This is a genomic window from Sphingobium sp. AntQ-1 (genome assembly GCF_028538045.1).
Lineage (GTDB): Bacteria > Pseudomonadota > Alphaproteobacteria > Sphingomonadales > Sphingomonadaceae > Sphingobium > Sphingobium cupriresistens.
On record NZ_CP117159.1, the window covers coordinates 523,698 to 581,368 of the forward strand.

48 protein-coding genes and 5 pseudogenes are annotated in these 57,671 nt (G+C 60.7%); 31 read left to right on the forward strand and 22 right to left on the reverse strand.

Annotated elements, in window-relative coordinates:
• Window positions 1-3: 3 nt before the first annotated feature.
• The 7 genes from sphantq_RS21310 to sphantq_RS21340 form a co-directional block, all read right to left on the reverse strand.
• Window positions 4-447, reverse strand: coding sequence for a DUF411 domain-containing protein (locus sphantq_RS21310; protein ID WP_024018174.1), 444 nt, complete (start codon window positions 445-447; stop codon window positions 4-6).
• A gap of 366 nt (window positions 448-813) precedes the next feature.
• Window positions 814-2,037: a copper resistance protein B gene (locus sphantq_RS21315; RefSeq protein WP_031308582.1), complete on the reverse strand. Its 1,224-nt coding sequence runs from the start codon at window positions 2,035-2,037 to the stop codon at window positions 814-816.
• Window positions 2,034-3,986: a copper resistance system multicopper oxidase gene (locus tag sphantq_RS21320; protein WP_024018170.1), complete on the reverse strand. Its 1,953-nt coding sequence runs from the start codon at window positions 3,984-3,986 to the stop codon at window positions 2,034-2,036. The genes sphantq_RS21315 and sphantq_RS21320 overlap by 4 nt, the downstream gene beginning before the upstream one ends.
• Window positions 3,987-4,081: 95 nt before the next feature.
• Window positions 4,082-4,651 (reverse strand): RNA polymerase sigma factor, encoded by a 570-nt coding sequence (locus sphantq_RS21325; protein ID WP_024018169.1) that lies wholly within the window; start codon window positions 4,649-4,651, stop codon window positions 4,082-4,084.
• Window positions 4,648-5,085: a periplasmic heavy metal sensor gene (locus sphantq_RS21330; protein ID WP_024018168.1), complete on the reverse strand. Its 438-nt coding sequence runs from the start codon at window positions 5,083-5,085 to the stop codon at window positions 4,648-4,650. Before sphantq_RS21330 ends, sphantq_RS21325 begins: the two co-directional genes overlap by 4 nt.
• Window positions 5,082-5,363 (reverse strand): hypothetical protein, encoded by a 282-nt coding sequence (locus sphantq_RS21335; protein ID WP_024018167.1) that lies wholly within the window; start codon window positions 5,361-5,363, stop codon window positions 5,082-5,084. The genes sphantq_RS21330 and sphantq_RS21335 overlap by 4 nt, the downstream gene beginning before the upstream one ends.
• Before the next feature lie 113 nt (window positions 5,364-5,476).
• Window positions 5,477-6,073 (reverse strand): c-type cytochrome, encoded by a 597-nt coding sequence (locus sphantq_RS21340; protein WP_031308581.1) that lies wholly within the window; start codon window positions 6,071-6,073, stop codon window positions 5,477-5,479.
• A 228-nt stretch (window positions 6,074-6,301) separates the two neighbouring features.
• Between sphantq_RS21340 and copC the strand changes: the two genes are divergently transcribed.
• The gene (gene copC / locus sphantq_RS21345; RefSeq protein ID WP_031308579.1) at window positions 6,302-6,682 is read left to right on the forward strand and encodes a copper homeostasis periplasmic binding protein CopC; all 381 of its coding nucleotides are present in this window, start codon (window positions 6,302-6,304) and stop codon (window positions 6,680-6,682) included.
• Window positions 6,683-6,736: 54 nt separating this feature from the next.
• Window positions 6,737-7,621 carry a copper homeostasis membrane protein CopD gene (gene copD / locus sphantq_RS21350; RefSeq protein WP_272800331.1) on the forward strand — a complete coding sequence of 295 codons (885 nt, stop codon included), beginning with the start codon at window positions 6,737-6,739 and terminating at the stop codon, window positions 7,619-7,621.
• An 11-nt stretch (window positions 7,622-7,632) separates the two neighbouring features.
• Here the strand turns inward: copD and sphantq_RS21355 are convergent, their stop codons facing one another.
• Together sphantq_RS21355 and sphantq_RS21360 are read right to left on the reverse strand one after the other, a co-directional pair.
• A complete protein-coding gene (locus tag sphantq_RS21355) occupies window positions 7,633-8,916 on the reverse strand; it encodes a hypothetical protein (protein ID WP_024018163.1) in 1,284 nt (427 codons plus the stop codon).
• 112 nt (window positions 8,917-9,028) lie between these two features.
• The gene (locus tag sphantq_RS21360) at window positions 9,029-9,301 is read right to left on the reverse strand and encodes a flagellar biosynthetic protein FliQ (RefSeq protein WP_088181985.1); all 273 of its coding nucleotides are present in this window, start codon (window positions 9,299-9,301) and stop codon (window positions 9,029-9,031) included.
• 285 nt (window positions 9,302-9,586) lie between these two features.
• Here sphantq_RS21360 and sphantq_RS21365 point away from each other — a divergent pair, with 285 nt between their 5' ends.
• The 3 genes from sphantq_RS21365 (at window position 9,587) to cueR (ending at window position 13,354) form a co-directional block, all read left to right on the forward strand.
• Window positions 9,587-10,501, forward strand: a complete 915-nt coding sequence (locus sphantq_RS21365) for an NAD(P)/FAD-dependent oxidoreductase (RefSeq protein ID WP_024018161.1) — start codon at window positions 9,587-9,589, stop codon at window positions 10,499-10,501.
• Window positions 10,502-10,601: 100 nt separating this feature from the next.
• Window positions 10,602-12,971 (forward strand): heavy metal translocating P-type ATPase, encoded by a 2,370-nt coding sequence (locus sphantq_RS21370; RefSeq protein ID WP_037529499.1) that lies wholly within the window; start codon window positions 10,602-10,604, stop codon window positions 12,969-12,971.
• Entirely contained in the window at window positions 12,968-13,354 is a 387-nt protein-coding gene (gene cueR, locus sphantq_RS21375; protein WP_024018159.1) for a Cu(I)-responsive transcriptional regulator, read from the forward strand. Before sphantq_RS21370 ends, cueR begins: the two co-directional genes overlap by 4 nt.
• Window positions 13,355-13,814: 460 nt before the next feature.
• On the opposite strand, the gene sphantq_RS21380 is transcribed toward cueR, so the two are convergent.
• Window positions 13,815-15,116, reverse strand: a complete 1,302-nt coding sequence (locus sphantq_RS21380; protein WP_185703680.1) for an IS701 family transposase — start codon at window positions 15,114-15,116, stop codon at window positions 13,815-13,817.
• A 125-nt stretch (window positions 15,117-15,241) separates the two neighbouring features.
• On the opposite strand from sphantq_RS21380, the gene sphantq_RS21385 reads away from it, so the two are divergent.
• From sphantq_RS21385 to sphantq_RS21405, 5 genes and pseudogenes are all read left to right on the forward strand, one after another.
• A complete protein-coding gene (locus sphantq_RS21385) occupies window positions 15,242-15,565 on the forward strand; it encodes a four-helix bundle copper-binding protein (RefSeq protein ID WP_235218991.1) in 324 nt (107 codons plus the stop codon).
• A 210-nt stretch (window positions 15,566-15,775) separates the two neighbouring features.
• A complete protein-coding gene (locus tag sphantq_RS21390; protein ID WP_024018157.1) occupies window positions 15,776-16,018 on the forward strand; it encodes a hypothetical protein in 243 nt (80 codons plus the stop codon).
• 348 nt (window positions 16,019-16,366) lie between these two features.
• A pseudogene (locus sphantq_RS21395) lies at window positions 16,367-16,498 on the forward strand (IS3 family transposase); the annotation flags it as partial.
• 350 nt (window positions 16,499-16,848) lie between these two features.
• The gene (locus tag sphantq_RS21400; RefSeq protein WP_031308574.1) at window positions 16,849-19,098 is read left to right on the forward strand and encodes a nitric-oxide reductase large subunit; all 2,250 of its coding nucleotides are present in this window, start codon (window positions 16,849-16,851) and stop codon (window positions 19,096-19,098) included.
• Window positions 19,095-20,294, forward strand: coding sequence for an NnrS family protein (locus sphantq_RS21405; RefSeq protein ID WP_024018155.1), 1,200 nt, complete (start codon window positions 19,095-19,097; stop codon window positions 20,292-20,294). The genes sphantq_RS21400 and sphantq_RS21405 overlap by 4 nt, the downstream gene beginning before the upstream one ends.
• Here sphantq_RS21405 and sphantq_RS21410 read toward each other — a convergent pair whose 3' ends face one another.
• Both sphantq_RS21410 and ccoS read right to left on the reverse strand, forming a co-directional pair.
• Entirely contained in the window at window positions 20,295-20,630 is a 336-nt protein-coding gene (locus sphantq_RS21410) for a cupin (RefSeq protein WP_024018154.1), read from the reverse strand.
• 630 nt (window positions 20,631-21,260) lie between these two features.
• A complete protein-coding gene (gene ccoS, locus sphantq_RS21415) occupies window positions 21,261-21,461 on the reverse strand; it encodes a cbb3-type cytochrome oxidase assembly protein CcoS (protein WP_024018152.1) in 201 nt (66 codons plus the stop codon).
• 187 nt (window positions 21,462-21,648) lie between these two features.
• On the opposite strand from ccoS, the gene sphantq_RS21420 reads away from it, so the two are divergent.
• The 4 genes from sphantq_RS21420 to sphantq_RS21435 are packed head-to-tail and all read left to right on the forward strand — an operon-like array spanning window position 21,649 to window position 26,735.
• Entirely contained in the window at window positions 21,649-23,430 is a 1,782-nt protein-coding gene (locus sphantq_RS21420) for an SIR2 family protein (protein ID WP_272800332.1), read from the forward strand.
• Window positions 23,427-24,062, forward strand: coding sequence for a hypothetical protein (locus sphantq_RS21425; protein ID WP_272800333.1), 636 nt, complete (start codon window positions 23,427-23,429; stop codon window positions 24,060-24,062). The genes sphantq_RS21420 and sphantq_RS21425 overlap by 4 nt, the downstream gene beginning before the upstream one ends.
• Window positions 24,059-26,491: an AAA family ATPase gene (locus sphantq_RS21430; RefSeq protein WP_272800334.1), complete on the forward strand. Its 2,433-nt coding sequence runs from the start codon at window positions 24,059-24,061 to the stop codon at window positions 26,489-26,491. The genes sphantq_RS21425 and sphantq_RS21430 overlap by 4 nt, the downstream gene beginning before the upstream one ends.
• Before the next feature lie 16 nt (window positions 26,492-26,507).
• The gene (locus sphantq_RS21435; protein ID WP_272800335.1) at window positions 26,508-26,735 is read left to right on the forward strand and encodes a hypothetical protein; all 228 of its coding nucleotides are present in this window, start codon (window positions 26,508-26,510) and stop codon (window positions 26,733-26,735) included.
• Window positions 26,736-26,783: 48 nt separating this feature from the next.
• Here the strand turns inward: sphantq_RS21435 and sphantq_RS21440 are convergent, their stop codons facing one another.
• From sphantq_RS21440 to sphantq_RS21450, 3 genes are read right to left on the reverse strand one after another with little or no spacing between them, the layout of a single operon-like run.
• A complete protein-coding gene (locus tag sphantq_RS21440) occupies window positions 26,784-27,764 on the reverse strand; it encodes a toll/interleukin-1 receptor domain-containing protein (RefSeq protein ID WP_272800336.1) in 981 nt (326 codons plus the stop codon).
• Window positions 27,761-28,918, reverse strand: a complete 1,158-nt coding sequence (locus tag sphantq_RS21445) for an ImmA/IrrE family metallo-endopeptidase (RefSeq protein WP_272800337.1) — start codon at window positions 28,916-28,918, stop codon at window positions 27,761-27,763. The genes sphantq_RS21440 and sphantq_RS21445 overlap by 4 nt, the downstream gene beginning before the upstream one ends.
• A 2-nt stretch (window positions 28,919-28,920) precedes the next feature.
• Window positions 28,921-29,577, reverse strand: coding sequence for a hypothetical protein (locus sphantq_RS21450; protein ID WP_272800338.1), 657 nt, complete (start codon window positions 29,575-29,577; stop codon window positions 28,921-28,923).
• Window positions 29,578-30,148: 571 nt separating this feature from the next.
• Between sphantq_RS21450 and sphantq_RS21455 the strand changes: the two genes are divergently transcribed.
• Complete coding sequence (locus tag sphantq_RS21455; RefSeq protein ID WP_272800339.1) at window positions 30,149-31,414, forward strand: Shedu immune nuclease family protein; 1,266 nt, start codon at window positions 30,149-30,151, stop codon at window positions 31,412-31,414.
• A 40-nt stretch (window positions 31,415-31,454) separates the two neighbouring features.
• On the opposite strand, the gene sphantq_RS21460 is transcribed toward sphantq_RS21455, so the two are convergent.
• Genes sphantq_RS21460 through sphantq_RS21470 form a run of 3 tightly spaced genes read right to left on the reverse strand, consistent with a single transcriptional unit; the run spans window position 31,455 to window position 35,072 of the window.
• Window positions 31,455-33,461: a DUF3732 domain-containing protein gene (locus sphantq_RS21460; protein ID WP_272800340.1), complete on the reverse strand. Its 2,007-nt coding sequence runs from the start codon at window positions 33,459-33,461 to the stop codon at window positions 31,455-31,457.
• Between the two features lies 1 nt (window position 33,462).
• On the reverse strand, window positions 33,463-33,948 hold the full coding sequence (locus sphantq_RS21465; RefSeq protein WP_272800571.1) for a three component ABC system middle component: 486 nt from the start codon (window positions 33,946-33,948) through the stop codon (window positions 33,463-33,465).
• Window positions 33,949-33,950: 2 nt separating this feature from the next.
• The gene (locus tag sphantq_RS21470; RefSeq protein ID WP_272800341.1) at window positions 33,951-35,072 is read right to left on the reverse strand and encodes an ABC-three component system protein; all 1,122 of its coding nucleotides are present in this window, start codon (window positions 35,070-35,072) and stop codon (window positions 33,951-33,953) included.
• 1,572 nt (window positions 35,073-36,644) lie between these two features.
• Between sphantq_RS21470 and sphantq_RS21475 the strand changes: the two genes are divergently transcribed.
• Window positions 36,645-37,370 (forward strand): DUF72 domain-containing protein, encoded by a 726-nt coding sequence (locus tag sphantq_RS21475; RefSeq protein WP_272800342.1) that lies wholly within the window; start codon window positions 36,645-36,647, stop codon window positions 37,368-37,370.
• 213 nt (window positions 37,371-37,583) lie between these two features.
• Entirely contained in the window at window positions 37,584-37,805 is a 222-nt protein-coding gene (locus sphantq_RS21480; RefSeq protein WP_272800343.1) for a hypothetical protein, read from the forward strand.
• A 135-nt stretch (window positions 37,806-37,940) separates the two neighbouring features.
• Here sphantq_RS21480 and sphantq_RS21485 read toward each other — a convergent pair whose 3' ends face one another.
• On the reverse strand, window positions 37,941-40,166 hold the full coding sequence (locus sphantq_RS21485) for a catalase (protein ID WP_443021573.1): 2,226 nt from the start codon (window positions 40,164-40,166) through the stop codon (window positions 37,941-37,943).
• Between the two features lie 340 nt (window positions 40,167-40,506).
• Here sphantq_RS21485 and sphantq_RS21490 point away from each other — a divergent pair, with 340 nt between their 5' ends.
• The 10 genes and pseudogenes from sphantq_RS21490 (at window position 40,507) to sphantq_RS21540 (ending at window position 50,193) form a co-directional block, all read left to right on the forward strand.
• A complete protein-coding gene (locus sphantq_RS21490) occupies window positions 40,507-40,977 on the forward strand; it encodes a sugar nucleotide-binding protein (RefSeq protein ID WP_272800344.1) in 471 nt (156 codons plus the stop codon).
• Window positions 40,978-41,148: 171 nt separating this feature from the next.
• Window positions 41,149-41,415 (forward strand): hypothetical protein, encoded by a 267-nt coding sequence (locus sphantq_RS21495; protein ID WP_272800345.1) that lies wholly within the window; start codon window positions 41,149-41,151, stop codon window positions 41,413-41,415.
• Window positions 41,416-41,653: 238 nt separating this feature from the next.
• Window positions 41,654-42,841, forward strand: coding sequence for a cyanophycin synthetase family protein (locus tag sphantq_RS21505; protein WP_272800347.1), 1,188 nt, complete (start codon window positions 41,654-41,656; stop codon window positions 42,839-42,841).
• Window positions 42,842-42,895: 54 nt separating this feature from the next.
• Window positions 42,896-43,647 (forward strand): annotated as a pseudogene (locus tag sphantq_RS21510) (IS5 family transposase).
• Window positions 43,648-43,726: 79 nt separating this feature from the next.
• Window positions 43,727-45,256, forward strand: a complete 1,530-nt coding sequence (locus sphantq_RS21515; RefSeq protein WP_272800348.1) for a Mur ligase family protein — start codon at window positions 43,727-43,729, stop codon at window positions 45,254-45,256.
• A complete protein-coding gene (locus tag sphantq_RS21520) occupies window positions 45,243-46,112 on the forward strand; it encodes an isoaspartyl peptidase/L-asparaginase family protein (protein ID WP_272800349.1) in 870 nt (289 codons plus the stop codon). The genes sphantq_RS21515 and sphantq_RS21520 overlap by 14 nt, the downstream gene beginning before the upstream one ends.
• Window positions 46,109-46,963 (forward strand): cyanophycinase, encoded by an 855-nt coding sequence (locus sphantq_RS21525; RefSeq protein WP_272800350.1) that lies wholly within the window; start codon window positions 46,109-46,111, stop codon window positions 46,961-46,963. The genes sphantq_RS21520 and sphantq_RS21525 overlap by 4 nt, the downstream gene beginning before the upstream one ends.
• A gap of 73 nt (window positions 46,964-47,036) precedes the next feature.
• Window positions 47,037-47,912, forward strand: a complete 876-nt coding sequence (locus sphantq_RS21530; RefSeq protein ID WP_272800351.1) for a class I SAM-dependent methyltransferase — start codon at window positions 47,037-47,039, stop codon at window positions 47,910-47,912.
• Between the two features lie 96 nt (window positions 47,913-48,008).
• Window positions 48,009-48,917, forward strand: a complete 909-nt coding sequence (locus tag sphantq_RS21535; protein ID WP_272800352.1) for an iron-containing redox enzyme family protein — start codon at window positions 48,009-48,011, stop codon at window positions 48,915-48,917.
• 88 nt (window positions 48,918-49,005) lie between these two features.
• Window positions 49,006-50,193 carry a dicarboxylate/amino acid:cation symporter gene (locus tag sphantq_RS21540; RefSeq protein ID WP_272800353.1) on the forward strand — a complete coding sequence of 396 codons (1,188 nt, stop codon included), beginning with the start codon at window positions 49,006-49,008 and terminating at the stop codon, window positions 50,191-50,193.
• A 105-nt stretch (window positions 50,194-50,298) separates the two neighbouring features.
• On the opposite strand, the gene sphantq_RS21545 is transcribed toward sphantq_RS21540, so the two are convergent.
• Window positions 50,299-51,375: a sensor histidine kinase gene (locus tag sphantq_RS21545; RefSeq protein ID WP_272800354.1), complete on the reverse strand. Its 1,077-nt coding sequence runs from the start codon at window positions 51,373-51,375 to the stop codon at window positions 50,299-50,301.
• A 397-nt stretch (window positions 51,376-51,772) separates the two neighbouring features.
• On the opposite strand from sphantq_RS21545, the gene sphantq_RS21550 reads away from it, so the two are divergent.
• From sphantq_RS21550 to sphantq_RS21565, 4 genes and pseudogenes are all read left to right on the forward strand, one after another.
• A complete protein-coding gene (locus tag sphantq_RS21550; RefSeq protein WP_272800355.1) occupies window positions 51,773-53,752 on the forward strand; it encodes a hybrid sensor histidine kinase/response regulator in 1,980 nt (659 codons plus the stop codon).
• A gap of 569 nt (window positions 53,753-54,321) precedes the next feature.
• Window positions 54,322-54,662, forward strand: a pseudogene (locus sphantq_RS21555) (hypothetical protein).
• Window positions 54,659-55,105, forward strand: a complete 447-nt coding sequence (locus sphantq_RS21560; RefSeq protein WP_272800356.1) for a hypothetical protein — start codon at window positions 54,659-54,661, stop codon at window positions 55,103-55,105. The pseudogene sphantq_RS21555 and the gene sphantq_RS21560 overlap by 4 nt, the downstream one beginning before the upstream one ends.
• Window positions 55,056-56,227 (forward strand): annotated as a pseudogene (locus tag sphantq_RS21565) (IS3 family transposase). The gene sphantq_RS21560 and the pseudogene sphantq_RS21565 overlap by 50 nt, the downstream one beginning before the upstream one ends.
• A 228-nt stretch (window positions 56,228-56,455) precedes the next feature.
• On the opposite strand, the pseudogene istA reads toward sphantq_RS21565, so the two are convergent.
• Together istA and sphantq_RS24340 are read right to left on the reverse strand one after the other, a co-directional pair.
• A pseudogene (gene istA, locus sphantq_RS21570) lies at window positions 56,456-57,238 on the reverse strand (IS21 family transposase); the annotation flags it as partial.
• Window positions 57,239-57,346: 108 nt separating this feature from the next.
• On the reverse strand, window positions 57,347-57,583 hold the full coding sequence (locus tag sphantq_RS24340) for a DUF6766 family protein (protein WP_335681266.1): 237 nt from the start codon (window positions 57,581-57,583) through the stop codon (window positions 57,347-57,349).
• Between the last annotated feature and the right edge of the window lie 88 nt (window positions 57,584-57,671).

The following is a 57,671-nucleotide window of genomic DNA, read 5'->3' on the forward strand; positions in this document are numbered from 1 at the left end:
CGATCAACTGTGGTGCGCAAAGACGCGACGCCCTTCGGGGCCAAAGGCGATGACATCGTAAGGCTGGCCCTTCATGCCTGCCATCTCCATGCCCGGCGATCCCATCGGCATCCCCGCAACGGCGAGCCCGGTGACGCCTTTGGGATGCTGGGCCAGCACGCGCTTCATGTCGGAGATCGGAACATGGCCCTCAAAGGTCATCCCGTCGATGGTGGCGGTATGACAAGAAGCCAGGTCTGAGGGCACGCCGGCACGCCTGCTCAAGCCGGCGCGGCCGGCATCGTCGATGATCTGCACCTGCCGGCCGAACTGCGCGCGTACCTGCGCCGCCCATTTCTCACAGCAACCGCAGCCAGGATCGCGGTGAACCACAATCGGGTTCGCCGCCATCGCTGCGACCGGAACGGCAAGTGCCAAAGCGGCGGCGAGGGTACGGATGCTGATCATGGTAGCTCCTTCGATTTCATGCAGGCGCGTTGCCGGTCGAGCCGATAGCACCACTCTTGCGACACTATATTGCGGGCAAGAAGCGCCTTCACCTGGTCAATTTCCTGTCTCTGGGACCGAATAAACTCATTGCACAGCGCAGCTTTATCCCTCTGGGCCAACATACGGCGCCTGGCGACCTTTCTCAGCGCAACCATCTCTGGGACATGCAGAACATGTTCAGATTGTTGTAGAGCTGCCGAGCCTGTCGTCCACGAAGAACATGACAAGATACATGGCCGTGCTGCCGACTATCGTCTGCACCGCGAGGCTCGCATCCACGTTTTCATCATGTTACGTCCCCTTCGTTGACTCCACTGACAACGCTCAAAACCAGGTCCTCACACCAATGACGAAGCTGGTCGCCTTAATGCGTTCACCATCAGCCCTTGCATAGTCGGCAGTTTTGCCCAGTTTTCGATCGTAGGATACGCCAATGTAAGGCGCAAACTGCCGTCGGATCTCATAGCGCAGGCGCAATCCGAACTCGGCGTTGGAGATTCCAGACCCAATCCGTGTCTCAGGCACGTCCTGCGCGGAGAGATTCAGTTCAATTCGGGGCTGCAGAATGATTCGCTGCGTGATGCGCTGGTCATAATAACCCTCAACACGACCGAGAACTTCACCCTTGTTGGAAAGGAATAGAGCCGCTTCGGTTTCAAACCAATAGGGTGCGAGGCCCTCCACCCCGACAGTAGCGTATGTTCGGGACGGATTGGGCTTGAAATCGTATCGAACGCCAGCTTGGAGGTTCCAATACGGATCGATCGCCCGGCTGTAGAGCGCCTGGACCTCGGCGGTCTCCATGAACGATCCGCCAGGACCGCCAAGGACACCCTCGCCCTCGCTCTTCAGCGTCAACCGATTGACGTCCCCGCCATACCAAGCCTCTCCATCCCAGCGGTAGCCGTCACGCCCATTGCGAACCTGATACTCCGCGATATTGAACATGATTTGATAGAAGGCTTGCCCCCCCTGCTCGTGCATCATAGCCATTCGCGACTGTGTCATCGCAGCGGGCGGGAACTGCCGATCGGCGTAGTGGTCCATGGGAGGCTTTGGCGCAGGGGCATTTCCGGCCGGGAGTGCGGTTCCGGTCATTTCCATGCCCGGCATGGCAGCCATATCGTGGCCACCATGATCCCCGGACATATTCATGCCGGGCATGCTGCCAGCCATCGGTGTAGAACCGCTGTTGCCCATATCCATGCCCGGCATCGCGCCATGGTCCATAGTCGGCGCCGTTGCCGCGGCTGCTGGTCCCGGCTGAGGCATCGCCATTCCAGGCATGGTCGAATGATCCATGCCTTCCATATCCTGGCGAGCCGCGGGCTTTGCCGGGGCCACTCTGACCGGCGCGGCCCTTTTAGGAGCCGGCTTCTTTGCCGCAGGCTTTTTGGCAGGCTTGGGGGAAGCCGGTTTTTTCGCGGGCATCGCCATACCGGGCATGCTGGAATGATCCATGCCCTGCATCGACTGGGCTTGCGCGGTTACCGGAATGGCGAGCAACATCGCCGACCCGCCGAGCAGTGTCGTCAAAACGCGCTTCATGCTGCGTCTCCCTTCGGCCGCACACTGACGACGCGCATCATCCCGGCGTGCATGTGGTAGAGAAGATGGCAGTGGAACGCCCAGTCGCCGACCGCATCAGCGGTAAAATCCCATGTGACCTTCCCGCCCGGCTGCACGATGACCGTGTGCTTGCGCGGCGCATGATCGCCATGACCCGTGACCAGTTCAAAAAAGTGGCCGTGGATATGGATCGGATGACCCATCATGCTGTCGTTGATCAGATTGATCCGAACCCTCTCACCCTCGATGAAGGGGATCGGGTCATGCACATCCGACATCTTCTCGCCGTCGAACGACCACATGAACCGCTCCATGTTGCCGGTGAGATGGATATCGAGACTGCGGTCCGGAGCACGCACGTCAGGATTGCGCTCCAGCGCCATGAGATCCTTGTAGACGAGAACCTTGTGGCCGACATTCTCGAGACCCTGACCGGGCTCTCCGGTGCGGTCCATCGGCATAGGCGAGATCGTCTGCACGCCCGGTGACTTTTTGACCTGCGGCGCTTTTGAAAAGTCACGCATGTTCATCGGCCCCATTTCCATGGAGCCCATATCCATGCCCGGCTGCCCCGCCATGGCGCTGTGATCCATGCCGGCCATCGCACCCCCGCCTGCCGCCATGCCCGCCATATTGGAATGATCCATGCCCGCCATGGCGGTCCCGCCAGGAGCCGCGCCCATGGCCATGGCCCCGGCACCAGCCACCGTCAGCTTCGCCGAGGCATTTTTCTCCGCAGTCGGGTCGACGCCCCGCATCGGCGACATGCCGCCTCCGGACATGTCCATGCCTTCCATGCCCGGCATCGATGACATGTCCATGCCCATGTCTTTCATCGTGGCGAGCGGCCGTTCACGCAGCGGCGGCACTTCGGCCGTCATCCCAGCACGCGGCGCGAGCGTGGCCCGCGCCATGCCTGAACGGTCGATGGCCTCACCGACCAGCGTGTAGGCGCGATCATCGGGCGGAGTAACGATCACGTCGTAGGTTTCAGCCACTCCGATCTGGAATTCTTCGACCATCACGGGCCGCACATTCTGGCCGTCAGCCTGCACCACCGTCAGCGGGAGGCCCGGTATCCGCACATTGAAGGTCGTCATCGCCGAGGCGTTGATGAAGCGCAGCCGAACGCGTTCGCCCGGCGTGAACAGAGCGGTCCAATTGTCTCGAGGCCCGTAGCCATTGACGATGTAGGTATAAGCCGAACCCGTCGCGTCGGAAATATCGGTTGGATCCATCCGCATCTTGCCCCAATCGAGGCGATCCTTCAGAGCCTGGTCGCGCTTGGACAGCAGACCGGCAAGCGTCTGGCGCTGGAAGTTGAAATGCCCGGGGTCCACTTTCATCGCCCGAAAGATCGCTTCTGGCGAAATGGCGCTGTGATCGGCCAGCACGATGACATGCTCGCGGTCATATTTCACCGGGTCAACACCGGCAGGGTCGATCACGATCGGACCATAATGCCCCAGCTGCTCCTGAAGGCCCGAATGGCTATGATACCAATAGGTGCCGTTCTGGATGATCGGAAATTCATAGACAAAAGTGGTTTTGGGCCGAATGCCCGGGAAGGATATACCCGGCACGCCATCGAATTGCGGCGGCACCAGCACGCCATGCCAGTGTATCGAGCTATCCTCATCGAGATCGTTGGTCACATGCAGGCGAACAGTCTGTCCCTCGCGCAGCCGGATCAACGGCGCCGGAACTGTGCCGTTGACGCCAATGGCCCGCATTTTCCGACCGTCGATCGTCATCATCTGCTGAGCAATTTTAAGCTCGATGTCATTGCCGGAAACCGTCGGGAGCGGCGTCGCGATGCCGGTTGATACGGGCTGCGCCCATGCCGGCATCCACGCGGACAATGCCAAGCCACCGCCAGCAAGCGAGGCTCCCCGGATTAAATCGCGGCGGGTCAATACCGGGCTCATGTCGTCTCCCTTGTTCAAAATCAGGCGCAAGGCTCAGCGAACGCCTTATGCACCATACTCTCTGAGGCTTACGCACGACCTGGGCGGACCCCTCATCAATCCGCCAATATTTCCGCGAGCCGGCTTCGAGCCCTGTACAGGCGCGTCTCGACAGCCTTGCCACTGATCGCAAGCGCGGCCGCAGTTTCCGCCTGGGTCATTCCCTCTACCGTCCTCAGCAAGAGTACCTCGCGCAACGGAGCCGAAAGCTGTGCGATCGCCGCATTGAGGCGTGCGAGCTCCATCCTTCCCGAGACCGTTTCATGGGCAGAGGGGCTATCGTCCGGGACCGCTTCGCGCTCCTGCTCTGTTGGACCCGCTCCGAAAGTGAACAATCGCCGCACTTTCTGCCGGCGACGCCAATCTCGGCATTTGTTGATCGCGATGCGCGACAGCCAGGCGCGCAGCGGGCGATCGCCATCATATTTCTGCAAATGGCCGAAGGCGGAGACAAAGCAATCCTGCGTCAGATCAAGCGCCTCGTCCGCGTTGACCACGAGACCGCGAACCAGACGGAAAATCGGTGTCTGATGGCGATGCATAATCTCGGCGAACGCCGCCTGGCGACCACCCAAGGTCAACGCCGCGAGTTCACCGTCCGAACACGCCTTGAGATCCAGACTCACCGTACGTCGTCGGTGAGCGCATGAACCACCGCCTGATCGAACGTCCTGGCCTGATCCGGGCGCAGGATCTGGCGCATGGCGAAGATGTGGCCAAGCGTCTCTTTCTGAAGTTCGCCCATTGCCTGGTGTGATTGATCGACAGCGGCTGTTACCCGCGGACCGTTGCCGTGCTCGGCTTCAATGGCATCTGCAAGCCGTGCGTTGTCGGCCCGCAATTCAAGTTCGAGTGCCCGCCGGCGGACAGCAAAACGCTGTTCAAGAAGATCGATCTGGCTCTTTTGACGAGCGTCCAGATCAAGTTTTCCGTGCAACACCTCATGCAGTTCGACACCCGCAGCCACCGGTTGCGGAAAGAAATACCGGCCCAGAAAGACGCCAGCGACCGCCGCGATAAAGGCCACCACTGCGACCAGCAAAAGCAGCTTGGCCTTCATCGCGATCCCACCAACAGCGTCGATGGCGCAAGCGGATTGGACGGCCCAAATGGAGATAATGTCACGGACGCTTCGGCCGGCGTTGCAAGACCATTGCTGGCGACGCCGAGCAATACAGCGCCGAACGCCGCCACCATGCCAAGGGTCAGCTGCTGCGCGGTGGAAACTTGCGGACGCGCCGCAATGCGCCTGAACACAGCCTCCTCCAGACCGGAAAGCCCTGGGTGAACGGCGTCGGTGCGCAAGCGGCTCAAAAGCCCGTCAAGGTCAATGTTCATCGTCTATTCCCATCATTCGATCTCACCCGTTGGCGCCTGACGACGCTACCCAATGCCTGGTCACCCGGCAGCACGCGACGCGATATCTCGCGCTGACCGACGCAAGTACCCATTCAAGGCGCCGTCTTCGCCATACCTGGCATGTCTTTCATCATCGCATCATGATCTTCCGGCGCGCTGGCGACAGCGGCCTGATATTGCGCAGCCGACATCTTCGGTAGCTGACGAACAAAAGCCACCATATCCCAAATCAAATCGTCGCTGTGCGTTTTCCCCCACGCCGGCATGGCCGTGAGCTTGACGCCATGTTTGATCATCCAGAACTGCTCCTTGGCCGACCTTTGTGGCTCCCGGAATAGCTCTGGGGCTCGTGGATACAGGCCCTGGCTGATCTCTGTCTTCTCGAGGCCCGGCCCTAGATGACAGCCACTGCACATCTCCGTGTAGAGCCCCGCGCCGCTCTCTAGGCGCTTTACATCCATCAGATTGCCAGGGACGACGACATTACGTGCGCGCACAGCGACAGAACGATCCCGGAATTGCTCGATCATCCAGTAGATAGGCCGGCTATGCGGCGAGTCGGCGCCGATGTCATATGCACCGACATACACCACCACACCGCCGACCGCAGCGACGGCGAGTGCCGCGATCGCAAGAAAGGGGCCGCTCGGCAAATGCCGCCTTATGCCTGTCATCCGCGGATCTGCCATTGCATCCTCCCCACAAAATCTCGGGCGACCGGTGTGTCCAAGCCGTCCACTTGATCATACGCGCGGGGCGCCTCGACCCCTCATGGCCTATGAAAATCATCCTCGTTCACCGAACTCAGAAGGTCGGGTGCGGCGCTCGCCTAAGAATTGTGGCGGCATCGTTGAGGGGTCACGGGCGGCCGTGCGTAATTCGAATTGTCGGCAGTACCGCCGCGCATGGAGAAATCGATGTTTCGTAAGACAGTTTTTGCGGTTGCGCTGGCCGCCTCTGCAATCGTAGCCACGGCCGCTCAGGCACACCCCAGGCTGGCGACTGCGATGCCCGCCGCCGACGCGGTGGTCACCGCCCCTACAAAAGTTCAGCTCGTTTTTTCCGAGGCGCTCGTTGCTCAATTTTCCGGCATCGACCTGACCATGACCGAAATGCCCGGCATGAAGATGGGGCCGATGAAGATGAATGGCGTCAAGGTTGCCCTCGCCCCCGATGGCAAGACGCTTGTTGCGACCTTCGCCAAGCCGCTGTCTGCCGGGACGTACAAGGTCGACTATCACATCGTGTCCACCGACACGCATCGCGTCCAGGGCAGCTACACGTTCAAGGTCAAGTAAGGGGTGCCAGACACGGTAGCGACCGCCGTCAGGCTGGGGCTATATCTTGATCTCATGCTCCTGTTTGGGCTGCCGATGTTCGGGCTCTACACGCTGCCCGGGGCCGAGCGGCAATCCGGCTCGGTCCTGCGCTTCCGTCCCGTTCTCGCCACCATCGCTCTGGTCGGCATCGGATTGTCGATCCTGGGCGTCATGGTATTGGCCGCATCGATGGGCGGAGTCGCCATCGGCGAGGTCGACCGCGCGACGGTCAGCCTGGTAATCTCGGGCACGACGATCGGCACCGTTTGGCAGCTGCGTATCGCCGCTCTCCTGTTAGTGTTGTATTTCTCGATCGTGGGATGGCAGCGGCCGACCTTCGCATTGGCTTCGCTCTCGATCACGGCCGCCGTGGCACTTTCTACGCTGGCGTGGACCGGCCATGGAGCCGCCGATGAAGGCGCACTTGGCTGGCTCCACCTGGCCGCAGACATCACCCATCTGCTGGCGGCCGGGACCTGGATAGGGGCGCTATGTGGCCTCTGTCTCCTGATCTTCCGGTCCGCTACGCGCATGGCGGCCGAGCATATCCATCTTTCCCACCGGGCATTGGACGGATTTGCAAGAGTTGGCTCGATTGTCGTCGGCCTGCTGATTGTCTCGGGCCTCGTAAATAGTTGGATATTGATTGGGCCATCGAAACTCGGCGCACTTTTCACCACCCTCTATGGCATCCTGCTTCTAGGCAAGTTGCTGCTTTTCGGTGCGATGCTCCTCCTGGCCGCGGCGAACCGCTTTTTTCTGACGCCGGCGCTCGCGGCTGCGTTGGAGCGCGGAGAGGGCGCAGCCGCAGTCGGAGCATTACGCCGGAGCCTCCTGATCGAAAGCAGTTGCGCAATCGCGATCCTCGCGCTGGTCGCGTGGCTTGGGCTGCTTGCGCCACCAGCATCGGGAATGTGAGTGAGAGATTTTTAGGGCAGTGTGCGGGCTATGGCCTTGATCGCCTTCAGCCCTGATCCGAACCGCGAAATTGCCTCCTTGTGCCGCTCCAGCTCGCCATAGGGAAGATAGGCGATCTCGAGATCGGCGACACGGCTGAAGGCGGGGCGCGCCAGTTGCGCCCGCACGTCGGCTTCTCGGGCGTCCGGGGCGACGAGGAACAGCCCAGCGGTTGCGTGTAGTGCGCTCCCGCTCAGGGCCAGGTCGAGCATGCGCACTATGCCGGAATAGATCGAAGTCGAGTGCTCCACCTCGAAAGCCGCCGCAACACGATCACCGCCCTGTTCGAGCCACAACACATCGATCAGGCGGATGGCGTCGCCGCCGGTCGAGGTGGAAATGGAAGCTGGCAAGCTTTCAAGGCACCCCTCCCCAAGGCGTATCCCGTTATGAAGACGGCCGCGATCATTGGCCGCTATCCAGACATCATAGCCAAGCGCCCGACCGATATCGCGGAGCCAGGCTTGAATTTCCGAATGGGTGCGATCGCTTTCGCCCTGCTTCTGAACAGCCTTATTGAGGTTCTGCGCTTCTGCCCGGGCTTGCTCGAGACGAGCTGTCCAGCCGCTAGCGCTTTGATCCTCCTCACCGCGGGGCGGGGCCGGATATCGGCCTGAGCCGATGTCGAACAATAGACCGCCAATGGCGCCAAGATCGTTGGACAGCAGATCCCGGAATTGTTCATTGAGATCGAGAACCTCCGACCGCATTGCCAGGAAATGCGGCCAACTCCCCAGCTTGACCTTTCCGCCCGTGAGCTTGTTGTACCCGTTAACGATCGCCGTGTTGAACGGCGGCACCAGCGTCGGATGCAGAAAATACAGGAGATTGGCGACCGCTGGCCCGAGCCCCTTAATGTTCAGCCGGTCGATCGTATGGATGCCGGAAATAATTTCTTCCGCCGTATCGCAGCACGCGCAGTGATCCAGCAACCGGCCAAAGGCGCGCTGATGCGCCGCGTTCTCATAAATGTCCGGTATCCGCAGCTTTGGCTTCCACAAAAAGGCATGATCTGCCCCCTTGAAGATCTGCCGTTGTTCCGCGACCGAATGAACCACGGTTTCCAGCGACGAGCCGCGATAAGCGACGCCAAATCGTCCCGTCTCGATCTCGGCGACCACCTGGGCCAGACCGCGGCGGATGGAGCGGAAATTCTTGATCCGCTCGTCCCACAAAAACCAGCTCTGATAGGTCGCGTTCGGATCTTCCTTCCATCGCTGAATGAGTTGCCGTGCCAGCAATTCAAAATCCGCCAAACCGTCCCCCTTTGTCGATTACTCGATGAGCTCGAGAGGCTAGCATTGTGGTCGACGGCAGGCCAGATTCCTGATCCCTGCCACGCCATGCGGAAGTCGATTGCCTCGCTGTTCACTGGATGTCGTCTGGAATGTGGATGAGGAGGTCGCGCGTATAATCGACAAGCAATGCTCCCATCGCGGCACCAAAGAGGACCAGGAATAGCAGCAGCGCGAGCAATTTAGGCACGAAGCTGACCGTTTGCTCGTTGATCGACGTCGCGGCTTGAATAATCGAGATGACCAGCCCCACGACACCCATGATGATCAAAGGCGGTCCCGCTACCATGGCCATGACCCAAAGCGCACGTCCCATCGACACAGAAAAAGGACTGTAGGTCTCCATTTATACCTCCCCCTGCACTTGCGCTCGCAAGTGCCAAGGAGCCAACAGTTCCGCCCATCGCGGGACGAACGGCCAAGCGGATGATCGTTGGTTCGATCAGGTCTTCCCTTGGACGCTCGCCCCGCTCCACGCTGCGACCCGTGGGCTCCCGAATGGCCCATCGAGTCTCTCGACGGGCTACTACTGACTTACGCACCGGCGGCGCGCACCCCTCGCCCCGGCCAGCAATTTCTTCAAAACATCGAAGGGCATGCGAGGGAAGATGGGCGAGCGCGCGTAATAGAAATGAGGATCACCGTCGGCGAGGTGCGCATGTACGACTGCATTATCATTGGCGGAGGCCCCGCAGGCCTGACAGCTGCCACCTACCTGGGTCGATTTCTGCGTGCCACGTTGGTTATCGACGCCGGGGCCGGACGTGCCGCCAGCATTCCCACGACGCATAATCTCATCGGCTTCCCGGAAGGGATATCTGGTGAGGAGTTGTTGTCGCGTATGCGTCAGCACGCTGTCGGCTACGGTGCGGAATTGGTCAGTGACGTGGCCCTCGGTATCATGCAGTCCAAGACAGGCTTTGCCGTGGGCATGAGTTCCCGCACCCTCGAGGCGCGGACGGTGTTGCTTGCGCCGGGCGTTGCAAACCACCGACCCAACCTCGCCCAAGCTGCACATGACAGAGGCGTTTCGCGCGGCCTCATCCGCTACTGCCCAATTTGTGATGCGTACGAGGTGCGCGGCAAGCGCGTGGCAGTCCTGGGCTGCTCGGAGCATGGAGCGGCCGAGGCGATCTTCGTGCGGCGCTACAGCGAAACCGTTACCCTGCTCACTGAAGAATCCGTGCAGCTTTCTCTTGCCGACCAAGCTGATCTTGCGGACGGCGGAATTGCGGTCGAACGTGCCGCCATACAAACATTATCGATAAACGATGATGATGTTCTCGTGCGCCTGTCCGATGGCCAATCGCTCAGCTTCGATACGCTCTATGTCGCGCTCGGAAGTTCCGGAAGATCAGAGCTCGCGCGGGTAGCCGGTGCTTCGTTGAGCGCGTCGGGTTGCATCATCGTCGACGACCACCAGCGAACATCGATCAGCGGCCTGTTCGCTGCCGGCGACGTCGTCGAAGGGTTGGACCAGATTGCCGTCGCGGCGGGTCAGGCGGCCAAGGCAGCGACCGCGATCCACAATCTCTTGCTCGAATAATCAGGCTCCAGCGTCTGGCGGACAGAATATTTGAACCGGGGCCTTGACCCTGACACGATGTCAGACCCCAGATTGTTTAGCGTCGACAAGGAGACGAGCCATGACCGATCCTATTTCCGCGAACACATCTGGTGCGCATAACTGTTGCGCTGGAAAGCACCGCGAGCCGCAAGGTCCGACGACAGCGAAGGATCCTGTCTGCGGCATGATGGTCGATCCCGGCGCGACCGCGCACCATGCCTCACACGGCGACCAGGAGTTTCACTTCTGCAGTGCCGGATGTCGGGCGAAGTTCGTCGCCGAGCCGGAACGATATCTGTCGAGCGGGGGCGACACGCCCACGGCCGCAGAACCTGGCACGATTTGGACTTGTCCGATGCACCCGGAGATCCGAAAAGATCGTGCCGGTCCTTGCCCGATCTGCGGCATGGCACTCGAGCCCGAGCTCATAACGGCGGAATCAGGCCCGAGCCCTGAACTCGTCGATATGTCACGGCGCTTCTGGATCGCCCTGGCGCTGACGGTGCCCATATTCCTACTCGAAATGGGCGGACACCTTTTCCCCGCGCTTCATCAACTCGTCCCCGAGCGAATATCAGGGTGGGTTCAGCTCGCTTTGGCGACCCCCGTCGTGCTTTGGGCCGGTTGGCCGTTTTTCGAGCGCGGTTGGGCGTCCATTCGGACGCGAAACCTGAACATGTTCACGCTGATCGCGATGGGAACCGGTGTCGCCTGGGCCTATAGCGTGGTGGCCACGCTTGCCCCCGGAATATTCCCGGCGGCATTCCGCATGATGGATGGCACGGTCGCCATCTATTTCGAGGCCGCCGCGGTCATCACCGTCCTCGTGCTCCTTGGGCAGGTTCTCGAGCTGCGCGCGCGAGAGCGGACATCGGGCGCGATCAAGGCCCTGCTCAATCTGGCACCCAAGACTGCCCGCCGGATCCTGCCGGATGGTCACGACGAGGAAGTCGCGATTGACCTGATCGTGGTCGGCGACAGGTTGCGCGTCCGCCCCGGCGAAAAGGTGCCTGTGGATGCGATTGTCGAGGACGGCCGCTCTTCGATCGACGAGTCCATGGTGACTGGCGAGTCGATGCCGGTGACGAAGACGGTCGATGCCCATGTAGTGGCGGGCACGATAAACCAAACAGGATCGCTCGTCATACGCGCGGACAAGGTTGGCCGGGATACGATGCTGGCGCGGATCGTCCAGATGGTGGCAGATGCGCAGCGTTCGCGCGCGCCGATCCAGCGCATGGCCGACAAGGTTGCGGGCTGGTTCGTGCCGGCAGTGCTTGCCGTCGCACTGCTCTCCTTTGCGATCTGGGGAATATGGGGTCCAGAACCGCGACTGGCGCATGGCCTCGTGGCCGCGGTCGCGGTGCTGATCATCGCTTGTCCCTGCGCGCTGGGTCTCGCGACGCCGATGTCGATCATGGTCGGGATCGGACGGGGGGCCGGCCTCGGTGTCCTGATCAAGAATGCCGAGGCGCTGGAGCGCATGGAAAAGGTCGACACGATCGTCGTCGACAAAACCGGCACGCTGACAGAAGGGCGCCCATCGGTCACGAATATCGTGGCGATGGACGGCTTTTCGGAGCACGATCTTCTTCGCCTGGCGGCGGGCGTCGAGCGGGCGTCGGAGCATCCGCTGGCGCTCGCGATCGTCGCGGCCGCGAAGGATCGTGACATCGACGTTCCCGAGGTTTCCGACTTTGACTCGCCTACCGGAAAGGGCGCGGTCGGGACCGTGGACGGCAAGCGGATCTTTCTGGGCGGCGCCGTTTATCTCAAAGAGAATGGCATCGATGTGTCAGCCGCGGCTGCACGCGCCAATGAGCTGCGGGCGGACGGAGCGACGGCGATTTTCGCGGCCGTTGATGGCCGGGTCGCCGGAATTCTCGCCATTGCGGACTCGATCAAGGCAACCACAGCGGAGGCGCTGGCCGCCTTGCGAAAAGAGGGCGTGAGCGTCGTCATGTTGACGGGCGACAACCGGACAACCGCCGAGGCGGTGGCCCGGAAACTAGGCATCGATGCGGTTGAAGCCGAGGTGCTGCCCGATCAGAAGAGCGCTGTCGTCCTGCGGCTGCAGCGCGAAGGCCATGTCGTTGCCATGGCTGGCGATGGGGTGAACGACGCGCCCGCTCTCGCGGCGGCGGACGTCGGCATCGCCATGGGTTCGGGCACCGATGTCGCCATCGAAAGCGCCGGGATCACACTGCTCAAGGGTGATCTCAACGGCATCGTGCGGGCGCGGCGCCTGAGCGAGGCAACGATGGCCAACATACGCCAGAACCTGTTCTTCGCCTTCATCTACAATGCCGCTGGCGTCCCCATCGCCGCCGGGCTGCTCTATCCGGTGTTCGGCATCCTTCTGTCGCCTGTCATCGCCGCTGCGGCGATGGCCCTGTCATCCGTCAGCGTCGTCACCAACGCGCTGCGTCTCAATCGGGTGACGCTGTGAACATCGGCGCGGCCTCCGATGCGAGCGCTGTGTCGCAGCGCATGATCCGCCATTATGAGAAGATCGGGCTTATCCCGTCGCCGCCGCGACGTGACAGCGGGTATCGCGACTATTCGCAAGCCGACGTGCACCTCCTGCGTTTCATCGCCAACGCCCGCGATCTCGGCTTTCCCATTGGGGAAATCCGCGTGCTGCTTGATCTCTGGTCCGACCGCGAGCGCGCGAGCGCGGAGGTCAAGGCTCTGGCGGAATCGCGCGCGGGAGACCTGGGTCGGAAGGCGGATGCACTCAATGCCATGCGCGAAGCACTGCTCGACCTTGCGAATGCCTGCCATGGGGACGAGCGGCCCGAATGCCCTATACTCACGCGTCTGGCGTCCTGAGCCTATCTGGCGGCTCGGCCTTGTCCTCGATGACGCACCTCAGGTCGCTCCCCATTTGAGTGTCGTAAGCACTGTCGAAGCTGTCGGTACGCAACGGTACATCGCGTTGACCTGTGGCTCGTGGGTGTGTGGCTGAAGCACGTCATCGGCACGATGCGCGCGCTGGCCCCCCACGGGCAGAGTGTCACGCCCGAAAAGATGGCCGCTCCCATGCTCAGCAGGTTCCGGGTCCGATGGCCGACATGGCAGCAGAGCCGGGCGCGGGCGCGGGCGCGGGCCAGATCTCGACGATGACGGTTGACGCCGCTTGCGCTCGCCGGCGGAATTATGGTGGCGACATCGCTTGGTCTGGAACCGGCAAGCGCCGCTGGAATTTTTATGCAAGGGGTTATCGCGCAAAGCGCGTATCTTCTAGCACTACTTTGGCAGATTTTACGTAACTGGGTCCCCGAGGGATTTGTCACAGTGGGGGCATCGGGTTCGCGGTGGTTGCATGAAGAGGTCGAGAATTGCCTGCCTGATGGCTGGCATGGTCGGCTTCGGCGGCGGTCCACCGACTCTTTTTTTTCCGTCCCGCTGCCGTGAGGCGGCGGGATTGGAGGAAGGCGAAGGCGATCATCGCCATCAGGCAATGTCGGTGCAGCCCTGTCCATGATCTGCCCTCGAAGTGATCAAGGCCAAGCTCTTCCTTGAGTTGCTGGTGGGCCTGCTCGCAAATCCACCTCGCCTTGATCGCCGTGGCCAGCATTTTGAGTGTGGCGTCAGCGGGCAAGTTCGACAGGTAGTATTTTTGCTCACCGGTTGTGCGCCTTTCGCCGACCAGCCAGACTTCCTGTTCCCCGGGCATGGCCTGGACACGGCCGTCGCTCATGCGATGCCGGTGACCATCTGCGACCCGAACACGGCGAGCCGCAAATTGACAGGTCAGCTTTCCTTTGGTTCCACGCCGCCAACTGACCTTTCGCCACTTTGCATCGGCCAACATCAATTCGGAAGAGATGGCAACATCGTCCGGTACGTGGTATTTGCGTCGCCTTCCGGTCGCAGCTTCCGGGAAAATCAGTCCAATATCAGCCCGATACACATTCTGGCGTCGTGATATGCCGACGGCCCACAACAAGTTGCGCTTGCTCAAAGCTTCGCGGAATTGCCCACTCGATCCATAACCCGCATCGGCAAGCACACAGCCAAAGCGGGCACCAGAGGCGATAACGCGATCAATTTCCTCAATGGCGATCTCAGGCTTGGTCAGCGCGACTTGCCGCTCGGCAGGGACCCGGACACGTTTCATGCGCTCGGCATCACCAGTCCAACTCTCCGGCAAAAAGAGGCGCAAGCCTACCATGACCGGCACTTCACGCGACGCCAGCGTCACAGAAACAAGAGACTGACAGTTGGATGTCTTGCCAAGCGAAGAGGCGTATTGCGGGGCCACGCCGACCGAATGACTGCCTTTCTTCGGCAGAGATGTATCGTCGATAACCAGATATCCGGCTTCGTCCCCCACCAGACGATCGGCTTCCTTCAGGAGGACAGCCTCAAGGGGAGCGCTTTCCCATACACCGTCAGCAACGAAATGGTGGAGTTGGTCATAGCCGAACTCGCGATTACGAGCTGCCATCGGTTGAACACTCTTGCGGTCCCCGGGGCCAATCAGACCCGCAACGTACGCAGGGCAAAGACGCATCCGGGTCTTGTGTCGCAACGCCGCCAGGAACGGTGCCAGCCAGACCTCCAGATCGTCGCGCCAATCTTCCACCATCACCAGCCTCCCATGAGCTGGCATCCTATGAATCAGGGAAATTGCCCCTTGGGAATCGAAAAATCAGATTTCTGCCAAAGTAGTGCTAGTGGGGGGACTCAGACGGAGATGGATCGATGCATCAGATGAACCCCGACATGCAGGCCTGCATGGACGCCTGCCACGAGTGTCATGTGACCTGCCTGCACATGGCAATGAACCATTGCCTTGAAATGGGCGGCCAGCATGCCGCACCTGAGCATATCAAGATCATGCTCGACTGTGCGAGGATTTGCGAAGTCGCAATCGACTTCATGGCGCGCAAGTCGTCGCACCATCAGCATATCTGTCGCGAGTGCGCCGAGGTCTGCCGAGCGTGCGCCGCGAGCTGCGAATCCCTGGACGGCATGGAGGATTGCGTGGCCGCGTGCCGCAAGTGCGCCGACGCCTGCGAAAAGATGGCCGCCTAAACTTCTTCGCGCGGGGTATGCTCGCGTTCGTGCCCAGGCTCCAGGGAACGATGCGCGAGCAGTACAAGGGCTTGTGGCGAGTGTGCCGGCCGATCACGACGAGATGATGAAAGACATGCCGGCATGAAGTGATGCCAGCAGCGACTATGGAGGGGCGGTTCTGAAAAGCGCGAAACTAAGGCTGCACCTCCTCGCGAGCCGCACCCACAAATGGTTGCACTTATCATCGGTGCGCAGCTCCTCCTCTGGTTCACGAGCGGCGCGTTGATGAGCTTCTTGCCCATCGACCGCGTGCATGGCGATCACTTGGTGGAGCGCAACGCCACCACGGCCCTGCCCAGCCACCTCGCGCTCGCATCGCCATCGGCGATCACCGCCGCCACTGCCGCGCCCGTCGACCGTCACCTATCGCATGTGGCTTGGCCGAGCTGTCGCCGAAGTCGTGACGGCTGACGGCACTCGCCTGGTAGACGCGAGGACTGGCACAGCGCTGCCTGATAGTTAGTTTGGGATCTTGTCCGCGGACCTCATCAGGGCCAGCAGTCGAATTCTAGGCTGCACAAAAGGCCGAACAGAAGACTGCAACTGACCGTTGCCATAAGTTCGTTGAGCACTCGCAAAGGGGAGCCATCCACAGAAGAGATGACACTCTCGGGCCTCGGCGGCGGTCGCGGTGTTCAGTCTTCCCACAGGGGGACCAGGCTATGTCGGCGCTGGCGATGACCGATATCGACCAAACCAAGTCGGTCCCCGAAGCGCCCCGGGTTTTCAGGAGGCTCCCACTTGTGACAAGGAGCCGTTATGAGCAAGACGACGAACAAATTTTCACCCGAAGTACGGGAACGCGCGGTCCTTATGGTCGCGGAGCAGCGGGCTGAGTACGGCTCGGAATGGGAAGTGATGAAGTCGATCGCGGCGAAGATCGGCTGCTCGCTGGATGGGTTTAGTGGACGAACTGTGCTACGTACTTGTCATCATTTGGGCCTTCTCTGCAGGCATCTCGTGACGGGGGACAATCGCGCTCGCGCCTGTCGGCGGAGGCGGATTCTGGACCACGCTCCTTTTCGAAGCGCAGCACACGGCGGCGGCGCCCTGCTACCGGGCAAGCCTCGGGCGCGAGCCAGCATCGCTGCCGGACGTGGCGCGCGATCTTCGCGCCCCATCTGTCCAGGGTTGCCAGCCGTACTGACGAACGACTGGAGCCCCATCATCGGCGAAGGCCAAGTTTGGGCTCTGGGCATATTGGCGAACAGGCTTTGACCATCGAAAAGAAAGATCGCGCCGTGGGAAACTATAAGGTTCTGTGGTTGGCGCTGATCGCCGTGCTGACGGTGACTTTCGGCATATTGAGCGTGTCCGGGGTGGAGATCTATCGGAAGGCTCCGCCCATCCCAGAACAGATCGTCACCGCAACGGGCCAAGTGCTGATGACGCGCGAGGACATCCTCGACGGCCAGAGTGCCTGGCAGAGCACCGGCGGCATGCAGCTTGGCTCGATCTGGGGGCACGGCGCCTATCAGGCGCCGGACTGGTCCGCCGATTGGCTGCACCGCGAACTTGTCGCCTGGCTCGATCTTGCGGCACGGGAGACCGAAGGGAAGTCCTTCGAGGCGCTCGACGGCGAACAGAAGGCGGCGCTGACCTATCGCCTCAAGCAGGAATATCGCCACAACAGCTATGATAGGGCGAGCGGCGTGGTGACGGTGTCGAACCGCCGCGCCCAAGCGTTCGCCCAGACCGCCAGCTATTATGAGCGGCTCTACGGCTCCGATCCCACGCTGCGGCCCACCCGCGATAATTATGCGATGAAGGAAGGCACGCTGCCCGATCCGGCGCAGCGGGCGAAGCTGACCAATTTCTTCTTCTGGACGGCCTGGGCCGCATCGACCGAGCGGCCGGGCACGGTCGCGACCTATACCAACAACTGGCCGCCCGAGCCGCTGATCGGCAATTATCCGACGCCGGAAAATATCCTGTGGTCGCTCGCCTGCGTCGTCATCCTGATCGCGGGAGTGGGCGCGCTGATCTGGGGTTGGGCGTTCCTGCGCCGCCACGATGATACCCCCTTGGTCGCGGCGGCGAACGACCCGTTGCAAGTCGCCGGTCTGACGCCATCGCAAAAGGCGCTCGGCAAATATCTGTTCGTGGTGCTGGCGCTGTTCATATTCCAGGTCTTCATCGGCGCCTTCACAGCCCATTATACGATCGAGGGCCAGAGCTTTTACGGCTTGGATGTCTCGCAATATTTCCCTTACGCGCTGACCCGCACCTGGCATGTGCAGAGTGCGGTGCTGTGGATCGCGACGGCGTTCCTCGCGGCCGGCCTGTTCCTGGCCCCGGTCATCCACGGCAGCGATCCCAAATACCAGAAGCTGGGCGTCAACATCCTGTTCTGGGCGCTGATCGTCGTTGTCGCCGGATCGTTCATCGGCAATTATCTGGCGCTCTCCCATGCGCTACCGGCGAAACTCAGCTTCTGGCTGGGCCATCAGGGTTACGAGTATCTGGACCTCGGCCGGGTGTGGCAAATCGGGCTATTCGTCGGGTTGCTCCTCTGGTTGGTGCTGATGCTGCGGGGAATGGTGCCGGCATTGCGCACCAAGGGCGACGACAAGAGCCTGCTGGCGCTGCTCACCATCGCCACCATCGCGATCGGCCTGTTTTACGGCACGGGGCTGTTCTACGGCGAACGCACCAACATCACGATCATGGAATATTGGCGCTGGTGGGTCGTCCATCTGTGGGTGGAAGGCATATTCGAGGTCTTTGCGACCTCGGCCATCGCCTTTATCTTCGCAACCATGGGCCTGGTCTCGCGACGGATTGCAACGGCGGCCAGCCTGGCCTCGGCCTCGCTGTTCATGGTCGGCGGTGTGCCGGGCACTTTCCACCACATGTATTTTTCCGGCACCACCACGCCGATCATGGCGGTCGGTGCCGCGTTCAGCGCCCTGGAAGTCGTGCCGCTGATCGTGCTCGGCTATGAGGCATTCGAACATTGGAGTCTGCGCGAGCGCACGCCCTGGATGCGCGCGGTCAAGTGGCCGTTGATGTGCTTCATCGCCGTGGCGTTCTGGAACATGCTGGGCGCCGGTGTCTTCGGGTTCATGATCAACACACCGGTCGCGCTGTTCTATCTCCAAGGGCTGAACACCACGGCGGTCCACGCCCACGCCGCGCTGTTCGGGGTGTATGGCTTCCTGGCGCTCGGCTTCACCCTGCTGGTGCTGCGCTATATCCGGCCCGACATTCGGTTCAACGACCGGTTGTTGGCCACCGGCTTCTGGGGGCTCAACGCCGGGCTGGTGCTGATGATCTTCACCAGCCTGCTCCCGGTCGGGCTGTTCCAGTTCCAGGCCAGCGTCACCACCGGCATGTGGTACGCGCGCAGCGACTTCTTCCTGCAGCAAGGCTTCCTTGAAACCCTGCGCTGGGTCCGTACCTTCGGGGATGTCGTGTTCATGGTGGGCGCCATCGCTATCGCATGGCAGGTGGTGATCCTGGGTCTGTGGAGGAAGGGTGCTCGCGTATGACTAAGGCCGCCGCCAAACGGGACCGCATTGCCGAAGCGCCGATCTGGCTTCAGGGCAGTTTCCGGCTGCTGTTCACCGGCGGCGCGCTCTGGGCGCTTGTCGTCGTCGCGTTCTGGGTCGGCGCGCTGGGTGGAGCGTGGTCCGTGCCGACGGCAATGGAGCCGCTTGTCTGGCATCAGCATGAGATGCTGTTCGGCTATCTCGGCGCGGTCATCGCCGGCTTCCTGAGCGCGGCGATCCCCAACTGGACCGGGCGGCCGGTGATGACGGGCTGGCCGGTGGCGGCGTTCGTCGGCTTGTGGGCGGCCGCCCGACTCGCGGTGCTGTTCTCCGCTTATGTGCCGCCGCTCGTCGGCTCGGTGCTCGATGTCGGCTTCCTGCTCGCACTATTCGGCTATGCGGCGCGGCAGATTTTCGCGGCGCGCAACCGCAACAAGCCGATCCTGATCGTCCTCCTCCTGTTCGCCGCCGCTTGTGAGCTGGATCATGCCGCAGCGATGGGGCTAACCACCGATCCGGCGATCGGGATGCGGGCCGGCTTCGCGCTTGTCCTCATGCTGATCGCGATCATCGGCGGACGGATCATCCCGGCCTTTACCCGCAACTGGCTGAACAAGCATGGCGGCACGGACGGGTTGCCGATCATGGCCAACCGGTTCGACCATGCCGTGCTCGCGGTCACGGCGATTGCCCTGGCAGGCTGGGTGTTCGCACCGGCGGCGCATCCGGTGCCCTGGCTGCTGCTCGTCGCCGGCGCATCGCATGCCGTGCGGCAGACCCGCTGGGCCGGGCTGAGTGCGATCGGCGATCCATTGGTCTTCGTCCTGCACCTCGCCTACGCATGGTTGCCGGCGGGCCTGCTGCTGCTCGGGGCTGCTATCCTGTGGCCGGTCGTGCCCGTATCGAGCGCAATGCATGCGCTGGGCGCCGGCGCGATGGCGGGAATGACACTGGCGGTGATGACGCGGGCGACACGCGGTCATACCGGCCGCCCGTTGGAAGCGGATGGCGGCACGGTCGCCATCTATGTGCTGGTCAATCTCGGCGCGCTGCTGCGGGTCGCCGCGCCGCTGCTGCCGCTCGACTATATGCTGAGCATTCGTCTGGCCGGCGGCTTGTGGGGCGGCGCCTTCCTGCTGTTCATCTTCGTCTACGGCCGCATGGCGTTGCAACGGCCTGCCAGAGATCAAGCCTGATCACGGCGTTGGCGGCGTATCGAACAAGATCGTGAGCAGCAGCCGCGCATCTTCGATGCCTTGGACGGAGTGCTGATCGCCGCGCTCCAGATAGACCCAATCGCCAGCGCCGAGCGCAATATTCGTTGGTCCCAACGTGACCCGACCTTCCAGGCAATGCAGCGTCAGATAACCGGCAACATGATGTGGCGGTATGGTCGATCCCGCGGGAACGACGAGGTGAATGGCCTCGAACCGGTCGGATTTGACCAGCGCGGTCGTCCCGGTGGTCCCGCGCTCAGGAGCCAGCGTTGGAAGATGGACCACTTCGCCGGGCTTTGCATGCTGGAGCGCCATTCTCAGATCCTCTTTAACAGTTTTTTACGATCATATCCGACAACACGCGAACGGCGTGGAAGTCACCGGCGCCACTGAATACGCCAGCAAACATCCAAACACGCGGGAACCTGGAAGAGATAGGCCCAAACGCTCGTTACACTTGCTAACGAGGAGGCTATGGCGAAATATTCGAAAGGCGGCCATGTGATCTGAAATTTCAACCGGCTCGGAAAGACATAATTGAAGAGATGGACCGCGCGCTAGCAGCCGCCGAAAAGAACGCCTGCCGAAGCGGCGCTTCCTGAGCGTCGCAGTGATGCAGGAACGGCTCGGCGACGGCTCCACAAACCTGACGCTGATTAGGGGGACAAACTCGTCCGCAGTCCACTAACTTAACCTCGAATTGTGCCAAAAGCTCTGACGGCGGAATAAATACGAAATACGGGTCATTTGGAGGCCTCAGTGGGCTTCAAAATATAATTCGGACAACCGCAAGCAGACTCAGCGCCAATGCGACCAAGCTGGGTAATATGACCGCCGCACCGCAGACGAAGGCTAGGATGCCGACCCAATTCCCACCATGTGTGCGCGTCATCAGATTTTCCTCGATCGCATTTTTGCCAAATATCATCCCCATTCATTAACTCGCTACGATCTGGACGGTTTCGGCTCGGTCGCCTGTTCCTGGGTATTCACCATGGGCATGTCGGCATCGGCATCTATGAAGATGCGTTCTGCCGCGCCATCAAGATCGTCATACTGCCCGCTGCTCATAGACCACAGGAAGGCGCCCAAGCCTACCAAACCCATTACCAGCGCAATCGGCACTAACCAAGCGAGAGCCGTCATGCCGCGCCCCCTGTAGGAACCAGCACGCGCTCTCGACGAGCCGTATTTGGGCTGGGTTCACCCGCATAAGCGACGTAAGGTGCGGTTAATTCAGATAGCGCATTCCGACAGCTACTAATTTGGTTCTTCTGTTGCTAGACAAAGGCGCTAGAAGGAATAAGGCTCGCTGCCGAAGGGCCGTAAGTGTGTGCCGCTGGGGGCACTGACAAACGTGGCGTTGGCTCCGACAGCCGTTGATATCACCGTGCGCGAGGTGCTTGCGCATCTGGAGGGAGCGTTCGCCTCGGTGGCGAGCGCCGTGGAAAATGGCGAGTTTGCGCTTTGGGTTGGATCAGGCATCTCCCGCAAAGCCCCCAATCTCGGCGATCTTATCGAGCGGGCTTTCGACTATATTCGCGTGCGAGCGATCGATCCCGGCACCGCAGCTGCCTATCGCCCGGCGCTCGATGAAGCGCTAACACTCGCCGAAATCGATCCCACCACCGTTGAAGCGCAATTCGAGCAAGCGCTTGTCGATTGGCCCGAACATGACGCGATCATAAATCGGCTATGGAACAAATACTCCAAGGTTCTTGATATCCGCATTGCGGGAACGGATGTCGATTTCATTCTCTGGGATGCGATCGACATCCGGCAGGCGTTTGAACATTCAGCGCCGCCTGCGGCTGAACATCTGTGCATAGCGATCCTCATCTTAGAGGGAGCAGTGCAGTCCGTCGCGTCGGCGAACTGGGACGGTTTCATCGAAGCGGCGGTGGATAAATTGAGCAACGGCGTTGCCGGCATTCTTCAGGTCGTTGTCGATCCCACCCAATTGCGTGGCCCCGCCGGCCGCGCCCGGCTATACAAATTTCATGGCTGCATTGTGCATGCGACCCGAGAGCCGCTGGTATTCCGCCCCTATCTGACGGGCAGCCACACCCAGATCATGGACTGGCCGCAAAATGCGACATTCACGGCGATGCACAATGCAGTTGTCGGACTTGCGACGGCGCAGAAGACTCTCGTCCTGGGTCTCTCAATCCAGGACAGCAATCTGCAGACGATATTTTCCAAGTCAAAAGCCGTTCATGCCTGGCCCTGGCCGTGCGCACCGGATGCGCCGGCGTATGTATTTTGCGAGGACGCCATCCAACCGGGCCAGCGGGACTTGCTGCGCATCGCCTATGGGCCAACCTACAACGCTGACCCGGCCGCCCTTCACGACGCCACCTTACTTCGCGCATGGGGCGAACAGGTGCTGATCGCCTTGGTCCTGAAGCTGCTTGCCGAGAAACTGGTACGGCTGATGGAGCTTTCCTTGGCGGCGGAGGGCAAAGTGGCGATCGCAACTGCGCTCGCTCCGATGCTGGCCAGCCTACGCGATGAAATTGCCTATCTGGCTGTTCCGATTGCCGGGGCACGGGATCGCATCGCTTTTACGAATCAGGCAATCGCTCTTTGGTCACGCATGCTGTCGATTTTCCGGAGCGGCGCCCTACCTGTCCACCCGGATATGTATGAGGCCCTATGTGGATCGCCGCTCAACCTGATCGCAGCCGATCAGAATGCTCAGGCCATGGGGTTGGGCCAGCTTGGGGTGGCATTGTCGCTGCTTCATCATGGTCGGGCGTCAGGACATTGGGAACTACGTGCGCCGGTTTCCGACAATCTAGATGCTGGCACGATGACCGCCCGTGCCTCGCGGCTCGGCGGCGTCGATCGACCGCTGTTCCTTGTTAAATCAGCAGCGGACGTAATCAAGTTGCAGAGCAATGGCGCCTTTGCGAACGACAATGCGATCGTCGTGCATGGCGATGACGTGTGGCAGCGTATGGTTCGTGGTGGCGGAAGCGCGCGCCGCGTTCGTTCGGCACCAGGACGCACAGGTGTCGTCGGAGAAACCCATGTCAGCATAGCGGACCTTATCTCGCGCAGCGCGGATTCAGTGGAACTCCAACAACATTTCGTCGCCGAGATGATGTTGTGAGCGCCTCGCCGATCCTGCTAGCCATTCAAGCGCGCCTTCGCATAGCAGGCTATAGCGACCTGTCGACGCCATTCAAATTAGCTGGGGTCGACTTCGCGTTCACGGCCGCCATGCGGGGCCGCAACGGCCGGGCGCTTGATCTGGTCCTGCTGGTCGACACGACCACGGGGGATTTCGGAGATCGCGACGGCGTCAGAGTGCGCCAGCGGATCGAGGCGTTGAGCCGCGCTCTCGATGTCACCGGGTCGCGCTATGTCGTTACGGTAATCTTGGCCGGTGCCGTATTGTCGGACGGAGTCGAAGTACTCTCGGAAATATGCCGGGTTTTGCAGGTCGAGGCAGTCCCGCTGAATGTCGAAGGCCAGCCGGTGGACGAAGCCGCAGAGCGACAGCTCGATGATTGCATCCGCGTGCTCCTGCCGCTCAAGCTTCCCGTGGCGTCAGCGGAGCCAGAAACCGGAGTCGGGCCAGCATTGGATCAATTGGTCGGTGCGCTCCCCGCGGACAGCAACAAGGCGCTTGTCGACGCAGCCCTCGCCGCTGCGGAAAGCGGTGAACAGGCTGTCACCGATGCCGTCGCCTTGATCATAACGCAGTCGTTTCAACTGGAAGGTGAAGAGGAGCCGTCATGACCGAGCGCATCCTTAAGAGCCTCGACATTACCAACTTCAGGAGCATCAGGGGGCATATTCATGCGCCGCTCGATGCCAAGGTGGTGCTACTCCACGGAGAGAATGGCGCTGGAAAAACGAGCGTCCTGTCCGCCATCGAATTGGCCTTGACCGGGAAGGTCCAATCGCTGGAGCGTGCCGATCCTGGCTACCAAAAGCAGTTGCTGTATCGGTCGGCGACCGAAGGCAGCGTGATCCTGCAGACGCTGTGCGGCACGCAGGAGGAGGGCTATCAGGCGGCACTGACCGCCGACGGCGCTCAGTCCATCCAAGCGCTCGACAAGGAACTTGCGACCTTCTTCCGCGAGCGGGCCTTCCTGCCACAATCCCTGCTGGGCCAGCTTCTTCAGATCTACCAGGATGCCGGCAGCGAAGCCGCATCGCCTTTGGCCCAATTCGTCGGCAAGCTTCTAGGTCTCGATCGGCTCGATGCCCTTGAGGCGGGTCTCAAGCCGCTAGTCGATGTCCGGAATGTCCGCAAGTCCGTCGACGGCTGGCTGGCGGCAGAGAATGAAAGATTACGAGTCGAAACGCTGCTGAGCGATCATCGCAAGAACCACGACGCTCTCGATGGCGAAGTGAAACTCGCGATCGATGAACTAGTGCGGGTTTGCGTATCGCTCGAACTTCCGATCAAGGTCGCAGAAGATAACCTAGAACACGTAGATGTGGCATTGGCGGAGTCTACGGATTCCGATGCGTTCGCCCACCTGTCAGACCAGCAGCGCCGGCTGATCGCGATCCGCCGCGAGATCGACAGCGCGCAAAACGCGACGGGCGAGGGTCCCAGTGTGACTGCGATCGGAGCCGACGAAGCGAGCAAGCGATATGCATTGTGGGAAGCGGAATTTGGAGAGCGGTTCGCAACCGCCCGTCGGCGTTCCGAGGGCCTGCTGGTCGATGTTTCGCTGCCGAGCGATCCGGGCCAATTTGCGGACGAAGCGTTAGAGCGGCTCCGGTCGGAGCAGAAGCAGTTGGGCGATCGAGTTTCCCAAGCGCGCACCGATGTCGAGCGGCATGCAAAAGCACAGGATGAGCGCAATGTGGCCAACCGCCAGCGCGAAACGATCGACGAGGAAGTTGAAAGGCTATCGACCAGTGCCGGCAGCCTCGCGTCAACCCTTGCCGAACTGACCTCCTTCATCGACGGGGAGATTTGCCCCGTCTGCGATCGAGACTTCGAAGAAGTCGATGGCGGTCCGCTCAGCGAACATGTGCATGGCAAAGTGCGGATATTGTCCGCGTCGGCGGAGCGATTGCTGACTTTGGGGCGGACGCGCAGCGAGGCTCAGGTCACGATCGAACGACTTAATCGCGAAATTGAAGCGATCGGCAGCCGCAAGCTCACCGACGAAGCCATCGCCGACCTCGATCGGCGCCTGTCCATGGCCAGATCCGTCATCGCCGAGCTGGAGGGTCTTCTCGATGCACTACGCGACGGTGCGAGCCTGCGGCTGGCCGATGTGACGGCGCGGCGTGCGGTCACCGATGCTCAGTCCCGACATGTCTCACTGGCCGCATGGCGCGAAACCTTGGGCGCTTTTGCGATATCGATCGGAGCCGACCAGATCGCGGAAGGTGAAACATTCCATGCGGCCGCCTCGCGCTTGGAGCAGATGCTAGCTGCCAGTGCGGCGAATTTGGAGGGCCGGCTTGCTTTGCGCAGAAGAGGGAACGATCACCTCGCTGTCGCGCGCTCGGCGATTGCCCGTCGCGAACAGGCCAAGACTCGTATCTCCATCGCCGCCGCGGCGTGGCAGCTGGCCGAAGATGCCTTGGGTCGGGCGCAACTCTTGCGCGACCAAGGCATTGCGATCCGCAACGCGGTCGATAAGATCCGATCCGGGATCATCCGCCGCGAATTCAACGATCGTCTCAATCTCCTATGGCGGGATCTCTTCGTTCGATTGGCCCCGGGTGAACCCTTCGTCCCGGCATTTCGCATCCCAGCGGCGTCGACCCAGAAATTGCAGCCGAAGCTGATCACCCAGCATCGTGACGGCGGCGAAGCTGGCGGCACGCCGGGAGCGATGCTAAGTGCGGGCAATCTCAACACTGCGGCACTCACGCTTTTCACGGCGCTCCATCTGTCCGTTCCCAATGAACTTCCGTGGCTGATCCTCGACGATCCTGTGCAATCGATGGACGATGTGCATATCGCGCATTTCGCTGCACTGCTGAGAACCTTGTCGAAGGAGCATGGCCGCCAGATCATGATCGCAGTGCATGATCGGCAGCTGTTCGAATATCTGAAACTCGAGCTGAGCCCTGCATTTCAGGATGACAGCCTGTTGACGCTGGAGCTGTCCCGTGGACCTCGTCGAGACAGTGTCTGCGTTGCCCGCCGCTTTTCCTTTAAGGAAGAGACTGCCCTTCTCGCCGCCGCCTGATGGGACGTTGGATTTGATGGAATGGAGGAAGAACTTCGCTGGCGAGGAGATCATCGCCCGGCTCCTTCAACCGGAGCGGCTTTATACCGCCGCCGAAACCGCGGTGCGCGATGGTACCCCGCGTCAGGCGGGTCTCTATCCTTGGTATTTCGCCGCGATCCCGACCGGCGTCGACGCCAATCAATGCCATCGGCATGACGGCTGGACGTTACTCTATTGCGGCATCTCCCCGAAAAAGCCGTAGACCAACGAGCAACCACCCAGCCGATTGCACATTAATCTGTGACTGCTGTCAACGGATGCGGCTGCGGATCTGCTCTAGGAAGTTTTCCCAAAAGTAGTTGGCGGCGCCCTCAGCATCAAGCGGCTCATCGGTGTGCCGGGACATCGCGTTGCGTGTGCCGAACGCGAGACCCTGCGACGTATCCTCGACAGGCAACCAGTCGTTCATCGAATTGCGTGTGCTGGTCGCGGTGTCATAGCTCAGGCACAGCGCGTTCCGCCACATGTCGCCGCCGTGCCAGATGCTGACCTGACCGACACGTTTGCCGTCGAGATAAACGCTGGCGGCAAAGGACCGGCTGTCAATGCGCTCGAAGTCCGTGTCGATACGTTGATCGGATACGTTCAACTCGGCGAGTTTCTGTTCGAACAACGTAGCGATTGAAGCAAAGCCGTTGCGCAGGAAGCGATCTCGGTCGAGGTCGGTCGGTTTGGCCGCAATGCCGAGCAGATCAGTCGATCGGACCGGGTGTGTTGCTGGCCTCACCGTGAAAGAGGCCCCACTACGCAGGTTGGACGTCACCGAGCTGAAGTCGGTACTAGTCTTCAGCATATCCCTGATCGCACCGACAGCGTTGTTGAATGCGGTGTCGGTGTCGGACCAACTGATCACCGCCTTGCCGTCCTTGGGTAACGCCACGAATTCCGAGAGAGTTTCACCATCGCCGATTGGCACACCCTTCCACTGGCATGGTTTTAGAATAAGGGGGATCACGCGCGCCGTTCCCCGTCGCTGCCGCGCGAACGCCCGCAACATTTCCTGCTCATAACAATATTCCGACGCGATGAAATCGGCTGATATGAGCAAGATCACGACGTCGGATGCTGCCAGTGCGGCTTGAATGGTCGGGTCGAGATGCTCACCCGGCCGAAGCATCCCGTCATGCCATAGATCGATCAAACCCTCGCGCCTCAGCGGCGCGAGATGCCGAACCAGCTGCTCCTTCAGCGCGCTGTCAGCGTGGGTGTAGGAGATGAAACCGGTGGTCATGACGAGAGCCTTTTTGCGCCTACAGTCAGGAATGAAACGACATTGTCCGGGAGGTCGGGCAGGATTTGTCCGGTGAGGCGGGTGAACAACGCTGGCGCCATACCGAGATCAGCAAGCAATCGATGCATCCCGGCACTATTCTTGTTCGCAAGCCATGCAACGGCTGAATTCAACAATTCCGGTTCCTCAATCAGGATGCGGTCGTCATACCGCTCCGTCTTCGCCTGTCCGGTCTTCACCAGCTGAATATTGGCAGTGCGATATTGTGCAGCATCGATAAGGCCAAGATCGAACGCGCGCCGCGCGATGGCGCGCACTGAGACCTTCCATCGCAGCTTCATTGCGAACAGCGCGTTCCAGTCGAGCGCCCTCCTAGTCCGTGGAAATTCGCGAGCAAAGGCGCTTCGAGGGATCAGGAAGGCACTGGCGAAACGGTGCGCTTCTCCTTCGGTAACATTATCGCCGGTGATGACGCCCTGATGCATGATCAGATGAGCAGCCTCGTGCGCGAGATCGAAGCGTAGCCGCGCACCTGCGGCCTTCGCAGTCGAACGTACGACGATCGGCCGACGCCGGGCCATCGACAACGCGTCGATCCGATCCGTGAGATCGTCGAACTGGACGACCACTGCACCGGCATTTTCCAGGACGCGGGTCATGCTAGTGATCGGCCCGTCGATGCCTAGCCCCCAATGTAGCCGCGCATCCTCGGCGAGGCGCTCGATCGCATCGGCTCCCTCGGGCCGCGCTGCTTCAGGGAAATCCACGTCCGGCAATCGCACCAGCGTCTCAAGCCCGTTTACCAATGTCTCTACCGCAGTACCGCGCGCCACTGCTTGAGCGACCAACCCGCGGGGTGCGCTCGCAAGCCGTCGGAAATGACAATCTTCCTCGCGAACGGGATTGATCGCGGGCGCGGCGAAAAACGTCGGCTTCACCGACAAGGCCGCGGCCAGCGCATCTCGCATCTCTTCCGTGGGATCCTTGGCGCCAGTCTCAAGTTGATGAACGAACTGCCGGCTCGTGGCCACCATCCCGCCCAGCTCATCCAGCGAAAGACCGGCAAGCAGGCGAGCCAGCCTTAGCTTGTCACCATGAAACATGCGCGCACCATCGCCCGGACCGCGGTCCGGTGTGTTGCCTTTCGTTGTCACAGTTAGGCTCCGTCAGGGCTAGCTCGGCGCCCGGCGTCGCGATCAAGTTCATCGCCATCGATATCGCCAACAGCAGGCGGCGGCAGGTCACGTCCTTCGGGCCGCTCGTCGCCCAGCAAGACGACCAGTGGTTCAGCCTCGGCAAGCGGCAACGGCCAGACAGTTTCCGGTTGATCATTGCGAAGGGCAACAAAACTTGCGCCAAGAAGGGCACCGTCGAAGTCGGTGATGACGCCAATGCGAAATAGCATCCCCGCCGTAGAAACGCCGGGCTCCAGGTCGAGCATCAACTGCTCCAATGGTGTCGCGACGACGATCTTCGCGGTGGGCTCGGCAGGATCGCCTCGCCAGAACCGCATCGGAACACCCCCGATGCTGAATTGAAAATGTTTGCCCGGGTCTATGACGTCCAGCCATTCAAACCCCGGGGCTCCTGCAGCTTGAGCGATCCGAAAACAGCCGTAATTGTAAGCGCAGACACCCAGCGTCCAATTATCGTCACCGATTGTTGGGTCAAACCGATCGACCGCGCTGCCTCGCCCCAAGGCAAGCAGCTGAGCGACCTTTACCAGGCGTTCTTCGGTTAGTTCTGGATGGTAATCCCAAGGTCGCATTGCATCATCCCCAAGCCCATTCGGGCGATTTTCCTCTTCTGTCAACCGATGAGCCGACTGTCAACCGTCTTGGGGGCGGTAACCGGGAAACCCGCAAAGCGTCTTTCACGACCAAGAGATTCATCGCCCTTGCTCATTTGCGTCTAAGGAGAGGAGAGGACGCAGAGCCGGGTGCAGTGGCGTGCAAAGAGGTCGGAAGCAAATAGACGCCACGCTGCCCGACTGTTGAATTGCCCCCCCGTTCTCGGGACAGCGTAGCGGCTATGCGTCCAGCTTTTTACTTCTTTCACGAACAGCGGACAATCTCATTACGGCCAGATTTGTGCATTCTAAATGGGAAAGCGGTCGGGCAGCACTTGGGATCGGCAGAATCAGGGCTGAGGGTCTGGCTTGGGTCTACATCGGTAGACGGGAAGTGGGACATTTCGATCGTTGCTGGTCGACCCAGCGAAGGGCTGGATAGCTTCCAATGTCGGACGTTCAGGCCGCTCTCAGTGTCGGGCGGTTCTGGGCGTTGGTGAGCACTGCCCTCGAATTCCCGACTATAGCGGTCACGTCTGCCACTGGCCGGGTTGACGTTGTGGGCTTAGGAACGGGAGCAAATGGGGAGAATGAAATGGCCGATTATAAGGTTAGCCGCAGCGGCGTGGTGCTCGAATATGAAGCGACGCTCGAAGGCAATGCCTGGATCATGGAGCAGCTGAAGACCGGCGAAGTCGAGATCAGCCAGGTGTTCACCTTTATCTCCGACGACCTAATCGAAAAGCCGACGCAAGATGAGATTGATGACGATTCCCCCTTCACCTATCGCTTCCGCCTCGCCTCGGCCGGCGCTAGTCACTACCTCATCGCCGGCCGCAAGCTAGGCATCGACCAAGACGTGCTCATTGCCAAAAGCGGGGTCGAATGGCGTCGCAAGCTGTTCGTCGCCGAACGTAACATCTCGATTTTCAAGCGGATCTCCAAGCTTATTCCCGACGCGGAGGAAATCCTCATTGGCGGGAAACGTGACGATGCAATCCCGATCGAGGTGTTCGAGGATCTGATTGCGCAATTCCCCAACACCTATGAACTCAATCGCTATGCCGAGGCGCGGGTCACGAACATCATTGGCGAATATATCGAGCCCAAACGTGACTTCCGGGCGCAGTACGAGGTATATCTCAGCAAGCGCAAATCGCCGCGCAGCGACGTGCCGCTGCAAGCTAAGGAACTGCTCACTACCGAGATTGAAAAGTTTCAGCTGGTCCGCGACACCCTTAAGGCCTGGCTCAAGGCCGGCGACAAGAGTGAGGACGAATGGCAGAAGCAGCTGCTCGCCATTCTCCCGTTGATCTTCCCTAAATACATTGCGGTGATCGAGAAGCTGCCGATCGAGGACAGGTACACAACGAAGGGGAAGGTCATCCACCGCCAGATCGACATCGCACTGGTCGATGTGGGCGGCAATATTGATGTCATCGAGATCAAGAAGCCGGAGCAAAATATCCTGCTCAGGAAGACGCGCTACCGCGATAACTATGTACCGACCGGTATCCTCTCCGGCACGATCATGCAGGCCGAGAAATATCTGTTCCACCTGAGCAAGGGCGGCCGGGCGAGCGAAGACAAGCTAACCGAAAAATACAAAACGGTACTGCCACCCAAACTGGAAATCCGCATCACCAATCCCAAGGCGATGTGCATCCTGGGACGCGACCGCAAGGACAATGGCCATGATGCCTTCGACGAAGGGCAACGTGCCGACCTTGAAGTTATCAAACGCAAGTATACGAACATGATCGACATCATTACCTATGACGATCTGCTGCGCCGGCTCGACAATATCATTGCCTCACTCAAACGTCGCAAAAACCATGGATTGGACGACACCGGGCGCTAAGACAAGTCACCATCAGACGCGCAAGATAGCTGCCTTTCGCTTACTCGGCGTCAGGAAGCCACGCGTTGGGGATCAGCGAGTCATTAAGTCCGCGCCAGTTCTGCGCCTCGAAAACATTATCCTGACCGCCCCAAGCATGGTGATCGGCGTGGTCAAGGACGATAATCTGGAGTTGATTATCGAATTTATCCTGGGCTCGGGCGAGCGCAGCGAATATCTGCCGTGTACTCTGGAGGTCGTCCAGCGGCTTGCGGCCTCGCGCGCTCTTGCGGGCCGAGGCGCCGTCGGCATCGGCGATGAGTACGTCGAACGTATCGCTTGGGAAATAAACTTGGCTCGGCTGGTCGATCACGAGAAAGGAAGGAACGGGATTGTTTGCCTTCCGAAGGAGGCACACCCCTTGAACTGCGAGGAGCGTAGCCAAGTGGTAGGCCATCCAGTTCTCGCCGCTGCCGATCTCCCAAAGATAGTCCGGTTTGTTAGCGCCCTCTCGCTCGAACTTTAGATTGAGTTCGCGGTGGTCGAGAACGGGTTTACCTTCGGCACCCGCAACCTCGAGGGCATCGACAAACCGGACGATATAATCCGAGATTTGCTTCGCCTTGGCCTCTTCCCGGATCTTGCGATCCGCAGCGTTCAGCTGTCGTTGAAGATCGCCGATCTGATTTTGCAGAGCGTTTGCTTGGGATTGCAGCCCGTCGTCTCCTTCCACGTCCCCGAGCATCGCCAATGCCTGTTCGGTTCGACCGATAAAGCGATAGACGTTTTCCAGACTTTGGCTCCGGCCCTGCTCTCGATCTACTACCGTCTCGAACTCCTTTCGGGTTCGCCGCAACTCCAGCATCGCGCGTTCCGATGCGATTAAGGCGCGCTCGATTCCGAGAATTTCGTTATCGACCATGGGGGCGGTCGAAGCCGTTCCGGCGGTCAGATCCGACAGTTCCGAAATCGGGCCATCGAGAGCTTCGAGCGCAACCCGTGCCTCGTCGGAGTCCGAGCCACAAAGTACGCACTTCTCTGCGGTCACGGCGCTTTTAAACCAACCCACTCCGGCAACGCGGCTCTGCTGATCCTGAAGCACGTCGTCATAGTCCGACACCGAGCGGCGCAGGCTCTTTAGGCGTCGCATCCTGCGCTTGTTCGCCGCAATCTCGGCATCGAGCACCTGCTCGCGCCTTCGAATGTCTTCCAACCGCTCTACCGAAACCGACACCCGTCCCGACGCCGCGACGGTAGTACCGCCTGCATCCACGACACTCTGTAGCAATGCGATGAGGGATCGCAGATCGTCGGGCACACCGCCGGCGGGCAGAAGATTGAGTTCCTGGGCGAGATAGAATGCGCCTACCGCGTTGGACTGCCAATTTTGCAGGCCGTTCCGACGGATTCGCAAATCTGCCTCCAGTTTACGCAACTGGTCCTGGAGCAGGTGCAGGCTATGCATCCGCATCAAATCCTCGTTGGTCAGAATCCCAAGCGCAAGCGGCAAGACGTTGCGAAGTTTCTCCCGGTGGTTCGAGGAATCGGCTTTGAAAAACATCGTGTAGGGATTGGCGACGATGTGCTGCGGGAGGAAATTGAACGCGGCCATATCCCGGAAGGACGCGCGCTCGTTAAACCCCTTGCCTTCCGGATCGAGTTGCAGGTTCGACAGGCCGGATAGGGTGTCCATCATTAACTTGAAGTGGGCGGCTTTCGCATTTCCGATAGGAAGAGCCGGCAGCGGTGTTTCGGTGTCGGCGCCCTGCTGTATCCAATATTCCTGAGACGCTTGCCTACCGTCGGGCTTTTGCCGGGCCACCCGCATGGGGCCCGTATCGGTCTCGAGCACCAGCCCATACCAAGACGCATAATCCCGAATTTCCCCGACCGGAATCGTGCAGGTGCTCGCCCCCAGGACGTAGTCGATGATCGATATGATCGACGACTTTCCGGTTGCACTCCATCCGGTGATCACGCTCACCTTGGTCGGGTCGAACTTGACGACGCGTGGCGCAAAGCTGACATCGACGGGCCAGACAATAAGTTGGTGGATCAGAAGCTTCATATCAGAACTCGATCATCAAACGACGCTGCAGGCTCTCTAGGGATTCGATGGCGAACCAAGTCCCCAGTCGCTTGGCAGCCAGGAACATCTCGTTCACGTGGCCGCTCGCTTCCCGAATCGCGAGCGGCAACGCGGGGCCGATCGCCCTAAACGCAGGCAGTCCCTCGCCTCCCTCTCGAAGAAGAAGGCCCGCTGCCACGCCCACTTGCAGTGCGTGGAGTGCCTCAGGGGCATAGCTTTCGATCCGGTACTGAAGGCCCGCGATGATATCCGGACGATCCGACACCGCTTTCAAAAGCCCGCTTTCGAAGTTCATCCCCTTGATCTTCTGAACCGAACTCCGGTGATACAGCATGCCTGCAGCTATCAAGAAAATGGGGAGGCCTGGCGGGTCACCCGATTTGTTCTCTGAGAAGGCATTGGCGAATAGCCAGAAGGTACGCGCGCCGAGCGCCGGATTTCGAAGAACGGTCTCTTCATGATCCATTTTCACGAGCGGTCATCGATCGGCTTGAAATCCGGATCCCACCAGACTTTATCGTCATCGGCCAATCGATGATAATGACCGGACGTCATGTACAACTCGTGGCAATCCTGCCCGGCCAAGTTTTCGTGGTGGTCGAAGGTAGCCTGCGCCAGTATCTGCCGACCTACTTCCGTGCGCGATCCGGTGGGCAGATCCATCTTCGCGCGTCGAACGATATTTCGCCATCTCTGGCCGAGGCGCTCGGCACGATTGAACCATTCCTCGACCGGTATCTCGCCTTCGGCCGCGAGCCGATGCTTTTCGATATTGAATTGAACGAAGTGCTCGACTGCCTCTAGAACCCAATCTTCTTCAAGATCGATACGGCTTAGGTGCTCGACGAAGGGGCGAGCCAGCGCTCGATCGCGATCGACTTCGGTCACCACCACGTCGCCGGCGGGCTTGGGCAAAAAGCGCTGCCTCGCCAACTGTTCTTCGATCGACCTGCATTGAAGAACGCAGGCTTGCCGCGAAATGACACCCGGCTGTTGGGCGGCCCAGAGATTGCGCAGCACGCCGGTAATCCAACCGAGCAGCTTATCGAGAACAAACGTAGCATCGACTCTCGGATGGATGGCGAACCCGTTCACCATCTCCCGGCGAGCGACTTCGATGTCGAATCCCTCAACGATTTCGATACGGGACACCAGCTGCTCGAGCCTCTCGTCGTCGTTCGCGAGTACGGTATCGATCGTAGTCTGGATCTTCGATGCCGATTTTGACCGCAGCCGGGCAGCCGAACGAAGGACGAGGACGGCGTCCGACGGGCTTTTGATACCGGCCCCTACTGCCTTGAACGCCGAGACGATTGCGCCTTTGGCTACCGTATTCGTGACGAGTAGGTAGCGGTCGCATAGCCGCCCATCCGGCCCCGGTAGCAGATCCAGCCATATCTCCAACGTGCGCCACAAGGCCTTGCTCCGGTCCCCAAGTACGTCGGCTCCCGAACGGACGGAGTTCTTGTCCTGTTCGTGGAGGATCGGAACGCCGGCACGCAGCGCAGACACGTCGTCGAAATACTCGACGGCAATGGAGACGTCTGCATCGGCCTTGCTGAGAAGATAGAGCGCTCGATCTAGCTGCAATATATGTGCGGCACCCTGCGGTGCTGCGGAGCTAGATCTAGATGACGATGCCAATAGACGCCCTCTCCCCTTCCGACTGTCTTCCGCAGCAACCATGCTGCCGTATAGACAAGCTTATAGTTATCTTGAGCGGAGTCTAGCGATGGGTTCCCGACGGTAGAGCGCGACCGGTAAAGTCGGATCCCAGACCCGACGCGCACCATGGGGCACACGAACCCACGACCGCGTACGGGAAGCGTGGATCGTGGCCTAAAAAGGTTGGATTGGGCGCACTGCCGATTGTCCGCTTCACTAAGCATGAACGACAAGTTTTCTCTGAACCGGACGATCGCAGACGATGACGGGTATGGCGAATGTTGGTCGCGACCTGCCGGTTAGCGGACGGACCGCACCTAGGAACGAGAAATTGGCGGCTGAATGACGACAAAGGGTCGACGACGGTACGACAGCTACGCGCCTAGCCGGTCGTCGAGCCGGTTGCGGCAGATTTCCGATAGCCGACCGCAGGTTCCGCATTGCGCATCCGACGTCCAGTTAGTTCGCTGATCAGGCCCGGGCAGCCTCTACTGTGGGGTAGGCACGGTGACTACTAGCCGTGCCAGCGTGACCACAAGGATAAGCCTCTGCACGGTCTGCTCGTCTTCGCGCTGTATACCATCATTTCTGCTGGTGCGGCCCCCTTGATCTCCAGGTACGGCAAACTACGGAAGTAGGGCTTTCCGATCTCCAATAATGGCGGTTCGTTAATCACTTTTTCATAATTATGCGCAAAATCGTTAATGCGTCCTTACGGTCCCCACCAGGGCGCGCTTCGATCAGACCCCGGCGCTCCCCCTTTTCTGGCGTCGGGGTCTACCTGCGTGAAAATGATGGCCCAACATCAGATACTGGCGACAGATATCGGCAGCGCTCCCTTCCCAGCCTTGCAATCTATGATTCAGACCAATCCGGCATGGCAGCCTCTAGCATGAAAAGGGCGCTTATTGCTCGCTTCTGGGCCTATCACTCATTCCCGGTCACCCGACATTCATGCACGACAGCTAGAGGGAGGTCCGGCGAGGCCCCACAACTTAAGGACTGCATCCGGTGGGGTCTCGTTTCTAGCAGCGCTGAATGGAGCGAATGCCTCACGCCAGGCGCTGAGCAAGCATCATGCATGGCTGGTAGTTCGAGGCATTTCCCGCAGCGGGGTGCCCGATCGCGCTGCCGATATCTGTCGCCAGCATCACCCAAGACGAGGGAGCACTGCCAGCTAACGCGCGCTCCCGAGAGAACATTTTCCGTCAAGCCGCCGATGGCCGCCGTGACCAGCGAACAGGCAGATCGATACATTCCAGCAAACCGAAGGCTCCTATCTCAACAGGCGGTAGCCGCGTGCTGCCATACCGGTTTCCAATGCCGGCCAGACCGCTTCAAAAGGTTTGTCTGGCGGCGTAATTCCAAGCATGTCCAGGCAACAAATGTGCCTCCCGTTTATTGTTGCGATGTCCTATCAACACTTCGAAATTTGCGGCTGTCTTTAAAAGTTTGCGACCTAAAATGACCTTATCGTTCCGAAGGAGTTAGTGCGATATGACATTGATTATCGGCACGGCTGGCTGGAGCATTTCGAGAAGGCATGCACAGGCGTTTCCTGAGGAAGGAAGTGCTCTCCAGCGCTATGCGGCGCGGTTCCGTGGCGTCGAGATCAATTCATCCTTCTATCGTCCCCATCGGTCATCGACCTGGGCACGCTGGCACGACAGCGTGCCGCAAGATTTCCGATTTGCCGTAAAGATGCCCAAAGCGGTCAGCCACCAATGCAGGTTGCTCGACTGCCGGGAACAAACGGCCACGTTCATTGAGAATATCGATGCGTTGGGAAGCAAGCTGGACGTTCTGATGCTTCAGCTGCCACCCAGTCTCGCCTTTGATGAGACGGCCGTGGGCAACTTCTTTGAAATGTTGTCCGGGCTGACCGATGTCCGGACGGCCTGCGAGCCGCGACATGCGAGCTGGTTCCTACCGCCCGCCGACCGACTACTTGCCGATCTGGGAATCGCCAGGGTCGCGGCTGATCCTTTTCCTGTGGCCCGACCAGTGGAGCCGGGCGGCTACCGCGCATTTGAATATTGGCGCTTGCACGGATCGCCCCGCGTCTATCGCTCGGCTTACGGCGACGAAAGGATGGCGCCTTTTCTGCCCGCGCTGATGAGCGTGGCTGGCCGGCCCGCGAGCAGTTGGTGCGTCTTCGACAATACTGCCGAGTCTGCTGCGATCGGTGACGCTATGCTACTCTCGTCCCGATTAGAGCTCTGACACAGCGGGCGATACGCGGGAAAAACAATCCTGAACAAGCGCATGGCCTCCCTTGTTTTAGCCTGGCGGTGCCCATTCTGGTGCTGGCCCTTGCGATGTTCGGCGGGTTCTGAACCGCCGATCTGACGGGTGCCGACAATGTTCAAAGACATGCGTCGGCACAAGCGGACCTAACTGGCTTAGGAGGATTATGAACTGAGCGAATATATAGATATGGCTACCAAGGCATCGGGCGCGGAGCAGGTTCTAGAAAAAGGGTCGGCGCTCACCGCTGGGGAGATTCCAGATGATGCGGACAAACGCGCGAAGGCCACAATCCGCTGGCGCCGGCTGTCAACGTCGAACCTGGCAGGTGAAGCATCATCGCTGCTTGTGGCGCTCGTCCTGGAAGGCGACCTTAGCTTCCAGGATTGTCACTTCGCCCGGCGCGCATGAGGGGTCGCGCCTGGCGATTTTGCGCCGATCCTTGAAAACTGCTGTCCCTCTTTAGCCCCGGTCAACCCCCGCAGGCAGATTAATGCCGCGGAACCGGGCCATTCGACCCAGCCGCCGCAGCACATGTGATCGCTCCTACGCTTCGGGCTGCGCGTCGAGATCGACGACCAATTCACGTGGCCAGTAGCGCAAGGTTCGGCAAGCCTTCAGGAAGGTCTTCGCATCGGCCGCCTTGGCTAAAGGCAGGCATGCCTCGTCCAGATCGTCTGCGATGCCAGCCTTGACGAAGATTGTCTCCGCCTCGGCGCTGATGCCGATATATTTGCAATGTGCAAAGGCATCGGTGGCGAAGTCCTTGGCTGCGGCGTCGAGCGACAGCAGGGCTGCACCTTCGGCCGAGACGACGATGGCGACCGCATCGAACAATACCGATGGACCGCCGTCGATCTTGTGCTTGGCCGCGACCGTGGTGCCGTCGGATAAAGTAACGCCGGCGATCTTCGGCGCAATCACCTCATAGACCGCGCCTTCGCCATCGACCGCCGCGATCAACGCTTTCACGATGGCCGCGTCCGCGCCGTCGCTCAGTAGGATGCCAAGCTTGCGGCCCTTGAAACTGTCGGGTCCATTCTTGACTATGCTGAGCTTGTCGGACGCCGGCAGATCGATGATCGGCGTGCGTGCCGCCACGGCAGGGTCGGGAAGCGCAAGGCCAAGGCCATTTGCGACAATCGCGGCCAGCGTCGGATCGATGTTTAGCAAGTGCGAGACGGTGCGCGATCGAATGTCGGGCCGTTCAACCTTCGACAGTTCGAACACCAGCGCGTCGCCAATATGCTTCTGTTCGATCGGCGTCTGGCTGACAAAAAACTGCCGCGCCTGGCTGTAATGATCGGCGAAGCTTTCGGATCGCACACGCTGCTTGGGGCCGCTGGCGGTTTCGGCAAAGCTAGGGAAGCCACGCACTGGGTCCTCGCGCGGGCCGCCTTGCGCGGCACCCCAGCTGTTGGGCTCGTAATTCGCGCGGCCCACGGGGTTGCGCATCGCCATATGCCCGTCCTGCTGGAAATGCGCCATCGGGCATTTGGGCGCATTGATAGGGATATGGGTGAAGTTCGGACTGCCCAGCCGCTTGATCTGGGTGTCGAGATAGGAAAAGTTGCGCCCCTGCAACAGCGGATCGTTCGAGAAATCGATGCCCGGCGGCACATTCTGGGTGCAGAAAGCAACCTGCTCGGTCTCGGCGAAGAAATTGTCGACGACCCGATCTAGGACCAGCCGGCCGACGACACGGATCGGCACCAGCTCCTCGGGAATGATCTTGGTCGCATCTAGTACATCGAAGTCGAAGCTGTCGGCGAAAGCATCGTCAAACAACTGCACGCCCAGTTCCCATTCCGGGAAGTCGCCGCTGTTGATCGCGTCCCACAGGTCGCGGCGGTGGAAGTCGGGGTCGGCACCGTTGATCTTGACCGCTTCGTTCCAGACCACCGACTGCAGGCCCTGCTTGGGCTTCCAGTGAAACTTGACGAAGGTCGATTTGCCTTTGGCATCGACGAGGCGGAACGTGTGGACACCAAAGCCCTCCATTGTGCGAAAGGAGCGCGGGATCGCGCGATCCGACATGGTCCACATGATCATGTGAAAGCTCTCAGGCGTCAGGCTGACAAAGTCCCAGAAATTATCGTGCGCGGTCTGCGCCTGGGGGAAGGCGCGATCCGGCTCGGGCTTGGCCGCATGGACGAGGTCTGGAAACTTAATCGCATCTTGGATGAAAAAGACGGGGATATTGTTGCCGACAAGGTCCCAGTTGCCCTCCTGCGTATAGAGCTTGACCGCGAAGCCCCGAACGTCGCGAGCGAGGTCGAAGGAGCCTTTAGAGCCCGCGACAGTCGAGAAGCGGACGAAAGCCGGCGTCTTCTCGCCCACGCGCTGGAAGATGTCTGCGCGGCTGACGTCGGCCAGACTGTCGGTCAGCTCGAAGAAGCCGTGGGCGCCGTAGCCGCGCGCGTGAACGACCCGTTCGGGGATGCGCTCATGGTCGAAATGGAAGATTTTCTCGCGGAAGTGGAAGTCCTCCAAGAGCGTTGGGCCGCGTGCGCCTTGCTTCAGGCTGTTCTGGTCATCTGCGACCGGGATGCCGTTCTGGGTGGTGAGGGTCGCGATATCACCACCTACGATCTGATGGGTATCGCCGCCCGCGGCCTGCGGCTCGGCGAACGACATGGATATCATGGCGTCGGTTGGGACGGCCGCAGCCTTCTGCGGGGACTCCCCGCCGATGTCCGTTCCGGCCAGATCAGCGGGCGTCACAGGTGCCTTGCTGGCGGACGGCTTGGGTGCACTGGGTTTCTTGGCCATGTTGGGTCCTCGGTTTAAAAGCGGATGATGGGGACGGAGAACCTCGCCCGGCGTAACCGGGCACAAGGCTGCGTCGCCATGGGCGTGAAATCGGAACCAGAACCCGCGGGCCGGTCGGTAGTTGCCGGGCGGCCAGCAAAATTAACCTGTGTCATCACGATTGTGCGGGGCAGGTTTGAACGGCCGATCGACAATCGCATTGACAGATGTTGCTTCAAGCCATCTGGGCGCACGGGCTCCAATGCGGAAGGTTGTTAGGACAAGACCCGCGCATCCGGTCCTGTCGCGGGGTGGTTGGTAGCCGCGCCATCAAGCGGAGGGGGCAGGGCCGACGCGGCCATTGCCTATCACCGGTGCCACCGGGACGCTGGGCCAGGCCTTCGCCGGCGCGTGCCTGCTGCGCGGTATCGACCATGTGCTTACCGACCGGCAAGGTCTCTATCTTGGAGCTCCTCGCTCAGTCGCCTGCGCACTGGACAACCTTTCCCCTTGGGCCGTCATCAACTGCGCGGGATGGATTCGCGTTCACGAGGCCAAAGATCGAGCAAAGGACAGTAAGGCGCACGCTGACGCCTCGCTCGAAGCCCTCGACCGGCGTGCGCTCCTGGTTCGTACCGCCGCCTTCTTCTCGCCCTATGTCCGGCAGAGTTTCGCGATGCACATCATCGAGGCTCTACGTGATGGGCGGCGGTTCGCGGCAGCCTCGGATGGTGTGATCTCACCAACATATGTTCCCGATCTGGTTCGCGCGATGCTCGATCTTGTCATCATTGTCCGCATCACGCGCCGCTTACAAGTAAGCGTGGCCTGATCATGCCGGACCTCGGGTCGGCGATCGCGCGTTTCGCTGCGACCTGGGGGGCCTGAAGCGCAAAGTTAATCTGCGTCATCACGATTTGCAGGATCAGGGCGCAACATGCACCGAGCTCGTCCGTTTGGACGGTGCGCGGTTGTCCTGCCGACGCTTCGGCAAGGTTTCATAATGTTCATCGATCGCTTCCTGAGAGACAAACGCGGCCTGAGCCTGGGGGCGGGGGAGCCGCTATATCAGATCTGCGGCCTCAACAATGTTCATGTGAACAGGATGCTGCGATCGCTGCGCGAAGACCGGTTGTGCGTCTTCCGTTCCTCGCCTGTCGAGATATTTGAACCCGAGCGACTGGCGCAGGGGCAATTTGATCCCGCATATCGTTACATTGACGATGGCCTTGTGAGGCCCATGCCGTCTCTATCAAGGGTCCTGCAATGACAGAGCAAGTTTCCGGTCCGCAAGCGCAGACCACGCCCGGTGTCGCTAGCGCGGAAGACGGCCTCGTCATCCTCGACGGACCTGACGGCGTCGCCGTTACAATGACCCCGGAGGCTGCCGTTGGCACCGGAGAGAGCCTTATTGCCGCTGCGGCGATCGCGCAGACGCAATCATCGAATGATATGCGATAATTATTTCCACAGACGCGGACCTGGCCCTGCTGCCAATGGATGTTAACATGAACGACCTAGGTTTTGCCGACGGTGAGAAACGTATAGGCCTGCATGTCCTCGCGAGGAACGTCTATCGTGGGCCGCATCTCTTTGGTCGCCTGCCCATGATCCGCATCCAGGTCGCGCTAGGCGAACTGGAAGCCTCGCCGACCGATAGACTGCCCGACTTTACCGACCGCCTTCTTGCCGCTCTTCCCGGGCTGGCGCGTCACGGCTGCAGCTGCCCGCATGAGGGCGGGTTTCCGAGACGTTTGCGCGAGGGCACGTGGCTCGGCCATGTCATCGAGCATGTGGCGCTGGAATTGCAGACGCTGGCGGGGAGCCCCGTATCCCGCGGCAAGACCCGCAGCGTGCCGGGCAGGCCCGGCGTCTACAACATCCTGTACCGCTATCTAGAGGAAGATGTCGGCCTAGCTGCCGGCGCCGCCGCCATCGCGCTGGTCGCGGCGCTGCTCCCGGTGTGGTTCCGCCGATGGGATGGCGGGGCGCTGCTGCCTGCCCCGGTCGGGGGCGACGGCCTGGATGTCGGCGCGACGGTCGAGCATTTGATCGCGCTTCGCAGACGATCGGCGCTGGGGCCGACCACGGCCTCTTTGGCCGAGGCTGCCCGGCGTCGCACGATACCAGTCGCCCGGCTGGACCAGCAGGGGTTGCTCCTGCTTGGCTGGGGCACCCGGCAGCAGCGTTTGCGTGCGAGCATCACCGGACGCACTCCGCAGATCGCGGTCTCGCTTGCGGGCAACAAGGATGCGACCAAGGCGCTGCTGACCGCCGCCGGCCTCCCGGTGCCCAAGGGTATCGTCGTCAGAACCGTCGAGGACGCGCTGGCGGCAGCGCAGAAACTGGACGGGCCCCTCGTCATTAAGCCGCTCGACAGCAATCACGGGCGCGGCGTCAGCACCTTCGTCGAGACGCCCGCTGACATAGGCAAAGCGTTCGACCATGCGGCCAAGATCAGCAGCCGGGTCATCGTCGAAAAGCATCTTCCCGGCAACGATCACCGCATGCTGGTAGTCGATGGCAAACTAGTCGCGGTGGCGGAACGCGTGCCGGCGCATGTCGTGGGCGATGGCATCCGATCCGTTGGAGAACTGATCGCCTTCGTCAACGCCGATCCTCGCCGTGGCGACGGGCATGAAAGTATGCTGACGAAGATCCGGGTCGATGCCGCGCTAAGGCCTGTGGACATTTAGGGGATTCCCTTTTTCGCGTGGATCGGATTCAAGACTGGCGAAGGGAGCGTCATTTTGGATCGACACGGAATAAGCGACGAGCAGTGGGAACGGGTTCGTCCTGCGCTTCCCGGTAAAATCGGGGACCGAGGCCGTTCTGCCGCAGACAATCGGAGATTTGTCGATGCGGTCTTATGGATCGCTGCGACAGGAGCGCCGTGGCGGGACTTGCCGGAGAGCTTCGGCAACTGGAACTCCAATTTCCGTCGCTTCCGCAGATGGGCGGTGAAAGGGATCTTCGACCTTCTATTTGAGCAGCTATCCGGCGACCGCGACTTTGAATATGCCATGATCGACGGCACGATCGTCCGGGTCCATCAGCAGGGCACCGGCGCAAGGGGGGGACTCATCGTCAGGCGATCGGACGGTCGCGCGGAGGGCTGACCACAAAGATCGTGGCGTTGGTAGATGCGCTGGGAAACCTAGCCCGTTTCGTACTGGTGCCTGGCCAGAGCCACGACCTCGTCGGAGTGAAACCGCTAATCCAGGACGTCGAATTCGATATGTTCCTCGGAGACAAGGCTTTCGACGCAGACTGGTTGCGAACCGAGTTGAACGAACGAGGCGCTGTAGCGGTGATCCCTCCCAAATCGAACCGAAAGCAAAAGATCGAATGCGACTTTCACGCTTATCGCTGGAGGCACCTCGTCGAGAACTTCTTCTGCAGCCTCAAAACATTCCGGCGGATCGCCACCCGATACGAGAAAACCGATCAAAGCTACCGAGCTATGATCAACCTCGCAGCTTTGAAGATCGCCATGCGATAAATGTCCACAGGACTTAGTAGACGCGTTAGAAAAGCAGGGCAGGACGATCGAGACCGTTCCAGGCGCGGGCGAACATGTCTTGCTGCGTGGCACCGCCAATCTGTCGAGCGGCGGCACTGCTATCGACCGCACTAAGAAGGTTCATCCCGACAATCGCCTAATCGCTGAAATGGCGGCGCGCGCAATCGGGCTCGATATCGCCGGCATCGATTTTCTGTCGCCCGACATAGCGCGGTCCGTCAACGAGACCGGCGGCGGTATCGTCGAGGTCAACGCGGCGCCTGGCTTCCGCATGCACTTGGCCCCGTCCGAAGGTCCGGCGCGCGATGTCGCGGCACCGGTGATCGCTATGCTTTATCCGCAAGCGATGACAAGCCGGATACCGGTCGTTGCAATCACCGGTACGAATGGCAAGTCCACGACGGCGCGGATGGTTGCCGCGATCCTGCGCGGCATCTATCAGACGGTCGGCCTCACCACCACCACCGGTGTCTATGTCAACGACTTGCTCCTAAAGTCGGGCGACTCCAGTGGGCCAAAAAGTGCCAGGATGCTGCTGCATAATCCTGCTGTCGATGTCGCTGTCCTGGAGACGGCGCGGGGCGGCATATTGCGCGAAGGCTTGGGGTTCGATTACGCGACGGTCGGCGCGGTGCTCAATATCAGCGAAGATCATCTGGGCGTGGGCGGGATTGATACGCTGGAGGATCTGGCAGCGGTCAAGGCCGTGGTGGTCCGCAGCGTCGCGCAGCGCGGCTTTGCAGTCCTTAATTTCGATGACCGGCGTGTCCGTGCACTGGCGCGGCGAAGCCGTGGCCGCATCATCTGGTTCAGCCGCACGGGCTCGATCGCGCACCCCGTAATGGCAGCCCATGTCGCAGCAAGCGGCCGAGCGATCCTGCTCGAAGAGGACAGTGGCGCGGCCAGCCTTGTCCTGTACGAAGGCGATCAGAGGACGGCGATCATCCCCGTGTCCGACATGCCCGCATCGCTGGGGGGCGCGGCGGCATTCAATGTCGAAAATGCGCTGGCCGCTTGCGCCGTCGCCACTGCCCTTGGCGTCACGCCGGAACAGATCGCCAAACCGCTCAAGCGCTTTACGTCGAATTTCACGGACAATCCCGGCCGCTTCAACATCATCGACGTCCATCCCTTCCGGGTGGTCATCGACTATGCGCATAATATCGCCAGTATGCGCGCGCTCGGCCACTGTCTGGGCAATTTGAACACAGGCGGCGGGCGAAGCATCGGCATGGTCAGCATGCCCGGGGACCGGCGTGACGAGGACATCATGCAAATGGGCGCGACGGCCGTTCCCATGCTGGACCATATCGTCTTTCGCGAAGGGCCCGACGGTCGCGGCCGTCCCCGCGGCGAGGTGTTAAGACTGCTCGAAAAAGGCGCGCGGTCGGCAGGCGCATCCGCCAGGCAGGTCAGCTTCGTCCTTGAGGAGCGTGACGCCGTCCTTGCCACGCTCCGTCTGGCTCGTCCCGGCGATTTGGTCCTTCTCTTCCCAACCCGGGTTGAAGAGGTGCATGGCCAGGTCATGGCGTTCCAGCCGGAGACACCCGAGAGCTTAAGCAGAGAGGCCGTGCGTGCCGACAAATAAGAGCGCATGGACCTTGGTGGTGCATGGCGGCGCGCGATCCATCCCGCGCCAGGATCGCGCTCGTTTCGCAGCGGGATGCGCTCAGGCGGCAAAGGCTGGCGGTGATATTCTCGCACAAGGTGGCTCGGCGATCGACGCCGTGGAAGCCGCCGTGCGTGTGCTTGAAGATCTACCTGATTTCAATGCTGGCACGGGATCAGTGCGCAACGCTGCGGGAAATGTGGAAATGGACGCTGCTGTCATGGACGGCCACACGCTGGCGATCGGTGGCGTCGGCGCGATCCGGGAAGTGCGTCATCCCGTTTCGGTTGCCAGGGCGATGCTGGACGAAACGCCGATCCTGCTGGTCGGCGAGGGGGCACGGCAATTTGCGACACATATCGGCGCCGAGCCTGCCGATGCGGGATCGATACCGTCTCCGGGCGGATGCGATACCGTAGGCTGCATCGCGCGCGATCAGGCCGGGCATGTCGCGGCAGCGGGTTCAACCGGGGGTCTCGAAGGCAAGATGGTCGGACGGGTAGGCGATACGCCCTTGCCCGGCTGCGGGCTCTATGCGGACGATCGCGCGGGCGCGACTGCCCTGTCGGGCGAAGGCGAGAGCATCGCCCGCGGCATGCTGGCGGCGCATATCCTCTTTGCCCTTCCAGGCAACGGAGCGCTCGCAGCCGCACAAATGGCGATCACCCGGCTCGAACGGACGGGCGGCGAAGCCGGCGCGATCGTACTCGATTCCGATGGCGGGTTCGGCATTGCGCACAACAGCGCACAATTTTCGGTCGCGGTTGCGGCGGACTGGCTCGATGCGCCACGCGCCGGCACCCATGCTGACGATCTTAGGGAGTGGTATACATGACAGAGAAAATAGGGCCGCTCATCATCATCGGCGGGCATGAGGACAAGGAGGACAAGCGCGCCATCCTGAAGGCGATCGCCGCGGAGGTGCAGGGACGCAAGCTCATCATCGCAACGATCGCGAGCCACGAGCCTGAAGGCTATTTCACCACCTATCAGAAGGCGTTCGCCGATCTGGGCGTGGGAGAACTGGTCGAACTCTACATCCATGATCGTGCGGAGAGTCACGACGTGCAAGTCGCCGACGCGTTCAATGATGCTGGGGGCATTTTTTTCACGGGCGGCGACCAGCTCCGCATCTCGAGCCAGATCGGCGACACCCCGATCGAAACCATGGTCCGCGACCTGCACGACCGGGGCGGGCTGGTCGCGGGTACGTCGGCCGGTGCTGCGGCGATGAGCGAGATCATGCTGGTCAAGGGCTCCAGCCGCGAAACCCATCGTATCGGCGACCTCCATATGGCGCCGGGCCTCGGCTTCGTAGAGGGGGCGATCATCGACCAGCATTTCGCCGAACGCGGCCGGATCGGGCGGCTGCTCGGCGCCGTCGCGCAGAATCCGCGCGTCATCGGCATCGGCATCGACGAGAATACCGCCATCGTTGTACGCGATCGCATGTTCCAGGTCATCGGCGTCGGCGCCGTCTATGTGGTAGACGCCGCCCATGTCACCCAGTCGAACATTGCCAAGGCTCACCCCGATCGCACGCTCTCCATGCATGGCGTCCATCTCCATGTGTTGAGCGCCGGTGACCATTTCGACATCGACAGCCGCACGCCCAGTCAGCGGCCGAGCGACGCCCAGCCAGAAAGGTCGGATCATGAACATGCTGCAGCTAGACCGCGCGCCTAACATAGACGCGTCCAACGAAGGCGACCCCCTCCTGCTCCTCCTCCGTTATTTGGCGGAAACGGAGTATCGGTTCGTGACGGTGACCCCGGCGAGCCATCAGCGCGTGCTCGCCCGGCACCGTGGCACACCCGGTATGACACGCACCGATGTGCTGGGATGGAGCAGGCCTTATGTCCCGGGATCGATCGATCCGACCGTCGAGCGCTTGCTTGGAGAAGCCGGTGCGATCGAGGCAGCGGGGGATGGGCTGCGCCGCTCGACCGTTCGTGTCTCGACCGTCCACCAACGGCTTTTCCTGCATTCTGCCTTTCCGACCGTCGCCGAGGATTCGGTGTTTTTGGGTCCCGACAGCTATCGCTTCGCTGACCTTATCATCGGGGAACTGGCGGCATTCCCGCTCGATCCGGGCGATGTCGTCGTGGACATGGGCACGGGATCGGGCGTCGGCGCGGTCACCTGCGCCGGCGTGGTGCCCGACACCAGGCTTTTCATGACCGACATCAATCCCAGGGCACTTCGCTTCGCCCGAATTAACGCCGAAGCCTCAGGATGCGCTATTACGGCTCTACAGGGGCGCAACCTCGCCGGCATGGAAGAGTGGATCGCCGTCGCGATCGCTAATCCGCCCTATGTGATCGATCCAGGCCATCGCGCCTATCGGGATGGCGGCCGCAACCATGGCGGCGAAATTTCGCTGGAAATGGCGCGTGCCGCTGCCACCGCCTTGAAGCCAGGAGGGCGCTTCATTCTTTATACCGGCAGCGCGATCGTGGGCGGAACAGATCTACTCAGAGAAAAGCTGTCGGAGATTGCGCAAAGCCATAGCTGCGCCCTGCGATACCGCGAGCTTGATCCGGACGTCTTTGGGGAGGAACTTGAACTCCCCCATTATCGCGATGTCGATCGAATCGCTGTCGTCGCCGCGATCATGACGCGTGCCCCGCGCTAACGACCGGTGTCCCGGGATTAACAGCGATCAATGCGATTGACTGGAACAGAGCCTTCAAGCCGCCCGTTTTGCCTGCATTCCTAAATCGAGGACGCAATGAATATCCAAACGGATCCAGATCGACGAGATACGGGCTCCCAGTTCCTGACCGATAGCTTTCAGCGGGGGCTAGCGCACTGGAACCGGGAACGACTGGCGCCTCAATTTCCCCAGGCGGACTGGCGCGCAACCCTGGAGCGCGACCAACGCATGCTGCGCCTGGAAGCGGGTTTCGTCGAAGAGCTGCGGGGCGAGATCACCATCCGTGCCGCGCAGGCGCCGACCGGTCCTGATGCTTTCATAGCCTGGTTTGAAGGCTTGAAGGATAATGGCCCCGGTCAGGGCGACGAACTCTTTCCCTGGCTCGCCGAAGACGCGTCCAGGGAAGAACTGCGCTGGTTCTTCGAGCAAGAAGCGGCGGGCGAAGCGGGCTTCGATGATTTGGTCGCGCTCACTCAAGTCAAGCTTCCCGCGAGCGCGAAGATGGAATTGGCGCGCAACTATTGGGACGAGATGGGCCGGGGCAATGCCAAGGGCATGCATGGTCCGATGCTGGACGCGCTGGCCGAGACGCTGGACGTCGATCCCGTCATCGAAAATACGGTCTGGGAAAGCCTGGCGCTCGCCAACATCATGACCGCACTTGCCACCAGCCGCCGTTACGCTTGGCATTCCGTGGGCGCGCTGGGCGTGATCGAATTGACGGCGCCTGGTCGTTCGGCGCTTGTGGCCAAGGGTTTGCGGCGTATTGGGCTCAGCGAGCGGGAACGTCGCTATTTCGACCTCCATGCCGTGCTGGACGTCAAGCATAGCGCGGACTGGAATCGGGAAGTCGTGCGGCCGCTCGTCGCGGAAGACCCACGCCGGGCGACTGCTATTGCCGAGGGCGCGCTGATGCGGCTTCTATGCGGCGAGCGCTGTTTCGCGCGCTATCGGGCCGCACTAGGGCGGAGCGCAGGCGTTTGAAGACCGGCGCGCCCGCGTGACGCGTCGACTCCCTGGCAGCGCTCTCATCTTCCTGTCGCTTGTGCTGGGACTTGGCGCAGGAGTGGCGATGAACGGGACTACCGGCCCCTTTCGTAGCATTGCGTCGGGCGTTTTTTCGCCGATAGGCCAGTTATGGCTGGACGCACTGACCATGACGGTCGTGCCGCTGGTTTTCGGCCTGTTGGCTAACGGCGTCATGTCTGCGGCCGCCAGCGGCAAGGCGAGTTCCGCAGCGGGCCGATCGCTCTTCTGGTTCGCAGCCTGTCTGACGGGGGCCTGCCTGACAGCGGCGCTGGCTGCCCAATCGATCCTCGCATGGTGGCCGGTGCATGGCATTGAGGCGGTTGCCGGCTCTGTGACGATGCCAACGCCCGCAGCCGCCGAATGGTATCGCGGCATCATACCCGCCAATCCGATCAAGGCCGCTGCCGAGACGGCGATCGTTCCGCTCGTCGTCTTCGCGCTGTTTTTCGGCTTCGCCGCCGCGCGGATCGAACCGGTCCTGAGCGCCGGCTTGCGTAAGCTGTTGGATGCGATCGTGCAGACGATGCTCATCATCGTGGGGTGGGTCCTCAAGGTCGCGCCGATCGGTATCTTCGCGCTCGCCTTCGGCGCTGGCGGTCGGATGGGCAGTGGTGCGCTGGGCATGCTCGGGCAATATATCGCACTGATTTCCGCTATCTGCCTGCTGACGACCCTCCTAGCCTATGTCGTCGCCGTCGTGGCGGGGCGTATGTCCATTATGGATTTTGCCAAGGCGACCGCTCCCGCCCAGGCGGTCGCCTTTGGAACACAGTCGTCACTCGCATGTCTTCCGGTCATGGTAGCGGCAGCGCCACGGCTCGGCGTCAGTCCTGCCTCGGCGGGGCTGATTCTTCCCCTTGCCGTGTCTCTCTTTCGCGCAGCCAGCGCCGGCGCGAATGTCGCGGTTGCGATCTATCTCGCGCATCTTCATGGCGTGCCGCTGCCCTGGCCCCTGCTTCTCATAGGCGCGCTGATTGCGGTTCCCGTCAGCCTCGCTGCGGTGGGGCTGCCGGCACAGGTCTCCTTCTTTGCTACAATCGGTCCGGTGTGCCTGGCGATGGGCGTGCCGGTCGAACTGCTGCCGCTGCTGCTCGCGGTCGAGACGGTCCCTGATATTTTTCGGACCGTCGGCAATGTGACGGCGGATCTTGCGGTCACGCGCCTTGCCGGCGATCGCGCCGAGTTAGATGCGTCAGCAAGCGTGATCGACAGTCGCAATGATGCGGGTTAGATGGTATCGTTGGGCATACAGCCAGGGTCCTTGCCAACTCTGAGGTCCAGTCTCCGGCGTTTGACTTCGCACAGGTGCACTACCTTGCCCCACGGAATCTCTGAACTACGCGTTGCCCGTGAAAATTACCGTAAAGCACGAACCCCTGGTGTCTTCTCGATCGGCGGACGACAGCACTCCGCCTAGCTGTCGCGCCAGGGATATGACGACCCTCATGCCAAGGCTTTTGTCAGCTGCAGCGGGATCGAAATCAGCCGGCAGGCCTTCGCCTTCGTCGCACACGATGATTTTGTGAATGCCTGAGTCATGGGCGTAGGTGACGTCGATCTGTCCGGCACCGTGCTTCGCGGCATTCGTGACGAGTTCATTGACAAGCAGTCCGATCGGCTGGATCCACGTCGTTGGAACCTTTCCATCGGCACCGTGCACAAAGATCGAGCGGTCGAGGATCGTCGCTAACTCCTCACAAAGGCGCCGTAGGAACGCCATGCATGAAGCTTCTTCCGCTTCATCAGCGTAGAAGTGACGATGGACCTGGGCTACGGCCGCGACGCGGTTAGCCGCCATCTGCAGGTGCGATGCGGCCGGACCGACATCGGGCGTGCGGCTCTGCATCGCGAGCAAGCCTGAAACAAACTGAAGACTGTTCATTACGCGATGGTCGATTTCCTTAGCCATCAGCTTGGCCTGCTCGACGGCCTGCCGCGCGGAGAGTCGCATTTCGAGTTGATCGATTACCAGAGAGGCGAGATCTTTCAGGTCTTCGATCTGGCATTCGTCGACTGGACGGGCCACCTTGTCGATGACGCACAGAGTGCCAAGGTTGAAGCCATCGCTCGTGGTGAGTGGGACACCGACATAGAAGCGGAGTCCGAAGTCACCTGCGACGAGGGGATTAGCCAAAGAGCGCGGATCGATACTGGCGTCAGGTAGCAGATATGGGTCATTGCTCAGGATCGCCGACGCGCACAGACCGGGTGATCGTTGGATTTGTTCGACCGGTAGCCCGTGGTGAGACTTGAACCAGATGCGGTCCTCGTCGACTATACTAATGATTGAAATTGGAACCCCGAAGCGCCTTGCAGCAAGCGCGGTGACTCTGTCAAACGCGCCGTCAGGCGGCGTGTCCAGCACGTCATAACGCCGGACCGCGGTCATCCGCTGCGCCTCATTCTCGGGCATGGGGGGTCCGGTAGTCATGGCGTCTGGTCTATGGTCATGGGCAACAAAGGCATGGCATGCACCAAGAATCCGGAAATGTCGATACGAGCGGCAGAGACGCCTCCGCTTTGGGTATCAGAGGCACCGCTCCTCAGCAAACTATGTCGGAAATCATTCGGGGTGGCGGGTCGCGAGGAATGTTCGCGCCGCGTAGCAGATGTTCTGCTTTTCAATTGTGTTTCGCTGCACCGATTTGGCTGGCAGGGAGTTTAGCGGACTATGGCGCTCCCAAATTCCCTCATCGATCCTAAGCTGATCTATCTGGAGCCCGCAGTCGTGGTAGCGCCAGCGTCGAAACCATGGTTCCCGATGGGCGGTGCTGTTATGATGTCACATATTCAAGATCGAGGGTAAGCAGTTGAGTTTCGACATATTAAGCGGCGGCGGGCAGATGGGTGCCGTCATGCGAGCGCATAATTGGATCGCGTCGCCGCTCGGCCTGCCCGATCGCTGGCCGCAGCCGCTGAAGACCCTCGTGGGGGTATTGCTCGCCGCCGACCAGCCAATGTTCATCGGCTGGGGTTCCGACCACATATTGCTCTATAATGACGGGTACGCGCCGATCCTAGCCGATCGGCATCCGCGCGCTCTGGGCCTTCCGTTCTTCGAGGCTTGGCCTGAAGTGCGGCAGGAGCTGACACCACTGTTCGACGCCGTGGACCGAGGCGAGCCAGTGCACATGCCCGATCTTTCGCTTGAGCTCGATCGCCCCGGCCGCGATCGAGAGGCGCACTTTGCTTTCAGCTACACACCTGTTCGCAGCGAGGCAGGGGACGTTGCGGGGCTGTTTTGCGCCTGTACCGAGACAACTGATAAGGTTGCTGCCGATCGCTTGTCATCCGCAGCGCGTAACCGGCTCTTCGAAATGACGCGGGATCTCTTCGGGGTAGCAACCTTCGATGGTCGGCTGAAGGCAATCAATCCAGCCTGGACATCCGTGCTCGATCGGACGACGGATGAACTGACCAGCCGTCCCTTTGCAGATATCATCCATCCTGACGATCTCGCTACCACCGCGGACGTCGTCACGACCCTCATGAGCGGGGAGCCGGTCCATCAGTTTCAAGTGCGGCTTTTAAAGGCGGATGGCACCGCCATCCCCTTCGCATGGTCGGCGGTCCCTGATACTATTCCAGGCAGCGGCGTATTCTACACCGTGGGACGCGATATCACGGAAGAACAGAACCGCGAAGAGATGCTGCGGCAAAGCCAAAAGATGGAGGCCGTTGGCCAGCTCACGGGCGGTTTAGCTCATGACTTCAACAATCTGCTGACAGGAATGATGGGCAATCTTGAGCTGCTCCAGATGCGCGTAGCGCGTGGCCGCACGGACGATCTCGATCGCTTTATTTCGGCGGCACAAGGAGCGGGCCGTCGCGCGGCCTCGTTAACTCAGCGCTTGCTCGCTTTCTCCCGCCGTCAAACGCTCGATCCCAGGCCGACCGATGTCCATGTCCTTATTCGCGGCATGGATGATTTGCTAAGGCGCACGGTCGGACCCGAAGCGTTGGTGAAGGTGATCGACAATGCCGACTTGTGGCCGGCAATGATTGATAGCACGCAGCTGGAGAGCGCGTTGCTCAACCTGTGCATCAACGCGCGTGACGCCATGCCTGCCGGTGGACGCATTACCATTGAGGCCGCCAACAAACGTCTCGATGAACGTGCAGCTCGCCAGCACGACATGACTTCGGGTGAATATCTGTCGATCTGCGTCACCGATGCGGGTACCGGGATGGAGCCGCAGGTGGTCGAGCGGGCGTTCGAGCCGTTTTACACCACCAAGCCGATCGGGCAGGGCACTGGTCTCGGCCTCTCCATGGTATACGGTTTCGCCCGCCAGTCGGGCGGACAGGTCCGTATCTATTCGGAAGTCGGCATGGGCACGACCGTCTGCATCTACCTGCCGCGCTACCATGGTGATGCTTCAGACGGTGCCACCCATGCAATATTAGCTGAGCCCACCACGGCAAGCGGTGAGACGGTGCTCGTGGTTGATGACGAGGCAACCATCAGGCACCTGATCGACGAAGTGCTAGATGGGCAGGGCTACATGGTGATCGGCGCAGGAGATGGCGCGGCTGCAATCAAGGTGCTGCAGTCAGGCGCCAAAATTGATCTGCTCATAACCGATGTCGGTTTGCCAAACGGGATGAACGGCCGGCAAGTCGCGGACGCGGCGCGCGCGCTTCGGCCTGGTCTGAAAGTGTTGTTCATCACCGGCTATGCCGAGAATGCGGCGGTAGGTAATGGACATCTTGAACCCGGCATGGAGCTACTAACCAAGCCTTTTACGATGGAAGCCTTGTCCGTCAAGGTAGCCAACATCTTACGGTAGGGGTCAGCAACAGCTTGCAGCACAAGAAAAGGGCACATTTGGACATGGTGTGGGACGGTCCCTGGTCGATGGACCCTACCCTATATTCCACGCCGTACTCGTAATTAGATCGCCGAATTGGACCATGTGGTTAACTCGGGCTTTGGCAGCCGCTTGCCTATAGGTTGCAAGCAATTCGGTTTCCCAAAGCGTGCCAATCGCGCGTCGTTAGCGCTCGAACCGCACGAAACAAAATTAGTGCACCCATAATGGTGGTGAGCAATGTCAGGGGGGCCACCGTTCATCAAAATGTTGTTCGCCCAGCAATTGGCCTGCATCGTCCAGGTGCAAAAGGCTCCGTCATCCAAGATGCGTTGAATGCGCCGAGCCATGAGGGTCGAACGGTGTTTCAATGCGCCGCAGGAGACTGCTCGCGAGGAACGCCAGAGTGTGGCGGTGTTTAGCGGATGAGGATGAGGCGTAGAGGGACAATGAGCAAATTCGATCAAGGGTCAGGCGCGGGCAGCAAATTCGAGCGGCTTGTCCAATCACGATTGCTCATATGGAGACAATCGCGGCAGTAGGGCCATATGAACCATGCAATCAAAAACTCACTCACTCTCCTGCCCCCTGTACGACCTTTAAAGGGGAGAATAGCCCCACCAGGTTCGAAATCGATCACCGATAGGGCCTTGCTTCAGACAGCCCTGTCGCAGGGGACCAGTCGTCTCACCGGCGTGTTGAAGAGCGACGATACCCGGTACATGGCGATGCTCTCAGAGCGATGGGAGTTTGCGTTGAAGAGCCCGACGACACCAGTTTTATCGTCACCAACCAGGGCAGACTCAACGCGTCGATAGCCCCTCTGTTTCTTGGCAATGCGGGAACGGCCACCCGCTTCCTCACCGCCGCCGCTGCGCTCGTTGAATGAACGGTGGTGGTGACACGTCACAGCCATATGCAAAAGCGGCGATCGGCCCGCTCGTGACGGCGTTGCGTAGCTTAGGGATCAAGGTGGACGCGCCGACCGACTGTCCGCCGATCGCCATCCGGGGCAAAGGCAGCTTTACTGGCGGCAGGGCAACCGTCGATGCTGGCCTATCCAGCCAATATGTCTCGGCGCCGTATATTGTTGGTTTCGTCATAGTAGAGTGTGTAGCGCGCCTCAGCACGGCCAAGCCCATGAAGAAGAATGTCGGCCCTGCGAAGCTGATCGATATCTATGGCTCTATAACAATTTGGGTAATCTCTAGAGCCAAGATGATCTGCCCCCCGCTGAGTGGCCCAGAGACTATGATAGTCTGGACCATGAAAGGGACATTGAATGCCGAGCAAGAAGCACAAGCCGGAAGAGATCATCGGCAAGCTGCGTGAAGTGGAGATTGTGCTGGCGCAGGGATCATCGACTGCCGAGGCGTGCCGGCGGATCGCGGTCAGCGAGCAGACCTATTATCGGTGGCGCAAGGAGTATGGCGGGCTGAAGACCGATTAGGCGCGGCGGATGAAGGATCTGGAGAAGGAGAACCAGCGGCTGCGCCGGGCGATCTCGGACCTGACCCTAGACAAGCTGATCCTGCAGGAGGCTGCACGGGGAAACTTCTGAGCCCCGCGCGGCGGCGACGCTGCATCGATCATGTGCGACGAGAGCTTCCGGTGTCCGAACGACGGATATGCCGGGTGCTGGGTCAGCATCGATCGACACAGCGCAAGATGCCACGCGGGGCGGATGACGAACAGGCACTGACAGAGGATATCATCGCTTTGGCGAAGCAATATGGCCGTTATGGCTATCGCCGGGTCACGGCGTTGCTGTGCCATGCGGGGTGGACGGTGAACCATAAACGTGTCGAGCGGATATGGCGGCGTGAGGGACTGAAAGTCCCGCAGCGCCAGCCAAAGCGCGGGCGTCTATGGCTCAATGACGGATCATGCATCCGGCTGCGGCCCGAGTATCCGGGGCACGTATGGGCCTACGACTTCGTCGAGGGGCGCACCCATGACGGCCGCAAGTTCCGCATCCTGACGATCATCGACGAGGCCAGCAGGGAATGCCTGGCGCTCATCGTTGCACGGCAGCTCAAACATGAGGATGTTCTGGCGGCCCTGGCCGACCTGTTCATCTCGCGTGGGCCGCCAGCGCATATACGATCCGATAATGGTAGCGAGTTTATCGCGACCGCCGTCCAGAAATGGCTGGGGCAGATCGGCGTGAAGACCCTCTACATCGCGCCGGGATCACCATGGGAGAATGGCTATAATGAAAGCTTCAACGGGTCGCTTCGCGACGAACTGCTCAATGGCGAGATCTTTTACAGCCTCGCCGAGGCCAGGGTGCTGATCGAGGCATGGCGGCGGCATTACAACACCGTCCGCCCGCACAGTAGCCTTGGATATCGACCACCGGCCCCGGAAACGGCGGCACCGCCATATCCGGCCTCCGGTTCCGCTTCGCTCCACCTCCGTCCGGATATGGCGGCGATGAGCTTAATGCACTAACAAACCAATCGGTCCACTCGGTGGGGGCAGATCACGCAGAGGCTACGTGCGCGAACAAAGTCAGAAGAACTATCGGTCCAGTCATGATCGTGCGCATGGAAGCCTCCACTATGTAGTGGGTATAAGTGGAAAGGGGACTTCGCCTACTGTCAATCTCAGGAGCGACCGTCAGCCCCGTCTCTCCCCGAGAAAGCTTTTCCCCCCAATGGCTGATCGAACGCGGGAGTCATCGAAGCTGGGCGCATGCGGGATCGGCACCATGAAGTGCGATCGGGCGTGCTTGACCAGGCCTTCCACCTTCCCCTTGTCGTTCCCCTTTCCAGGCCGACCAAAGCGATCGGTAAAAAGATAATGGCTGACGAGCCCGGTGAATGCGCGTGTTCGCTCGCGCTTCCCATCGCCGCAGATCCTGGCAACCGCGATCTTCGTGTTATCATAAAGGATCGACAGCGGCACACCGCCGAAGAAGGCGAACGCCGATACATGCCCGTCCAGAAAGGCCTCGGTCGTCTCCGCTGGATAGGCCTTCACAAAGCAGGCATCCGATTGCGGCAGGTCCATGCAGAAGAAGTGCATCTTCCGGCGGACACCATCGATCACGCCCACCGCTTCGCCAAAATCTACCTGAGCATGTCCTGGCGGGTGCGCCAGCGGCACGAACGTCTCGCGTCCACGCGCCCGGCACAGCCGGACATAATCTTTTACGACGGTGTAGCCCCCGCCAAAGCCATGCTCGTCGCGCAGACGTTCAAATATCCGTTTGGCGCTGTGCCGCTGCTTCACAGGCGCAATGCGATCCGCTGCCAGAATCGCGTCAATCACTGGCAGCAGCGGCCCCGCCTTCGGCTTCGCCACAGGCTTGGTCCGCGTGTAGCCCGGCGGCAGCGAGAACCGGCACATCTTCGATATCGTCTCGCGGCTCAGTCCAAAAACCTTCGCGGCCTCGCGCTGGCTGTTACCTTCAACAAAAACAAAGTGCCGGACGGCGGCGTAGCTCTCCACGGCAAACATCCCCGGCCACCTCCCTTAAAAGGAGCAACCTACCCAATGGCTGGTTTTTAAACCGCCACGCTCAGCAAATCGCTGGCGTTCTATTGGCCTGGTTTATCACCGCCCTCTTCAAGGATCCTTGGATTCGGACGAACCGCGCTGAACGAGCCTGGCGGTTAGCACGACATAGGCGGACATTTGAAGGAATTCGCTTTCCCAATTCTCGAAAACCGAGGAGATGAATTCCGGACTGGTCGTATAGGTGCCCAACGTCATGACGGCCTGATGATGGGGTAGCGCGTCCTCACGCGCGACATGCCAGCCGGCAAACCACTGGCCAAGGATACTGCCCGCGAAGAGAAGCAAAAGCGTAAGCGTCAGTCCATTGTCGCGCAGCAGCTATCACGATCCCCATACCTCTATATGTTGTTAAGGAGGAACACCGGTAGGAGCA

Excerpts from the sequence above, each read along its gene's own strand:
- sphantq_RS21310 (WP_024018174.1), bottom strand. The coding sequence starts at position 447 with ATGATCAGCATCCGTACCCTCGCCGCCGCTTTGGCACTTGCCGTTCCG.
- sphantq_RS21315 (WP_031308582.1), bottom strand. The coding sequence starts at position 2,037 with ATGAAGCGCGTTTTGACGACACTGCTCGGCGGGTCGGCGATGTTGCTC.
- sphantq_RS21320 (WP_024018170.1), bottom strand. The coding sequence starts at position 3,986 with ATGAGCCCGGTATTGACCCGCCGCGATTTAATCCGGGGAGCCTCGCTT.
- sphantq_RS21330 (WP_024018168.1), bottom strand. The coding sequence starts at position 5,085 with ATGAAGGCCAAGCTGCTTTTGCTGGTCGCAGTGGTGGCCTTTATCGCG.
- sphantq_RS21335 (WP_024018167.1), bottom strand. The coding sequence starts at position 5,363 with ATGAACATTGACCTTGACGGGCTTTTGAGCCGCTTGCGCACCGACGCC.
- sphantq_RS21340 (WP_031308581.1), bottom strand. The coding sequence starts at position 6,073 with ATGGCAGATCCGCGGATGACAGGCATAAGGCGGCATTTGCCGAGCGGC.
- copC (WP_031308579.1), top strand. The coding sequence starts at position 6,302 with ATGTTTCGTAAGACAGTTTTTGCGGTTGCGCTGGCCGCCTCTGCAATC.
- copD (WP_272800331.1), top strand. The coding sequence starts at position 6,737 with ATGCTCCTGTTTGGGCTGCCGATGTTCGGGCTCTACACGCTGCCCGGG.
- sphantq_RS21360 (WP_088181985.1), bottom strand. The coding sequence starts at position 9,301 with ATGGAGACCTACAGTCCTTTTTCTGTGTCGATGGGACGTGCGCTTTGG.
- sphantq_RS21365 (WP_024018161.1), top strand. The coding sequence starts at position 9,587 with ATGAGGATCACCGTCGGCGAGGTGCGCATGTACGACTGCATTATCATT.
- sphantq_RS21370 (WP_037529499.1), top strand. The coding sequence starts at position 10,602 with ATGACCGATCCTATTTCCGCGAACACATCTGGTGCGCATAACTGTTGC.
- sphantq_RS21380 (WP_185703680.1), bottom strand. The coding sequence starts at position 15,116 with ATGGTGGAAGATTGGCGCGACGATCTGGAGGTCTGGCTGGCACCGTTC.
- sphantq_RS21385 (WP_235218991.1), top strand. The coding sequence starts at position 15,242 with ATGAACCCCGACATGCAGGCCTGCATGGACGCCTGCCACGAGTGTCAT.
- sphantq_RS21390 (WP_024018157.1), top strand. The coding sequence starts at position 15,776 with ATGGTTGCACTTATCATCGGTGCGCAGCTCCTCCTCTGGTTCACGAGC.
- sphantq_RS21405 (WP_024018155.1), top strand. The coding sequence starts at position 19,095 with ATGACTAAGGCCGCCGCCAAACGGGACCGCATTGCCGAAGCGCCGATC.
- sphantq_RS21410 (WP_024018154.1), bottom strand. The coding sequence starts at position 20,630 with ATGGCGCTCCAGCATGCAAAGCCCGGCGAAGTGGTCCATCTTCCAACG.
- ccoS (WP_024018152.1), bottom strand. The coding sequence starts at position 21,461 with ATGACGGCTCTCGCTTGGTTAGTGCCGATTGCGCTGGTAATGGGTTTG.
- sphantq_RS21430 (WP_272800334.1), top strand. The coding sequence starts at position 24,059 with ATGACCGAGCGCATCCTTAAGAGCCTCGACATTACCAACTTCAGGAGC.
- sphantq_RS21435 (WP_272800335.1), top strand. The coding sequence starts at position 26,508 with ATGGAATGGAGGAAGAACTTCGCTGGCGAGGAGATCATCGCCCGGCTC.
- sphantq_RS21440 (WP_272800336.1), bottom strand. The coding sequence starts at position 27,764 with ATGACCACCGGTTTCATCTCCTACACCCACGCTGACAGCGCGCTGAAG.
- sphantq_RS21455 (WP_272800339.1), top strand. The coding sequence starts at position 30,149 with ATGGCCGATTATAAGGTTAGCCGCAGCGGCGTGGTGCTCGAATATGAA.
- sphantq_RS21460 (WP_272800340.1), bottom strand. The coding sequence starts at position 33,461 with ATGAAGCTTCTGATCCACCAACTTATTGTCTGGCCCGTCGATGTCAGC.
- sphantq_RS21465 (WP_272800571.1), bottom strand. The coding sequence starts at position 33,948 with ATGGATCATGAAGAGACCGTTCTTCGAAATCCGGCGCTCGGCGCGCGT.
- sphantq_RS21475 (WP_272800342.1), top strand. The coding sequence starts at position 36,645 with ATGACATTGATTATCGGCACGGCTGGCTGGAGCATTTCGAGAAGGCAT.
- sphantq_RS21480 (WP_272800343.1), top strand. The coding sequence starts at position 37,584 with ATGGCTACCAAGGCATCGGGCGCGGAGCAGGTTCTAGAAAAAGGGTCG.
- sphantq_RS21485 (WP_443021573.1), bottom strand. The coding sequence starts at position 40,166 with ATGGCCAAGAAACCCAGTGCACCCAAGCCGTCCGCCAGCAAGGCACCT.
- sphantq_RS21495 (WP_272800345.1), top strand. The coding sequence starts at position 41,149 with ATGTTCATCGATCGCTTCCTGAGAGACAAACGCGGCCTGAGCCTGGGG.
- sphantq_RS21505 (WP_272800347.1), top strand. The coding sequence starts at position 41,654 with ATGAACGACCTAGGTTTTGCCGACGGTGAGAAACGTATAGGCCTGCAT.
- sphantq_RS21525 (WP_272800350.1), top strand. The coding sequence starts at position 46,109 with ATGACAGAGAAAATAGGGCCGCTCATCATCATCGGCGGGCATGAGGAC.
- sphantq_RS21535 (WP_272800352.1), top strand. The coding sequence starts at position 48,009 with ATGAATATCCAAACGGATCCAGATCGACGAGATACGGGCTCCCAGTTC.
- sphantq_RS21540 (WP_272800353.1), top strand. The coding sequence starts at position 49,006 with ATGAACGGGACTACCGGCCCCTTTCGTAGCATTGCGTCGGGCGTTTTT.
- sphantq_RS21545 (WP_272800354.1), bottom strand. The coding sequence starts at position 51,375 with ATGCCCGAGAATGAGGCGCAGCGGATGACCGCGGTCCGGCGTTATGAC.
- sphantq_RS21560 (WP_272800356.1), top strand. The coding sequence starts at position 54,659 with ATGAACGGTGGTGGTGACACGTCACAGCCATATGCAAAAGCGGCGATC.